54 protein-coding genes and 1 pseudogene (1 of these 55 running past the window's edge) are annotated in these 57,193 nt (G+C 52.2%); 30 read left to right on the top strand and 25 right to left on the bottom strand.

From position 1 onward, the window contains the following. Both EFO84_RS00660 and EFO84_RS00655 read left to right on the top strand, forming a co-directional pair. On the top strand, nt 1–1,607 hold the 3' portion of the coding sequence (locus EFO84_RS00660; RefSeq protein WP_127346136.1) for a nitric-oxide reductase large subunit. The gene continues 664 nt to the left of window position 1, outside the view; 1,607 of the gene's 2,271 nt are visible here — the last part of the coding sequence; its start codon lies off the left edge, out of view; the stop codon is at nt 1,605–1,607. Nucleotides 1,608–1,786: 179 nt separating this feature from the next. Then, nucleotides 1,787–3,586 carry an ATP-binding protein gene (locus tag EFO84_RS00655; protein ID WP_127346135.1) on the top strand — a complete coding sequence of 600 codons (1,800 nt, stop codon included), beginning with the start codon at nt 1,787–1,789 and terminating at the stop codon, nt 3,584–3,586. Here the strand turns inward: EFO84_RS00655 and EFO84_RS00650 are convergent. After that, on the bottom strand, nt 3,574–4,923 hold the full coding sequence (locus EFO84_RS00650) for an MFS transporter (protein WP_127346134.1): 1,350 nt from the start codon (nt 4,921–4,923) through the stop codon (nt 3,574–3,576). The two genes, EFO84_RS00655 and EFO84_RS00650, sit on opposite strands and share 13 nt — an antisense overlap. 182 nt (nt 4,924–5,105) lie before the next feature. On the opposite strand from EFO84_RS00650, the gene narL reads away from it, so the two are divergent. The 3 genes and pseudogenes from narL to EFO84_RS00635 all read left to right on the top strand — a co-directional run. After that, complete coding sequence (narL, locus tag EFO84_RS00645) at nt 5,106–5,753, top strand: two-component system response regulator NarL (protein WP_127346133.1); 648 nt, start codon at nt 5,106–5,108, stop codon at nt 5,751–5,753. Nucleotides 5,754–5,879: 126 nt separating this feature from the next. Further along, complete coding sequence (gene trhP / locus EFO84_RS00640) at nt 5,880–7,211, top strand: prephenate-dependent tRNA uridine(34) hydroxylase TrhP (protein ID WP_127346132.1); 1,332 nt, start codon at nt 5,880–5,882, stop codon at nt 7,209–7,211. Beyond that, nucleotides 7,196–7,372: pseudogene (locus EFO84_RS00635) on the top strand (4Fe-4S binding protein); the annotation flags it as partial. The gene trhP and the pseudogene EFO84_RS00635, both read left to right, overlap by 16 nt. Before the next feature lie 21 nt (nt 7,373–7,393). Here the strand turns inward: EFO84_RS00635 and EFO84_RS00630 are convergent. Further along, nucleotides 7,394–8,326, bottom strand: a complete 933-nt coding sequence (locus EFO84_RS00630) for a tetratricopeptide repeat protein (RefSeq protein ID WP_127346130.1) — start codon at nt 8,324–8,326, stop codon at nt 7,394–7,396. 191 nt (nt 8,327–8,517) lie between these two features. Between EFO84_RS00630 and EFO84_RS00625 the strand changes: the two genes are divergently transcribed. From EFO84_RS00625 to ggt, 5 genes are all read left to right on the top strand, one after another. Further along, entirely contained in the window at nt 8,518–9,693 is a 1,176-nt protein-coding gene (locus EFO84_RS00625) for an acyl-CoA dehydrogenase (protein ID WP_127346129.1), read from the top strand. A 2-nt stretch (nt 9,694–9,695) separates the two neighbouring features. After that, nucleotides 9,696–11,882: a thiamine pyrophosphate-dependent enzyme gene (locus tag EFO84_RS00620; protein WP_127346128.1), complete on the top strand. Its 2,187-nt coding sequence runs from the start codon at nt 9,696–9,698 to the stop codon at nt 11,880–11,882. Continuing rightward, nucleotides 11,879–12,940, top strand: coding sequence for an ACP S-malonyltransferase (locus EFO84_RS00615; RefSeq protein WP_127346127.1), 1,062 nt, complete (start codon nt 11,879–11,881; stop codon nt 12,938–12,940). The genes EFO84_RS00620 and EFO84_RS00615 overlap by 4 nt, the downstream gene beginning before the upstream one ends. 84 nt (nt 12,941–13,024) lie before the next feature. Next, on the top strand, nt 13,025–13,384 hold the full coding sequence (locus EFO84_RS00610; protein ID WP_127346126.1) for a diacylglycerol kinase: 360 nt from the start codon (nt 13,025–13,027) through the stop codon (nt 13,382–13,384). A 167-nt stretch (nt 13,385–13,551) separates the two neighbouring features. Further along, nucleotides 13,552–15,249 (top strand): gamma-glutamyltransferase, encoded by a 1,698-nt coding sequence (gene ggt / locus EFO84_RS00605; protein WP_127346125.1) that lies wholly within the window; start codon nt 13,552–13,554, stop codon nt 15,247–15,249. A 55-nt stretch (nt 15,250–15,304) separates the two neighbouring features. Here the strand turns inward: ggt and dbpA are convergent, their stop codons facing one another. Beyond that, entirely contained in the window at nt 15,305–16,690 is a 1,386-nt protein-coding gene (dbpA, locus tag EFO84_RS00600; protein ID WP_127346124.1) for an ATP-dependent RNA helicase DbpA, read from the bottom strand. A gap of 214 nt (nt 16,691–16,904) precedes the next feature. Here dbpA and EFO84_RS00595 point away from each other — a divergent pair, with 214 nt between their 5' ends. Continuing rightward, nucleotides 16,905–17,621, top strand: coding sequence for a helix-turn-helix domain-containing protein (locus tag EFO84_RS00595; protein WP_127346123.1), 717 nt, complete (start codon nt 16,905–16,907; stop codon nt 17,619–17,621). A gap of 109 nt (nt 17,622–17,730) precedes the next feature. Here the strand turns inward: EFO84_RS00595 and EFO84_RS00590 are convergent, their stop codons facing one another. Beyond that, the gene (locus tag EFO84_RS00590; RefSeq protein ID WP_127346122.1) at nt 17,731–18,582 is read right to left on the bottom strand and encodes a universal stress protein; all 852 of its coding nucleotides are present in this window, start codon (nt 18,580–18,582) and stop codon (nt 17,731–17,733) included. 34 nt (nt 18,583–18,616) lie between these two features. Continuing rightward, nucleotides 18,617–20,107, bottom strand: coding sequence for a SulP family inorganic anion transporter (locus tag EFO84_RS00585; protein WP_127346121.1), 1,491 nt, complete (start codon nt 20,105–20,107; stop codon nt 18,617–18,619). Nucleotides 20,108–20,523: 416 nt separating this feature from the next. Here EFO84_RS00585 and EFO84_RS00580 point away from each other — a divergent pair, with 416 nt between their 5' ends. Both EFO84_RS00580 and EFO84_RS00575 read left to right on the top strand, forming a co-directional pair. Continuing rightward, nucleotides 20,524–20,796, top strand: coding sequence for a helix-turn-helix domain-containing protein (locus EFO84_RS00580; RefSeq protein ID WP_127346120.1), 273 nt, complete (start codon nt 20,524–20,526; stop codon nt 20,794–20,796). Further along, complete coding sequence (locus EFO84_RS00575; protein ID WP_127346119.1) at nt 20,796–22,112, top strand: type II toxin-antitoxin system HipA family toxin; 1,317 nt, start codon at nt 20,796–20,798, stop codon at nt 22,110–22,112. The genes EFO84_RS00580 and EFO84_RS00575 overlap by 1 nt, the downstream gene beginning before the upstream one ends. A gap of 21 nt (nt 22,113–22,133) precedes the next feature. On the opposite strand, the gene EFO84_RS11940 is transcribed toward EFO84_RS00575, so the two are convergent. Then, nucleotides 22,134–22,412, bottom strand: a complete 279-nt coding sequence (locus EFO84_RS11940; RefSeq protein WP_205701912.1) for a type II toxin-antitoxin system RelE/ParE family toxin — start codon at nt 22,410–22,412, stop codon at nt 22,134–22,136. Next, nucleotides 22,384–22,698, bottom strand: coding sequence for a type II toxin-antitoxin system RelB/DinJ family antitoxin (locus tag EFO84_RS00565; protein WP_127346118.1), 315 nt, complete (start codon nt 22,696–22,698; stop codon nt 22,384–22,386). The genes EFO84_RS11940 and EFO84_RS00565 overlap by 29 nt, the downstream gene beginning before the upstream one ends. Before the next feature lie 148 nt (nt 22,699–22,846). Between EFO84_RS00565 and EFO84_RS00560 the strand changes: the two genes are divergently transcribed. The 5 genes from EFO84_RS00560 to EFO84_RS00540 all read left to right on the top strand — a co-directional run bounded on the left by EFO84_RS00560 (nt 22,847) and on the right by EFO84_RS00540 (nt 28,321). Beyond that, nucleotides 22,847–23,380 carry a DUF4287 domain-containing protein gene (locus tag EFO84_RS00560; RefSeq protein ID WP_127346117.1) on the top strand — a complete coding sequence of 178 codons (534 nt, stop codon included), beginning with the start codon at nt 22,847–22,849 and terminating at the stop codon, nt 23,378–23,380. Then, nucleotides 23,380–23,775 (top strand): DUF1294 domain-containing protein, encoded by a 396-nt coding sequence (locus tag EFO84_RS00555; RefSeq protein ID WP_127346116.1) that lies wholly within the window; start codon nt 23,380–23,382, stop codon nt 23,773–23,775. Before EFO84_RS00560 ends, EFO84_RS00555 begins: the two co-directional genes overlap by 1 nt. A gap of 115 nt (nt 23,776–23,890) precedes the next feature. Next, on the top strand, nt 23,891–27,016 hold the full coding sequence (locus EFO84_RS00550) for a DUF3427 domain-containing protein (protein ID WP_127346115.1): 3,126 nt from the start codon (nt 23,891–23,893) through the stop codon (nt 27,014–27,016). 58 nt (nt 27,017–27,074) lie between these two features. Continuing rightward, nucleotides 27,075–27,830, top strand: a complete 756-nt coding sequence (locus EFO84_RS00545) for a nuclease-related domain-containing protein (RefSeq protein ID WP_127346114.1) — start codon at nt 27,075–27,077, stop codon at nt 27,828–27,830. 14 nt (nt 27,831–27,844) lie between these two features. Continuing rightward, nucleotides 27,845–28,321, top strand: coding sequence for a hypothetical protein (locus EFO84_RS00540; RefSeq protein ID WP_127346113.1), 477 nt, complete (start codon nt 27,845–27,847; stop codon nt 28,319–28,321). Here EFO84_RS00540 and EFO84_RS00535 read toward each other — a convergent pair. After that, complete coding sequence (locus tag EFO84_RS00535) at nt 28,318–30,003, bottom strand: DUF8808 domain-containing protein (protein ID WP_164742340.1); 1,686 nt, start codon at nt 30,001–30,003, stop codon at nt 28,318–28,320. The two genes, EFO84_RS00540 and EFO84_RS00535, sit on opposite strands and share 4 nt — an antisense overlap. An 868-nt stretch (nt 30,004–30,871) precedes the next feature. On the opposite strand from EFO84_RS00535, the gene EFO84_RS00530 reads away from it, so the two are divergent. Beyond that, nucleotides 30,872–31,330, top strand: coding sequence for a YbjN domain-containing protein (locus EFO84_RS00530; protein ID WP_127346111.1), 459 nt, complete (start codon nt 30,872–30,874; stop codon nt 31,328–31,330). Here EFO84_RS00530 and EFO84_RS00525 read toward each other — a convergent pair. Then, nucleotides 31,310–32,806, bottom strand: a complete 1,497-nt coding sequence (locus tag EFO84_RS00525) for a hypothetical protein (protein ID WP_127346110.1) — start codon at nt 32,804–32,806, stop codon at nt 31,310–31,312. The two genes, EFO84_RS00530 and EFO84_RS00525, sit on opposite strands and share 21 nt — an antisense overlap. A 172-nt stretch (nt 32,807–32,978) precedes the next feature. Here EFO84_RS00525 and EFO84_RS00520 point away from each other — a divergent pair, with 172 nt between their 5' ends. Beyond that, a complete protein-coding gene (locus EFO84_RS00520; RefSeq protein WP_240642611.1) occupies nt 32,979–33,227 on the top strand; it encodes a GlsB/YeaQ/YmgE family stress response membrane protein in 249 nt (82 codons plus the stop codon). Between the two features lie 63 nt (nt 33,228–33,290). On the opposite strand, the gene EFO84_RS00515 is transcribed toward EFO84_RS00520, so the two are convergent. The 5 genes from EFO84_RS00515 to EFO84_RS00495 form a co-directional block, all read right to left on the bottom strand. Further along, nucleotides 33,291–33,734, bottom strand: a complete 444-nt coding sequence (locus EFO84_RS00515) for a hypothetical protein (protein ID WP_127346109.1) — start codon at nt 33,732–33,734, stop codon at nt 33,291–33,293. Next, nucleotides 33,731–34,165, bottom strand: a complete 435-nt coding sequence (locus tag EFO84_RS00510; protein WP_127346108.1) for a hypothetical protein — start codon at nt 34,163–34,165, stop codon at nt 33,731–33,733. The genes EFO84_RS00515 and EFO84_RS00510 overlap by 4 nt, the downstream gene beginning before the upstream one ends. Before the next feature lie 13 nt (nt 34,166–34,178). Continuing rightward, nucleotides 34,179–35,417 carry a type II toxin-antitoxin system HipA family toxin gene (locus tag EFO84_RS00505; protein ID WP_127346107.1) on the bottom strand — a complete coding sequence of 413 codons (1,239 nt, stop codon included), beginning with the start codon at nt 35,415–35,417 and terminating at the stop codon, nt 34,179–34,181. After that, nucleotides 35,407–35,730 (bottom strand): helix-turn-helix domain-containing protein, encoded by a 324-nt coding sequence (locus EFO84_RS00500; protein WP_127346106.1) that lies wholly within the window; start codon nt 35,728–35,730, stop codon nt 35,407–35,409. The genes EFO84_RS00505 and EFO84_RS00500 overlap by 11 nt, the downstream gene beginning before the upstream one ends. 99 nt (nt 35,731–35,829) lie before the next feature. Further along, entirely contained in the window at nt 35,830–36,243 is a 414-nt protein-coding gene (locus EFO84_RS00495) for a hypothetical protein (RefSeq protein ID WP_127346105.1), read from the bottom strand. Between the two features lie 85 nt (nt 36,244–36,328). Here EFO84_RS00495 and EFO84_RS00490 point away from each other — a divergent pair, with 85 nt between their 5' ends. After that, entirely contained in the window at nt 36,329–36,952 is a 624-nt protein-coding gene (locus EFO84_RS00490; RefSeq protein WP_127346104.1) for a LysE family translocator, read from the top strand. On the opposite strand, the gene EFO84_RS00485 is transcribed toward EFO84_RS00490, so the two are convergent. Next, entirely contained in the window at nt 36,949–37,704 is a 756-nt protein-coding gene (locus tag EFO84_RS00485; protein WP_127346103.1) for a MauE/DoxX family redox-associated membrane protein, read from the bottom strand. The genes EFO84_RS00490 and EFO84_RS00485 overlap by 4 nt on opposite strands. Nucleotides 37,705–37,779: 75 nt before the next feature. Between EFO84_RS00485 and EFO84_RS00480 the strand changes: the two genes are divergently transcribed. Further along, complete coding sequence (locus EFO84_RS00480) at nt 37,780–38,166, top strand: MerR family transcriptional regulator (RefSeq protein ID WP_205701911.1); 387 nt, start codon at nt 37,780–37,782, stop codon at nt 38,164–38,166. A 32-nt stretch (nt 38,167–38,198) separates the two neighbouring features. Here the strand turns inward: EFO84_RS00480 and EFO84_RS00475 are convergent, their stop codons facing one another. Then, on the bottom strand, nt 38,199–38,381 hold the full coding sequence (locus tag EFO84_RS00475) for a type II toxin-antitoxin system CcdA family antitoxin (RefSeq protein WP_127346101.1): 183 nt from the start codon (nt 38,379–38,381) through the stop codon (nt 38,199–38,201). A gap of 74 nt (nt 38,382–38,455) precedes the next feature. Beyond that, on the bottom strand, nt 38,456–40,255 hold the full coding sequence (gene recQ, locus EFO84_RS00470; RefSeq protein WP_240642610.1) for a DNA helicase RecQ: 1,800 nt from the start codon (nt 40,253–40,255) through the stop codon (nt 38,456–38,458). 89 nt (nt 40,256–40,344) lie between these two features. Here recQ and rarD point away from each other — a divergent pair, with 89 nt between their 5' ends. Beyond that, complete coding sequence (rarD, locus tag EFO84_RS00465) at nt 40,345–41,244, top strand: EamA family transporter RarD (protein WP_127346099.1); 900 nt, start codon at nt 40,345–40,347, stop codon at nt 41,242–41,244. Here rarD and uvrD read toward each other — a convergent pair. Continuing rightward, complete coding sequence (uvrD, locus tag EFO84_RS00460) at nt 41,220–43,445, bottom strand: DNA helicase II (RefSeq protein ID WP_127346098.1); 2,226 nt, start codon at nt 43,443–43,445, stop codon at nt 41,220–41,222. The two genes, rarD and uvrD, sit on opposite strands and share 25 nt — an antisense overlap. Nucleotides 43,446–43,597: 152 nt before the next feature. Between uvrD and EFO84_RS00455 the strand changes: the two genes are divergently transcribed. Together EFO84_RS00455 and EFO84_RS00450 are read left to right on the top strand one after the other, a co-directional pair. Next, nucleotides 43,598–43,840 carry a ribbon-helix-helix domain-containing protein gene (locus tag EFO84_RS00455; protein ID WP_127346097.1) on the top strand — a complete coding sequence of 81 codons (243 nt, stop codon included), beginning with the start codon at nt 43,598–43,600 and terminating at the stop codon, nt 43,838–43,840. Between the two features lie 3 nt (nt 43,841–43,843). Then, entirely contained in the window at nt 43,844–44,131 is a 288-nt protein-coding gene (locus EFO84_RS00450) for a type II toxin-antitoxin system RelE/ParE family toxin (protein ID WP_127346096.1), read from the top strand. Nucleotides 44,132–44,145: 14 nt separating this feature from the next. Here EFO84_RS00450 and EFO84_RS00445 read toward each other — a convergent pair whose 3' ends face one another. The 6 genes from EFO84_RS00445 to lptM are packed head-to-tail and all read right to left on the bottom strand — an operon-like array spanning nt 44,146 to nt 48,644. Beyond that, a complete protein-coding gene (locus EFO84_RS00445) occupies nt 44,146–44,859 on the bottom strand; it encodes an HAD-IA family hydrolase (protein WP_127346095.1) in 714 nt (237 codons plus the stop codon). Between the two features lie 8 nt (nt 44,860–44,867). Beyond that, on the bottom strand, nt 44,868–45,773 hold the full coding sequence (locus EFO84_RS00440; RefSeq protein WP_127346094.1) for a tyrosine recombinase XerC: 906 nt from the start codon (nt 45,771–45,773) through the stop codon (nt 44,868–44,870). After that, the gene (locus EFO84_RS00435; RefSeq protein WP_127346093.1) at nt 45,760–46,467 is read right to left on the bottom strand and encodes a DUF484 family protein; all 708 of its coding nucleotides are present in this window, start codon (nt 46,465–46,467) and stop codon (nt 45,760–45,762) included. The genes EFO84_RS00440 and EFO84_RS00435 overlap by 14 nt, the downstream gene beginning before the upstream one ends. Then, nucleotides 46,464–47,285, bottom strand: a complete 822-nt coding sequence (dapF, locus tag EFO84_RS00430; RefSeq protein ID WP_127346092.1) for a diaminopimelate epimerase — start codon at nt 47,283–47,285, stop codon at nt 46,464–46,466. The genes EFO84_RS00435 and dapF overlap by 4 nt, the downstream gene beginning before the upstream one ends. After that, on the bottom strand, nt 47,282–48,538 hold the full coding sequence (gene lysA / locus EFO84_RS00425) for a diaminopimelate decarboxylase (RefSeq protein ID WP_127346091.1): 1,257 nt from the start codon (nt 48,536–48,538) through the stop codon (nt 47,282–47,284). The genes dapF and lysA overlap by 4 nt, the downstream gene beginning before the upstream one ends. Continuing rightward, nucleotides 48,528–48,644 carry an LPS translocon maturation chaperone LptM gene (gene lptM, locus EFO84_RS11935; RefSeq protein ID WP_431355309.1) on the bottom strand — a complete coding sequence of 39 codons (117 nt, stop codon included), beginning with the start codon at nt 48,642–48,644 and terminating at the stop codon, nt 48,528–48,530. The genes lysA and lptM overlap by 11 nt, the downstream gene beginning before the upstream one ends. 106 nt (nt 48,645–48,750) lie before the next feature. Here lptM and cyaY point away from each other — a divergent pair, with 106 nt between their 5' ends. The 5 genes from cyaY to EFO84_RS00395 are packed head-to-tail and all read left to right on the top strand — an operon-like array spanning nt 48,751 to nt 53,062. Further along, the gene (gene cyaY / locus EFO84_RS00415) at nt 48,751–49,086 is read left to right on the top strand and encodes an iron donor protein CyaY (RefSeq protein WP_127346089.1); all 336 of its coding nucleotides are present in this window, start codon (nt 48,751–48,753) and stop codon (nt 49,084–49,086) included. A gap of 2 nt (nt 49,087–49,088) precedes the next feature. Continuing rightward, nucleotides 49,089–50,027 carry a hydroxymethylbilane synthase gene (gene hemC, locus EFO84_RS00410; RefSeq protein ID WP_127346088.1) on the top strand — a complete coding sequence of 313 codons (939 nt, stop codon included), beginning with the start codon at nt 49,089–49,091 and terminating at the stop codon, nt 50,025–50,027. Continuing rightward, entirely contained in the window at nt 50,024–50,815 is a 792-nt protein-coding gene (locus EFO84_RS00405; RefSeq protein ID WP_127346087.1) for a uroporphyrinogen-III synthase, read from the top strand. Before hemC ends, EFO84_RS00405 begins: the two co-directional genes overlap by 4 nt. Continuing rightward, nucleotides 50,808–51,911, top strand: a complete 1,104-nt coding sequence (locus EFO84_RS00400; protein WP_127346086.1) for a uroporphyrinogen-III C-methyltransferase — start codon at nt 50,808–50,810, stop codon at nt 51,909–51,911. The genes EFO84_RS00405 and EFO84_RS00400 overlap by 8 nt, the downstream gene beginning before the upstream one ends. Next, entirely contained in the window at nt 51,908–53,062 is a 1,155-nt protein-coding gene (locus tag EFO84_RS00395; RefSeq protein ID WP_127346085.1) for a heme biosynthesis HemY N-terminal domain-containing protein, read from the top strand. The genes EFO84_RS00400 and EFO84_RS00395 overlap by 4 nt, the downstream gene beginning before the upstream one ends. On the opposite strand, the gene EFO84_RS11735 is transcribed toward EFO84_RS00395, so the two are convergent. Further along, nucleotides 53,059–57,045 (bottom strand): serine/threonine-protein kinase, encoded by a 3,987-nt coding sequence (locus tag EFO84_RS11735; RefSeq protein ID WP_205701910.1) that lies wholly within the window; start codon nt 57,043–57,045, stop codon nt 53,059–53,061. The genes EFO84_RS00395 and EFO84_RS11735 overlap by 4 nt on opposite strands. Nucleotides 57,046–57,193 lie beyond the last annotated feature (148 nt).

Here is a 57,193-nt window from a genome sequence, read left to right as displayed (position 1 = left end):
ACAACAAACCAAGTGCAGAAAACCTAATCTGGTCATTGGTGTCGATTATTCTGTTGATTGCTGGCGTGGGCGCGTTGATTTGGGCCTGGGCCTTCTTACGTGATCACGACGAAGAGCAGGTTGCTATTCCGGCCAAAGACCCAATCAGTCTGGTCAATTTAACCCCATCACAGAAAGCCTTGGGCAAATACTTGTTCATTGTTATCGCCTTATTCGTACTGCAAGTGTTCTTGGGCGGCTTCACCGCACACTATACCGTTGAAGGCCAAGAGTTCTATGGCATCAACGTGTCACAGTGGTTCCCCTACTCACTGGTACGTACCTGGCACATTCAAGCCGCCTTGTTCTGGATAGCTACCGGCTTCTTAGCAGCGGGCTTATTCTTGGCGCCCATCATCAATGGCGGCAAAGACCCCAAATACCAAAAACTCGGCGTCGATATTCTGTTCTGGGCCTTGGTCGCGGTTGTAGCCGGAACTTTTATTGGTAGCTTCTTAGCGATTGCGCAAATCATGCCGGAGCATTTGAACTTCTGGCTTGGTCACCAAGGCTACGAATACGTCGATTTAGGCCGGTTATGGCAAATCGGTAAATTCACTGGCATCGTGTTCTGGTTGGTGTTGATGCTACGTGGGGTAGTGGGTGGTTTCCGTGCTGAAGGCGACAAAAACCTATTGGCCCTGTTAACCGCTTCTGTGGTCGCTATTGGTTTGTTCTACGGCGCAGGTTTCTTCTACGGCGAACGGACTCACATCTCGGTGATGGAATACTGGCGCTGGTGGATTGTGCACCTGTGGGTAGAAGGCTTCTTCGAAGTATTCGCCACCGCTGCGTTGGCCTTTATCTTCCATAGCATGGGCTTAGTATCCCGGCGTATGGCTACTGCCGCTGCGCTTGCTTCAGCGTCATTATTCATGCTCGGCGGCGTACCCGGTACCTTCCACCACTTGTACTTCTCTGGCACCACCACACCGGTGATGGCAGTGGGTGCAACCTTCTCAGCCTTAGAAGTGGTGCCACTAGTGGTGCTGGGCTACGAAGCTTGGGAAAACTGGAGCCTGCAACATAAAGCACCGTGGATGCAACGCATTAAGTGGCCACTGATGTGCTTCGTTGCCGTGGCGTTCTGGAACTTCTTGGGTGCCGGCGTGTTGGGCTTCATGATCAACCCACCGATTGCGCTCTATTACATCCAAGGTTTGAACACCACTCCAACGCATGCTCATGCAGCCTTATTCGGTGTGTACGGTTTCTTAGCACTGGGCTTTGTGCTGCTGATCTTGCGCTACATTCGTCCACAGTTGCAGTTCAATGACAAACTGATGAGCACTGCCTTCTGGTGGATGAACATTGGCTTAGCGATGATGCTGTTCACTAGCTTGTTACCGATTGGCTTCATCCAGTTCTACGCGTCAGCCACCGAAGGCTTGTGGTATGCCCGTAGCGAAGCCTTCATGCAGTCACCCATTCTGCAGAGCTTACGCTGGATCCGTACCGTTGGCGACGTAGTGTTCATCATCGGTTCGCTCGCCATCAGCTGGCAAGTGGTGTCTGGCCTCTGGAGCAACCCCAAGGGAAATGCTAAGGGGCAGGCACTTAAGCCCTAACCCTTAAGGGGCAGGCACTTAGTGCTAAGGGGCAGGCACTTAAGCCAGCCCCAAGACCGAATGGTCGTTGTGATTGCGGATACAATCTCTCCCGAGTTGTATCCGCTTTTTTTTGCCTATTGTTTCAGCCAGGGCAGTGCTGCGGTACACTACCTGCTCAGTTGCTACAAGGAACAACCATGCCACTGTCAATCGTCTCGCGCATCAGTATTGCCCTTAGCGCCATTGTGGCATTAACGCTGGGCACGCTATTGGCCTCGTATTGGTTAGCCGAACGCGCTGACCAAGATGCGCTTGCCATTAATATGGCCGGTACGCTGCGTTACCAAAGCTATCGCTACAGCTGGCATTTTGTGCAGCAATCTGAGCAAGCAGAAGTGATTGGCGTTGAACTATCGAATGCCTGGAATCACTACGTATTTCATCATTATGAACATGACGATAGCTCCGCCTTAGGGCAGTTGTTTCAAACCACCAAAGCACAGTGGCAAAGCTATCAACAGCGTTTGCAAAGTGGAGCCGTTTCATCGGCTGAATTAGGGCCGCTACTGGAGCCACAAATTCAGCAAATCAATCGCTTGGTGTCAGCTATTCAAGCTGATGCGGAGCAACGTATTCGCACCATTCGGCTACTGCAGGTGTTATCGTTGTTTGCCACCATTGGTCTTGCGCTGGTGATTTGGAACTGGCTCAGAGCACGGGTTCGAGCGCCATTAGAACAATTGACCACAGTGGCACGTCGCATTGGTCAGGGTGATTTTACCGCCCGTATTAAAGCCCGCGGTGATGACGAATTGGGTGTATTGGCGCTCACCCTGAATAAAATGAATGACGCCATTTCGTACATGTATGGCAACTTAGAACGCCGTGTCGACGAGCAGACCCACGAAATTCAAAAGAGTAACATCCGGCTGCAATTTTTGTACGATACCGCCCGTTCAATCATTGAGCATTCGCCCGGTTACCAAGACTTCACAGATATTGTCAACGGGCTAAAACGCGCCACCGAAATTGACGATTTAGAGCTGTGTTTGATTACCGAGTCGGGCAACAAACCATTCTTGCAAGTACAACCTATTGGCGTTGAAGAAGACCCTTGTGCTGGTCAAGACTGTGCCCAATGTGTCAGCGCCGGCAGCGGCGTGTCAGTGATGGAAGGTAAACGCGTCTATCGTTATTCAATTGAACGCGAACAGCATTATTACGGCGTATTGGTAGCGCGCTGCTCCATAGCGGAACAGCTCGAAGATTGGCAGCAACAATTATTGCAATCGGTGGCGGATCAGTTAGCGGTCGCATTAAGCTTAAAACAAGAAGAAGACCAAGTTCGCCGGCTCGCGCTGATTCAAGAGCGGACGGTTATTGCGCGTGAGCTGCATGACTCGCTCGCGCAAGCCTTGTCGTACCTAAAAATACAGGTGACTCGACTGACCAAGGCCGTAGAGAAAGACGATCGCGCCACCATTGATGATGTGTCGATAGAGCTCAAAGAGGGGCTAAATTCGGCCTACCGCCAGTTACGCGAACTACTCACAACATTCCGGTTAAAGGTAGATGGTGCAGGGCTATTGAGCGCATTGCAAACTACGGTGGAGCAATTCACCGAACAATCGACCATGCAGGTGCGTTTGGACTATCAACTCGCGAATGCGCCGCTCACACCAAACGAAGAAATTCACCTACTGCAAATTATCCGCGAAGCCTGTCAAAACGCTATTCATCATAGTCAGGGCAGTACGGTGGTGGTGCGACTGACCAGTGATGCTGCTGAAACTGTTCACTTAGCGATTGAAGACAATGGTGTTGGTATTGCTGAGAATGCGGAGAAGATGAATCACTATGGCCTAGCTATTATGCAGGAACGCAGTCGCAGTTTAGGTGGAGCGGTCACAGTGCGTAGGCGTGATGAGGGCGGCACTGGCGTGTACTTCAATTTTGTTCCTGAGTATGTGCAAGAGCGCACAGCTCAAGGGTTGTAATGGACACTATGCCTGCGCAAATAAGTGATTCTGGTGAACGTTGCGCAGATTAAATAGAACAGGCTGAAGCCTACTAGAGCTAGGCCAGGTTGATCAGTGAGACTCCAGAGCCATGGAATGTAGGCCGCGCCAGCTGTGCCCAATGCCAACACCCAGCGCAATGCATAACTGGCCTGCTCGGCTGGGAACAACTGAGTGATAGACCGACAAACGGCACTACTGGCTGCGCCCGCAGCAGAAAAAATAAGCATAAAAACCAATATATAGGCCAAAAACCAACGCTCTGGGGTGGCGCTATAATAAGCCCAGTCGCTGAGCTGTGCGGCCAGTAAGCAGCTGGTTGCGAGGATGAGCGCACACCACCAAGTCACTTTGGCGCCGCCATAGGAATCTGCCAACCAACCCCCTATCGGTCGTGCCAAAATTCCGCACAGTGGTCCCAACCATGCGTAAGTCAGAGCATTCGGTGCGCCATGATTAGCCGCTGCCTCAATAAGCTCACCGCCCTGCCATTCCCGCGTCGTGGCAAAAATCGCCTGCACCGACAGCGGAAACGCCATAGCAAAACCAATAAATGACCCAAACGCCATAATAAACAGCAGCGTCATAAACCAGGTATGGCGATTACGCAAAACCTTAAGGGGCTGGCAGTTAGTGCTAAGGGGCAGGCACTTAAGCTTTTTCGCCTTAAGTGCCTGCCCCTTAGCTATTTTGTTGGCGGTGAGCAAGGCCAAGATTATAGCTGCAGCCCAACCGATATTGGCCAACCACATGGGTGTATTCGGCGCTTGGCTACCCAGCATGGTCCCCCAACTAGTGCTACTGGCATGCGCAAAGGCAAACCCACTAGGTATAGTCACTAACAGCGGCGCCAACACCTGGGCGACAACAATACCAATACCAACAATTGCGGCATTGACTGCCATTTGCCAACCCATCTGCGCTGATTGATTGGGTTGCTGCAGCGCTATAAACTGCGCACCACCAGCACCACACGCTAGGGCTATCCACTGCAGATGGTTCAGCTGCAGTAGCTGCTGATTCAGCGCCCACGCCAATAGCAAAGCCGGAATGATGAGCACCATGGTATTGGCGTAAATAAAGCTCGCCCGCATGGCGCGCTCACCGATAAAAAAACCGCCGAGCTGCAGCATTGTGGCACTAACGCCACTGATGGCCACGAGTTCAAACAGTTCAGCATGACTGATGCCGGTACCCGTGCTGCCATCAAGCGCCGCCAGTAGCACTACCAGCACGCTCCAACTCGCCCACAGCGCCATGCCAGCCGCCAAATGGAGGTTGGTAAGGGTATTCACTGTGGTGTGGTTGGTTTGCACTAACTGCCCGCCCCTTAGCTTAGCTGCCTGCCCGTTACTTTGGCTTTTTACTATGGTGCGGGGTCAGAAGCCTTGCCACAAGTGCGCTTAAGGGGCAGGCACTCTACTCCATTTGGGATATCCTGCGAATTGCGCTATTGTCGTACACTAATGGGCATAAATAGCTAAGGGAGCAGCCTGCCATGACTCAAGAACGTGCCAGCATTATGTTGGTTGATGATCACCCACTGTTACGCAAAGGTCTCAAGCAATTGATATCTATGGAAGACAGCCTTGAGGTGATCGCCGAATGCAGTAGCGGCGAAGAGGCTATTGCACGTGCCTTGGACCTTGATCCAGAACTCATCATTCTGGATTTGAACATGCAGGGTATTGATGGCATCGAGACCCTAAAACGCATGCGCGATGAGGGCGTCACCTCACGCATCGTTATGCTGACGGTGTCCGACGCTGATGACGATGTGGTAGCGGCAATTACCAATGGCGCCGATGGTTATCTACTCAAAGACATGGAGCCGGAACAACTGCTGGAACAAATCATGCGCGCAGTTGATGGCAAAATGGTATTAAGCGAGGCCATTACCGAAGTTTTAGCCACTGCGCTGCGTCGCCCATCGGTGAAACAGCCGCCAGGAAAATTGGAGACATTGACGAATCGCGAGCAAGAAATCTTAAGCTTGATCGCCAAAGGCATGAGCAACAAAGTGATTGCGCGGCAATTGGATATCTCTGATGGCACAGTAAAAGTACACGTGAAGCACCTACTGAAAAAGCTCGGTCTGCGCTCGCGGGTGGAAGCCGCGGTGTGGATGGTGCACCACGAAAGTTAAAGCTTAAGTGCCTGCCCCTTAGCCTTAAGGGGCAGGCACTTAGCGCTGATAACCTTGATTTTGATCAACATCGAATAATTCATAGATCGCTAAAATAGCGCGCATTTTTGCCGAATTAGAGATCTCATGAATAGCTTCCGTCCTGAATTATTATCCCCTGCCGGCTCCCTGAAAGCGATGCGTTTGGCTTTTGCCTATGGCGCCGATGCCGTGTATGCCGGCCAGCCTCGTTACAGCTTGCGGGTTCGTAATAATGAATTTGACCTCGCCAACTTAGCGTTGGGTATCGCCGAAGCCCATGCGCTTGGCAAGAAATTCTACGTGGTGGTGAACATTGCCCCACACAACGCCAAGCTAACCACCTTTGTTGCCGATATGGCGCCCGTAGTGGCATTAAATCCCGATGCCCTGATTGTGTCCGACCCCGGCGTAGTGATGTTAATGCGCCAACACTTTCCCGAACAAACACTGCATCTGTCAGTTCAGGCTAATACCGTCAACTGGGCCGCGGTGCAGTTTTGGCAACAGCAAGGCATCAGCCGAATTATTCTCTCGCGTGAGCTAGAGCTGCGCGAAATTGCCGAGATCCGCCAGCGCTGTCCGGCTATGGAAATTGAAGTATTTGTGCATGGCGCACTCTGCATGGCCTACTCCGGGCGCTGCTTGTTATCCGGCTATTTCAACAAGCGCGACCCGAATCAAGGCGCCTGCACCAACAGTTGTCGCTGGCCGTATCGGGTCACCGATGCCGCCGAAGATGAGGTCGGTCAGTTCAACCCGATTGACCGCCCAGTGTTGCTGGAAGAGCCGCAGCGTGCTGGCGAATACATGCTGATGGATGAGGATCTTCACGGCACTTATATCATGAATTCTAAAGACTTACGCGGGGTGGAATACGTAGAAGCACTGGCCACCATGGGCGTACACTCGCTCAAAATAGAAGGCCGTACTAAGTCGCCTTATTATGTTGCACGTACGGCTCAGGTGTATCGCCAAGCCATTGATGATGCAGTCGCTGGAAGGCCGTTCAATCGTCAGCTTTTGGCCGATTTAGATGGTATGGCCAATCGTGGTTTTACTGCCGGATTTTTACAACGTCATGTGCCGATGGAGCTGCAAAATTACGACACCAGCCATAGCCTCGGTCAGCAATTATTGGTGGGAGAACTGCTGAATTGCCATGGCTCTAACGCCGTCGTTGAGGTGAAAAATGCCTTTGCCGTGGGCGATACCTTGCTGCTGATGCTGCCCACGGGCAACCGCGCTTTTACCGTCACCGCACTTTCCGACCTTAAGGGGCAGGCACTTAAGCGCGTTCCGGGCGCTGGGCATCGGGTGCAATTATCACTGCCGGTTGCCCTGACTGACCATGAAGCAGCGCTAGCTATGCTGATAAAGACCATGGCTCAAGAGCCGCAGATCATTACCGCAAAGGAGGTATCATGCCTGTCATCATAGAAAGTGATTGTATTAACTGCGATATGTGTGAACCCGAATGCCCTAATGAGGCGATTTTCATGGGCCCCAAGCACTATCAAGTGAATATCGATAAATGCACCGAGTGCGAAGGGTTCTACGCGCAGCCAGCCTGCATTCCGGTATGTCCGATTGAATGTATCGTGCTGGCTACGCCGCAGTAGTTAAAGCTTTTGGCTGAGCGCCTTGTGCTCTTCCTTCATAGCGTCATCGCTGGGTTTGACCTGCGCTAACAGCTGACGCGCTTGGTCGGGTTGCTCCGCCATGATCAGCAAAGCCGCTAAGCGCAGGCGAGCCCAGTCATGCGGCGGTAAGGTGCGGTGCAAATTGCTGACTTGTAAATAAGCATCGAGCGCTTCAATGCCGGCGTTTACGTCAGCCTCGCTAATCACCGCAGTACGGCCAATCTGGTACAAACAATTGAGCCGCGCCAGCTCCATCAGTTGAGCGGTATCGGGATGCACAGTGATCTGCGGATTAGCTAATGCGGCGCTGATATTATCGGCATTGGCGCACACAGAAAAATGCTGTTGCGCCTGTGGATAATTCTTAGCGCTCTGCTCATTCATGGCTATCCGGAACACCAAACGTGGATCAGTCGGATACAAGTTTAGTGCGTTTTCTACCAGCTCGTTGTAGCGCGTTTTATCCTCGTCCGCGGCCCAAAACGTTAGCTCCAGCTGCATAGCATGAAACGGGTCGAACTCTTTCAACGCCGCAACTTGCCGCCAAGCTTCATCGATATCACCACCCGCTATACCAGGCGCAGCAAAATGGAAGCTAGCCAGTGCCATACGATACTGATGATTCTGCGGGTTCAGTTCCACCGCTTTCTCGAAACTCTCGAGTGCCTTACCAGCGTAACTCAGCGCCCAAATGGTGCTGTTACCGGCCTGCATAGCCATAATATTACCGCGATAGAAGTGGCCCTCGGCGTGCTGCGGACGCCGCTTCACATAGGTATCAATGAAATCCTCGGCGTCATCGAGATCGCCAGCCACCAGCTCCTCAAGCGCTGGCAATTCTGGCTCCATAGCGCTTAAGGGGCTGGCAGTTAACAGCAGCGCCAGCGCTATGATTCTAAAAAATGAATGCATGGTATCGTCCTTTTTGATTATTCGCACAGCAAAACAATTGGCGCCAATGTACGCTATTGCCGTATTGGCTCAAAGTGCCAAAAGTAACCAAATGTTGCGCTTTTGTTTGGCGCTGATTTTGGTTAATCTAAGAGCAACTTGTGCATACAACTCGCACACTCAACTTATCAACAGGCAGCACCGGAGTTCTCATGGCACGCCCAGCATTTGATTGGCAAGATCCGTTTCAGTTCACTAATTTATTGACCGAAGATGAGCGCATGATCCGCGATACCGCACATGACTATTGCCAAGATAAGCTCATGTCACGGGTACTTTTAGCCAATCGTAACGAACATTTCGACCGCGAGATCATGAACGAACTCGGTGAATTAGGCCTGTTAGGCGCCACCTTGCCAGAAAAATACGGCTGCTCTGAAGTCAACTATGTGTCGTACGGCCTTGTCGCACGTGAAGTTGAGCGCGTCGACTCAGGCTACCGAAGCGCTATGAGTGTGCAGTCGAGCTTAGTGATGCATCCGATATACGAGTACGGTAGCGAAGCTCAGCGCCTCAAATACTTGCCGAAATTAGCCACCGGTGAGTGGGTTGGTTGCTTCGGCTTAACCGAACCTGATGCCGGTTCAGATCCAGCCAGCATGCGCACCACCGCACGTAAAACCGATGGCGGTTACGTGTTGAAAGGTAGCAAAATGTGGATCACCAACTCACCCATTGCCGATGTGTTTGTGGTGTGGGCGAAGCTTGATGGCGAAATTCGCGGGTTTATCCTCGAAAAAGGTATGAAAGGTCTATCTGCGCCAAAAATTGAAGGTAAATTCTCGTTACGTGCATCGATCACCGGCGAAATCGTCATGGATAACGTGGAAGTGGCAGAAGACGCTTTGTTACCCAACGTGAGTGGACTCAAGGGCCCATTCGGCTGCTTGAACAAAGCTCGCTACGGTATTGCCTGGGGCGCCCTGGGAGCTGCGGAATTCTGCTGGCACGCGGCGCGTCAGTACACCCTGGACCGCCACCAATTCAACCGCCCGCTGGCGGCCACGCAGTTAGTGCAGAAGAAACTGGCCGACATGCAAACCGAAATCACCATTGGCTTGCTGGCCTGTTTGCAAGCCGGTCGCTTAATGGATGCCGGCGCACTGCCGCCTGAAACCATCAGCTTGATCAAGCGTAACTCCTGTGGCAAAGCATTGGATATCGCCCGCGTCGCCCGTGACATGCATGGCGGTAACGGCATCGCCGACGAATATCACGTGATCCGCCACGTCATGAACCTTGAGGCGGTCAACACCTACGAGGGTACGCACGATGTGCACGCGCTGATTTTAGGTCGCGCGCAAACGGGTCTGCAGGCGTTCGGTTAGTTATGACCCTGCTTAATCAACAACATCCAGCGCTGGTGGAGCTACTCCAGCGCATTGCCACCGAACAGTTGCCGCCAGCCGTAAACGCTGGCGGTGTGCTATCTGACGCCGACTTTTTTGAATTATTTGAATCGCAGCTGAGTAGTCGCCTGCTCGACCTGCAATCACGGCTGATGCAAGCCGCCGGCCAAAGCTTTTATACCATCGGTAGCGCCGGTCATGAAGGTAACGCCGCGGTCGCCAAAGCGCTGCGGGTGACTGACCCGGCTTTTCTGCATTACCGCAGCGGCGCGTTCTTCCTGCAGCGTGCGAAACAACTGCCGGGAAGTACGCCTATATATGACATGTTGTTAAGCTTCGCGGCGTCTAGTGACGACCCCATTGCCGGCGGGCGCCATAAAGTGCTCGGTAGCTTGGCGCTGAACATTCCGCCGCAAACCAGTACCATCGCCTCGCACCTGCCGAAAGCCATGGGCACCGCCTTTGCCATTGGCTTGTCTAAGCGGCTCAACCATCGTGGCAGCTGGCCGGTAGATGCCATTGCCATGTGCAGCTTTGGTGACGCCTCAGCCAACCATTCCACTGCCGTTGGCGCCATGAACGCAGCGAGCTGGACCGCCTACCAAACTATTCCAATGCCGCTGCTGATGGTATGCGAGGACAATGGCCTAGGTATTTCCACGCACACGCCGAGTGGCTGGATCCAGCAACAGTTGAGCCAACGCCCAGCGCTGAAGTACTTTCAAGCCGATGGCAGCAACTTGGCAGAAACCTATTTAGTAGCGCGTGAAGCGGCCGATTATGTGCGCCATAAGCGTAAGCCAGCGATTCTGCATTTGCGCACCGTGCGGTTGTACGGTCATGCCGGTGCCGATGCCGAAGTGTCGTACCGCAGTAAGCAAGAAATTGCCCGCGATGCCGAGCACGACCCGTTGTTACACGGCGCCGCGGCGTTGATTCAGCGCGGCCTTTTTAGTGCACAGGAGTTGGTGGGCTATATCACCGAGCAGCAGCAGCGCATTGCACGCGTAGCCGCGGTGGCGGCCCAGCGGCCGAAGCTGGAAACCGCAGCGGCGGTGATGGCCTCGATAGCGCCGGCTTATCTGCCTGCCCCGCAAGCCCCTGCGCAACCGTGGCCGAGCGACAAGCCCCAGCATTTAGCTAAGATGATCAACCTAGCGCTGCAAGAAGCCATGACCCAGCACTCGCAGATTGTCATGTGCGGGGAAGATATCGCCAAGAAGGGCGGTGTGTATGGCGTGACGCAGCAGCTGTTTGAAAAATTCGGCCCCAACCGCGTGCTTAATACGTTATTAGATGAGCAAAGTATTTTGGGTCTGGCCATTGGTATGGCGCAACAGGGCTTTTTGCCGATTCCGGAGATTCAGTTCCTCGCTTATGTGCACAACGCCGCCGACCAAATTCGCGGCGAGGCGGCGACGCTGAGCTTCTTTAGTAATGGTCAATATCGCAACCCAATGGTGGTTCGCATCGCCGGTTTAGCTTACCAACGAGGTTTTGGCGGACACTTCCATAACGATAACTCGTTCGCCGCATTCCGCGATATCCCTGGGGTAATTCTGCTGTGCCCGTCCAACGGCGTTGAAGGCGTGAACTTGGTGCGCGATGCAGTGCGCTTGGCGCACGAGCAGCAGCGGGTGGTGATTTTGCTAGAGCCAATTGCGCTGTACATGACCCGCGATCTGCACCAAGAGGGCGACGGCGGCTGGCTGTTCTCCGCGGAAGACGCGCAAGGGGCAGGCAGTTATGCTCCGGCGGCTTATCTGCCTGCCCCTTATGTTTGCGGGCGCGGCGAGCAGTTAGCCATTATCACTTACGGCAACGGCTATTACCTCAGCCGACAGGCTGAAAAGCTGCTAGCAGAGCAGGGCTATCAAGTGCGGGTGATTGATCTGCGCTGCTTGATTCCGCTGCAAACCGAGGCGGTTATCGCCGCCCTCGGCAACTGCCGTCAGATACTGATTGTGGACGAATGTCGCCGCCGCGGCTCGCTCAGTGAAGAGTTATTCACCGTGCTGCACGAGGCGAAGCCTGGGCACTACACCATTCAGCGCCTGACCGCCGAGGACAGCTTTATCCCTCTGGGCAAAGCGGCTTACATTACCTTGCCGTCGCGTGATCAGATTGTCGCTAAAGCCACGGATATGCTGGGAGGTTTGAACCCATGAGTGCATCTGCAGCTGTAGGTAAAAAAACCGCGTTAGTAGTCTGCCCCGGGCGTGGTACTTATAACAAAGCTGAATTGGGCAGCATCACCGGAAGCTTAGATAGCGACACAATCGCGGCTTTTATCGACCAAGTTGACCATGTTCGTGCTCAATTGCAGCGCCCTACATTGACGGAACTGGACCAAGCGCCGCTGTTTAAAAGCAGTTTGCATCAGCACCCAGACAACGCCGCAACGCTGATTTACGGCGCTGGCGTGGCGGATTTTATGGCCATTGATCGCTCACAGTTTGAGGTGGTCGCTATCACTGGCAACTCCATGGGCTGGTATACCGCGCTGGCCTGCGCTGGCTGCTGGGATGTCGACACCGGCACCCGGCTGGTGACCAACATGGCAGAACTCACCGCTAAGGGCGAAGGCGCACAGTTTATTTATCCATTAACCGACGCAGAATGGCGCCCAGACGCTACGCGCATTGCGCAGGTTCAAGAGCAACTGCAGCTGCATCACGGTCAGCTCTTTATGTCGATCAACTACGGTGGCTATGCGGTGTTAGCTGGCACTTCTGAAGCTTGCAGCGCGGCTATGGCGGCATTGCCACGAGTCGATGAACGCTTTCCAATGTTGTTGCATGGACATGCCGGTTTTCACACGCGGTTGATGCAGCACGCGGCTTTACAAGCGCAGCAAAACTGGCCGGCTAGCTTATTTCGGGCGCCTCATATCCCCTTGGTTGATGGCCGTGGCCATATTTGGTCGCGCAGTGTGGTGGATCAGCAGGCGCTGCAACGCTACACCCTGGATCATCAAGTGACGCAAACCTACGATTTCACCCAGGCAGTCACCACAGCGGTCAAAGAATTTGCGCCGGACCACATTATATTACTCGGCCCTGGCAGCGGTTTGGGTGGCGCAGTAGCGCAGGCGATGATTGCGTCCGGCTGGCACGATTTGGCCAGCAAGTCCGACTTTAGCGCACGTCAAGAGCAGCCATTGCCCTATGTACTGAGCATGGGTATGGCGGAGCCGCGCGCGCTAGTGACGGGCCGCAAAGCTTAAGCTTGACTTAATAATTGAGCGCTATCCTGTGCATGGTCCATTGGCCAACAGCGCACCATGAGTTACTGATAACAGGAGCAAGCAATGAAACCCGAACAGAAAGGTGTAATGCGCATTGTCCGCGCTACCTTTAATTCCCTACGCGGCTTCAAACTCGGCTGGCAGTCTGAAGCCGCCGTACGCCAAGACGTCTTGCTGTGTGTGATATTGGCGGTAGTGGCGGTGGTGACGCCGGTCAGCACCGTTGAGCGTATTCTGATGTTCGGGTCATTGCTGCTGTTGCTTATCGTCGAGTTCCTCAACACCTCCGTGGAAGCGGCCATTGACCGCATCGGTCCCGAGCGCCACGAGCTCAGCGGCAAAGCCAAAGACACCGCCAGCACCGCAGTATTCTTCGCGCTGGCCAATATCGCCGTCACCTACACCCTCATCCTCTTCGCCTAACCGCTAAGGGGCAGGCACTTAAGGCTAAGGGGCAGGCACTTAAGCTTAAGTGCCTGCCCCTTAGCACTTTGCGGTAAACGCGGTGGCAAACGCGATGCGCGCACTGTTAAGTGCCTGCCCCTTAAGGTACAACGTGTATAGATGCAAACAAACCAACGAGGCATATCATGAAATCGACCCTCATTAGCGCGCTCGCGGTACTTGCCGTGCTTGGTAGCGCCGCACAGGCCGCCGACCGTATCACCGGCCATCACTTTGCCACCCGCTCCGAAGCCATGGCGCCGCATGCTATGGCCGCTACCAGCCAGCCGCTAGCCACGCAAGTAGCGCTGGACATCATGCGCGATGGTGGTAACGCCATTGATGCCGCCATCGCCGCCAACGCGGTCTTAGGGCTGACCGAGCCGACCGGTAACGGCATTGGCGGCGACTTGTACGCTATTGTCTGGCACGCGAAGACGCAAAAGTTGTACGGTTTGAACGCCTCTGGCCGCTCGCCGAAGTCGCTATCGCTGGAGTACTTCAAGCAAAACGGCTACGACAAGATCCCAGCCCGCGGTGTGCTGCCAATTAGCGTGCCTGGCGCCGTAGATGGTTGGTTTGAACTGCATGGCAAGTTTGGCTCCAAGCCAATGCCAGAAATCTTACAGCCGGCCATTGACTATGCTCGTGATGGCTTTCCTGTCACCGAAGTAATCGCTTACTATTTTGAGCGCAACGCAGCAGTTTTAGCAAACCAGCCAGGCTTCAAAGAAGTCTTTATGAAAGACGGTGTACCACCGCAAAAAGGCAAACGCTTCCGTAACCCAGACCTTGCCAGCACCTATGAAGCTATTGCCAAAGGCGGCCGCGATGCCTTTTATAAAGGTGAGATTGCCCGCATCATCGGCGATTTTGTCGCTGAGCATGGCGGCTTCTTGAGCTATGACGACTTGGCCAGCCACTATTCCACTTGGGTTGACCCGGTATCCACCAACTATCGTGGCTACGATTTGTGGGAGCTGCCGCCGAATACCCAAGGCATTGCCGCGCAACAGATCCTCAATATGTTGGAGAATTACGACATTAAGAGCATGGGTTTTGACAGCCCTGAATACATCCATTTATTTGTTGAAGCGAAGAAATTAGCCTTTGAAGATCGGGCAAAATACTACTCTGATCCAGCGTTTAACGACGTGCCAGTAGAGGGTTTGTTAGACAAAGAGTACGCCCGTGAACGCGCCAAACTGATCAATCCGCAGCGCGCCGGCCGCGCCTACGAACCAGGCAACCCGCCGACCCGTGGCGACACCATTTACCTCACCACCGCCGATGCCGAAGGCAACATGGTTAGCCTGATTCAGAGTAACTATCGCGGCATGGGTTCGGGCATTACGCCAACGGGCCTTGGTTTTGTGCTGCAAAACCGTGGCGAACTATTCAATTTAGACCCAACGCACAACAACGCGTTTGCGCCGGGCAAGCTGCCGTTTCACACCATTATCCCCGCGTTCGTCACCAAAGATGGCAAGCCGTGGCTGAGCTATGGCGTGATGGGCGGCGCTACCCAGCCGCAAATGCATGCGCAGATTCTGATTAACATGATCGATTTTGGCATGAACTTGCAAGAAGCTGGCGATGCCCCGCGCATTCTGCATGAAGGCTCGTCGGAACCGACCGGGGAAATCATGACGGACGGTGGTGTGGTGTATCTGGAAAACGGCTTCTCCGCCGCCACCCGCCGGCAATTGGTGAAAATGGGCCACGCTGTCAGTGAGGCCGTGGGCCCGTATGGCGGCTACCAGGCCATCATGCGCGACCACGATGAGAAAGTGTACATTGGCGCCAGCGAAAGTCGCAAAGACGGCCACGCCGCCGGGTTCTAAACCTTAAGGGGCAGGCACTTAAGCGCCGAAACCTTAAGTGCCTGCCCCTTAGCAGTTAAAGCTTCAGCGCGCGGAAGCGCTTGCCCTTGATCTTGTCGGCGTTGAGCAGCGCCAGCGCATGCTTCAGCAGCGGCACGCGCACGGCGACAAAGCTCCAGGTCGGCTGCAGCTTGATTTTGCCGATGTCATTGACGCCTAGCACGCCATCGCGGGTCAGCGCGCCGACGATATCGCCGGGGCGCAGCTTGTCTTTTTTGCCGCCGCTCAATTGAATGGTGACAAAGTCTGCCTTTAGTGGCTTGGCTGCGGCTACCGGAGCTGGCAGCGCCTGTAATTGCAGCGGCGTAGCCATAGTGTCTTCCAGCAACCGTAGCTTATAATCGTCTTGCGGCCCGACCAGACTAACTGCCTGCCCCTCAGCGCCAGCGCGGCCGGTGCGGCCAATGCGGTGAGTGTGGGTGTCGAGGTCGTGCGCCATGTGTACGCTAATGACTAAGTCGAGTTCAGCGATATCTAGCCCACGCGCGGCTACGTCGGTGGCAACCAAAACCCGAGCGCTGCCGTTGATGAACTGCACCATGGCTTGGTCGCGGTCTTTTTGCTCCAAATCACCATGCAGCTCCAGCACGCTGTGGCCCTTGGCTTTTAAATCAGCCGCAATGCCCTGCGCCTCGGCCTTGGTGTTGCAGAACACCATGCAATTTGCTGGCTGTAATGCCAGCAGCAGCGTGTTAACTGCCTGCCCCTTAGCTGTGTCGGCGAGCTGATAGAAGCGCTGGGTGATCTTGGCGGCAGGCTGATCAGCCGCACCGCCAGACGCTTCCGCGCTGATGCGCTGGGCCGCAGGCGCCACCCGCTTAGACAATCGGGCAATGCCCGTAGGATAAGTCGCACTAAACAATAGCGTCTGTCGCTGATCTGGCACCGCCGCGACAATGGCATGCAGCTGATCGGCAAAGCCCATTTCCAGCATGCGGTCGGCTTCGTCTAACACTAAGGTTTGCAACGCCGCCAGCTTGAGTTCGTTCTGCTGCAGCAAGTCCAGCACCCGGCCCGGCGTACCCACCAGTACGTGCGCGCCATGCTGCAACGAGCCAATCTGGATGCGCATCGGCACCCCGCCGCACAAGGTCAGCACCTTCACATTACCGATGCCGCGCGCTAGAACCCGTATGGCCTCGGCCACCTGCTCAGCCAGCTCGCGGGTTGGGCACAGCACCAGTGCCTGCGGCGCAAAGCTACTGACCTGCAACTTAGCCAACAAACCCAAGGCAAAAGCGGCGGTTTTACCCGAACCCGTGGCAGCCTGCGCCAGCACATCCTGGCCCTGTAGAATCAGCGGCAAGCTTTGTGCCTGAATGGGCGTCATGCTGGTGAAGCCGGCATCGGCGAGGCTGCTCAGCAAGGTGGTGGGTAGGGGTAAATTAGAAAACTCAGACATGGGTATAAACCTTCGTTAATAGCGCTATGTAACAATTGCGCGCATCATGCACTTTTATGCGCATAAAAAAAGAAATTTGCACACTTTTATGCGCATAAAAGTATAAGCCACAGCGTAATTCGTAAATATTCCTAGAAATTCCCGAATATTCTTGTTTCTATGCCTACTGAACTGGCCAAGACTAATACGGAATAACCACACAAGGAATGATCGTATGACACTCGGTGACTATCTCAAACAAGTCCGCAGCGCCCGCAATCAAAGCCAAGCAGATCTGGCAGAAATTATGGGCATTGAACAGTCCTATCTGTCTAAACTGGAAAGCGACCGCTCACAGCCGTCGAGCGAAATTTTACAAGCCTGGCTTTCAGCACTGGAGCTAACCCTTGATCAACTCATAGACCAATTCGACCCAAGCTATGTGCAGGGGCGGCTGCGCCAAATTGCATCGGTTGACGCATATTTGCGTGAACGCACACAACATCAGCAGCAGAAACGCACCGGTTGGTTACTCGGTTGCGCCCTCTGTATTGCGCTTTCCGTACCGTTGTTTTACCTCGGCTACACCAAGCTACTCTTTAACGAGACCAGCTATCAATACATTTCGCCCGGCATTTTAATGCCCGACGAAAACCCGAACTACTTTGAGAACTGGCGCGAGATAGCTGGTAATAACGATATCATGCGCAAGCTCAGCCCGGAAATGGCACAGCGTTCCAACCCGCACACGTTGCTGCTGCCTGAGCATCGAGGCAAGCAATTCACTGTACCTGCGTCAGATGCCAAGGATCAAAGCTTACAACGCACTTACTATGTGTCCGGTACGGTTCAGCAACCGCGCCCGATAAACGCCTGGCTGCAAGCGCTCGGATTATTCTTGCTAGTTGGCGGAATCATCGGTTTAGTGCTAGAGCGCCGGCTGTTCCGTTAGCCTTAAGGGGCTAGCCTTAAGGGGCAGGCACTTAAGGGCGAAAGCTTAAGTGCCTGCCTCTTAGCATTTACTTAAGCGCGAAAGCTTAAGTGCCTGCCCCTTAGCATTTCTATCGCAGCACCAACGTTGGGGTGCGGCTGCTTTTTAGCATGGACATGGTGGTACTGCCGACTAAGAACTGGCGGATACGTGAGTGGCCAAAGGCTCCCATCACCATCAAATCAATATTGTGCTCGGCTTGGTAGGCGTGCAGGGTTTGTTCCACAGCGCCAGCGCGCAGAGCAATGTGTGCCTCGTGGCCGCCCGCCTCCAACAATGACTGCGCCCACTTCAAGCGCTCCCAGTTGGCAGCAGTGTCGGCGTCTACCATGACTACGTGAACCGGCATACCCTGAAATAGCGGGCTCTTGGCCAACAGCTCCACACCTTTAATGGCGGTGGCGCTATTGTCAAACGCCAACATGGCTGAGCGTGGCTCTTGGTAATCGGCTGGGGTTAATAACAAAGGCCGATGCACGGTGCGGATCACCGTTTCTAATTGGCCACCCACTTGAGTCAAGGCATTGGCAGAATGTTCACCATGCAAGCCGAGCACCGCCAAGCGTACGTCGTTTTCCATTGCTAACAAGGTCTCGGCAAGCTCACCGTGGCGTAACTTTTGGCTAACCTCAGCAACGCCCAATGAACGGAGTTTGTCGGCGGCTTGATCGAGTAACACATGGCCATGTTGAAGTGCAATTTTAGACCGCGCGGCATCAAGATCGGCCAACTGCTGCAGTAACTGCTCACGACTACCTAAACCAATATTGCCCGACAACTCGCTTTGCTGCGGCTGTGGCATGTCATCAAGTACATGCAATGCCATGACCGGCGCTGATAACTGTCGCGCCGCCCAAGCGGAATACTCACACACCGCTTGGTGGCAGGACACATCATCAATACAGCTGATAATTTGTGACATCAATTCGTCTCCTAATCTGTTTGAATGACGTACCCTAGTGGCCACCCATAATTCGGTCAGTAGCATCGGGCTTATCGTGTACGCCAAAACGATCCACAATAGTGGCGCTGGCCTCGTTCATACCAATGACTTCAACTTCAGCGCCCTCGCGACGGAACTTAATCACCACCTTGTCCAGCGCTCCGACCGCGGTGATATCCCAAAAGTGCGCGCGGGTCAGGTCAATCACCACCTTATCCACACCCTCTTTAAAGTCAAAGTAGGCGATAAATTTATCGGCAGATGAAAAGAATACTTGCCCAATCACGTTATAAATGCGCACCCGACCATCAGCTTCGCTGGTTGAGGTGACATGCATAAAGTGGCTGATCTTATTAGCGAAAAACATAGCCGCCAACAGCACGCCAACACCCACGCCAATCGCCAAGTTATGAGTTGCTACAACGACTACCACGGTGGTAACCATAACAATATTGGTGGAAACGGGGTGCTTTTTCATCTGTCGCAGCGAATCCCAGCTAAAGGTGCCAATAGACACCATGATCATCACCGCCACCAGCGCCGCCATAGGGATCTGCTTGAGCCATTCGTCCAGCACTAAAATCAGCACCATTAGGAATACCCCGGCCATGAGCGTCGACAAGCGTGTACGACCACCCGATTTGATATTGATAATGGACTGACCAATCATGGCGCAACCGGCCATACCACCCATCAAACCCGCACCAATATTGGCAATACCTTGGCCCTTACACTCGCGGTTTTTATCGGAATCAGTATCGGTTAAATCATCCACAATGGTGGCCGTCATTAACGACTCTAACAGACCAACTGCAGCCAAACCCACCGCATAGGGTAGAATTATCCACAATGTTTCGAGGGTTAACGGCACTTCTGGCCATAAGAAAATCGGCAGGGTATCAGGCAGATCGCCCATGTGGCCGACGGTACGAATGTCGATTTGCCAAACAATGGCCACCACCGTCAGCGCCACAATACACACCAATGGCGACGGTATCAGCTTGCCCAGGCGCGGCACGTACGGGAACAGATAAATAATGCCCAGCCCAGCTGCCGTCATGGCGTACACATGCCAGGTGACGTTGGTGAGCTCTGGCAACTGCGCCATAAAAATCAAGATAGCCAGCGCATTCACGAAACCAGTCACCACCGAGCGCGACACAAAACGCATCAGTGAGCCGAGCTTTAAATAGCCGGCACCAATTTGCAGCACCCCAGTCAATAACGTGGCTGCAAGCAGGTATTCCAACCCGTGCTCACGCACCAGTGTGACCATCAGCAGCGCCATAGCGCCGGTTGCCGCCGAGATCATACCTGGCCGGCCACCGGTGAAGGCAATAATCACCGCAATACAAAACGACGCGTACAAGCCCACTTTCGGGTCCACGCCGGCAATAATCGAGAAGGCAATAGCTTCAGGAATAAGGGCCAAGGCCACCACAATACCCGCCAGCACATCGCCACGGATATTCGAGAACCACTGGTTCTGAATAGCTTTCAACATAAATAATCACTTTTATACAGGAGTTAACACGGCTGCAGGCGGGCGCTCAGTGCGCTACCGGCAACGATTCAGAATGGGCGCCGCAAGGGCAGTAACGCTAGGGTGGCGTAAGGCTCAGCAAAACTAGTAACTCGCAATTTTTGGATCGGAATAAGCTGGGTATAGCTTAGAAGGCGCGGATTGTACAGGTTTTAGGCAGGTGCGGCAACCTTGCTGGGCTTAAGTGCCTGCCCCTTAGGGTTTAGCATCTAAGCTTAAGGGGCAGGCACTTAAGGGAGGCCAATCGCGTATGCATAACAATCTATACGGATACGCGTATAAATGCGATTATATACGCAAATCAGTATAAATATTGACTTATACGTATATGCGTATAATACTTCTTTTATACGATGACGCGTATAAAAGAGGCACTTGTGAAAATTACTGACCCCAAATCTCTATCAAACTATCTTAGAGATGAACGCAGGCGTCGCCGCCTTAGTCAAGCTAAGGTCGGTGATTTAGTCGGTTTAAGGCAAGGGACGGTATCGAATTTCGAATCCATGCCTGAAAAAATGCAACTAGATACTTTATTCCGCCTGTTGTCCGCTTTAGAGCTCGATTTAACGGTAACGCCTAGAAATGGCGTTACTCATCAAACCATTGAGACTAGCGACTTAGGAAATACCTGGGCAGAGGAATGGTGATGAATACGCTTGATGTCTATATGAACGGCTACCACGTGGGTCATTTGAACCGCTCTGATTCCGGTGCTCATACATTTACTTACACCGAAATGTGGCTTCAACAAGATGGCGCAAGACCGATCTCTTTATCCATGCCATTGAGGCAGGACTCTTATACAGGCAAAGAGGTGATTAATTTTTTTGATAACCTACTCCCTGATAATAACGAAGTACGCGCTCGCATTGTTGCACGTTTCCAAGCAGAATCTGACCAAGCATTTGATTTATTAGCTGCTATTGGAAAAGACAGTGTGGGTGCGTTGCAGTTCATCCCCGCGGGAGAGAAGCCTAATAATAGTCGCGAATTACTTTATGAAAGACTGAACGAGGAAAAACTAGAGCGTATTTTAAATGGTTATCGGTCGAAAGCTCCCTTGGGTATGCTCAGAGAGTTAGACGATTTTAGGATATCTATTGCCGGCGCTCAGGAAAAAACTGCCTTACTCAAAATCGACGGCGATTGGTGTATTCCGCATGGCAACACGCCAACGACTCATATCATTAAGCTCCCAATTGGAAAAATTCAAAGCCACGATCACACCATCGATCTTAGTGATAGTGTCGAAAATGAAATGCTGTGCCTCAAAATAGCCCGAGAATTCGGTTTTGAGGTTCCTGATTGTGAGATCGTTAGAACACCAAATACCAAAGCTCTTGCGGTTGAACGATTTGATCGAAAGTACTCCAGTGACCGCAGTTGGCTTATGCGGCTTCCACAAGAGGATTATTGTCAGGTGCTTGGATTATCCTCTGCAAGAAAATATGAATCAGATAACGGCCCGTCAATTTCAGACATCATGAAACATCTTCAAGGTTCGGCTCAATCAACACTGGATCGCGAGGTTTTTATGAGGTCACAAGTCCTGTTTTTCTTATTGGGTGCAACCGATGGTCACGCAAAAAATTTCTCGATACACATTGAGGCTTATGGTCGCTTCAGGTTAACACCGCTTTACGACATTATTTCCGCTTATCCCGCTCTAGGAGGTACTGGCCTCAACATTCGCGACTTAAAAGTTGCAATGAGCTTACGTGGAACTGACGGTAAGAAATGGCAAGTTTTTCAGATATTTCGACGCCACTTTTTGGAAGCGGCAAAAGCAGCAGAGTTCAGCGCAACCCGAATGAATGAAATTATTAACACGATGTGCGCTCAAGTTGATGATGTTATTGAGCGAGTACAAAGCGATTTGCCGAAGAATTTTCCAGCACATGTTTCAATACCGATTTTTAACGGTATGAAGGAACGAAAAAGTCGGCTTATGATTAAGGCTTAAGTGCCTGCCCCTTATGGAGGATCAATTTGGCCAACTCTGGTAACTACTCAATACACGAAGAATAGCAATGTTACTCGGCGATACGAGCGAATAAATCAGCACGAAATGATCGTTAACGACAAGCTCTCGTGTAGAGTCGACGCGACCTAGTCGACCCATTTGCGGAAATTGCTGCAGCAACATTACGAGTTTATCAATATCATTTTTGAGATTTTGGGCTGCCGCTGGATTGTCATCTGAAATATAGTCAATTATCCCTATTAGATCGTCCTTAGCCTTCTGATTCCATTCGATTTTCACCACGCGATTTCCTATCAATTATAGCCTGTGCAGAGGCCATCACATCATCATGAGCGACGCCATCATCAGGGGTGGCCAAAGCCTCTCGAACCTTTTGCTTAAACCATGCATCGTAGGCGCTCGGGTCTGCCGTTAAACCAACCGGTAAGCCACCTTCCACAGTGATTCGCGTCAACAGGATACGAACCGCATCCGACAGCGTCAAACCAACAGCAGCCAACTTGGCGCTTGCTTCAGCCTTAAGTTGGTCGTCTACCCGCACATGCAACATGGACGATTGCGCCATAAATCATACCTCGCAGATTGTTAGAATTCACATGATGCATCTCATATGAGATACAGTCAAGCCGGTGAAATTTACCTGCCATAAGCTTTCAGATATATTCAGAGCTTAAGTGCCTGCCCCTTAAGGTGGGGCCCGTTAAGGAGGGATGATGAGCCAAGCGATATCAGAGAGTGCGGTGCTGAAGGGTACCGGCAAGAGTTGGCCGCAGTGGTGTGCGCTGCTCGATGGCGCGCGAGCGCATGAGCTCAGCCATAAGGATATTGCCGCGTGGCTGGCCAGCGAGCAAGGCGCGTCGCACTGGTGGGCGCAGATGCTGACCGTGAACTACGAACAGCACATTGGCCGCCGCGTGATGGGCCAAGATTGCACCGGCAAATTCCGCGTATCCGCCAGCAAAACCATGAACGGCAGCATGGACGACGCGCTCAGCGTCTGGGTGCAGGCCATGCAAGGGCGCAGCGAGTTCAGCGACATTGCCATCAGCCGCGGCCCCGACATTTCGCACACCGACAAATGGCGCTATTGGCGCTGCGGCCTGGCCGATGGCTCCGCGGTATCGGTCAACATTTATGAGAAAGCGCCCGGCAAGTCAGCGCTGTCGGTGGAGCACTCGAAGCTGGAGAGCGAGGTGCAGGTTGAGCACTGGCGTGCTTGGTGGAAGGCGTTGCTGGGTGGGGTTTGATGCAAGGTCGTCGGTGGACAGGCGGCTTATGGTTGGCATTGATTGTCGCGGTTGCCGCTCTGCTGGGCGCAACCTGGGCGCACCTCAACAGCTGGTTACCTTACCAATACATCTGGTGGGTACCCGCGTTCAGCCTCGCCACCTTTGTGGTGTATGGCGTCGACAAAGCCGCCGCGCAACGTAGTTGGCGCCGCGTGCCCGAAGCGCATCTGCATGTGTTATCGCTACTAGGCGGCTGGCCCGGTGCTTTGGTGGCGCAGCAACTGATGCGTCACAAGACCCGCAAGCAGCCGTTTCGTGGTTTGTTCTGGCTGACGGTTGTGGCTAACTTGGTTGGGGTTTGGTGGTTCTTTGTACGCACTGCGGAGTATGGTGGGCGGATTGTTTTTTGGTGAATTTTAACCACTTGCGTCAATAGCTAAAGTGCTCACCAAATAACTACTGGTCAATCTCCTACCTAAATCTACGTTTTATTGCTAACCTGGAATCAAGGTTTCAGGAGAAAAAGCAATGCCACAATTCACGGAAGGGCTATACGACTTAATCATTGATCAAGCAGTCATTGAGCAGGCCGAAGCAGAGGGATTTCAGCATCTCGTTGAAAATTTAAGTGCGGAAACTAGTGCACAGCGATTAACCGATATGATCGGTGCTGAATTAACTAAGTTGGTTGGCAGCCTGAGCCCAAATGAACCTCCAGCACAACGAATAGTCGAGCAAGCGCAATTCCTCAATCAATTGATGGTGCATGTACGCGAACGCGCACAGCAGCAATCAACTCCTGAACTACTGGACCAACCAAAAGTATTGCGCGCATTATTCAAGGGCCCAAATGCTCCTGATTTGCCGCATGTTGGTTTGGCTCAGCCTTGGTTATTCACTGCCGGTAAAGATTCCCCCGGATTGCTTAATGAGTTACTCGCGGAGCTGCGTAGTTGTGATGCCGTCGATATATTGATGAGCTTCATCACGATGTCTGGTATCCGTCGAATTCTGGATATCTTGAAGGACATCACCGCACAAGATGCAACTGGGGCCAGTAAAACCAAGATCCGTGTAATCACCACCACCTATATTGGCGCCACAGAGCAACAAGCGCTCGATATTCTTGCAAAACTACCCAATACCCAAGTTAAGGTTTCCCTTGATGGTCGCCGGACACGCTTGCATGCTAAAGCATGGATTTTTGAACGGTCCACCGGTTTTGGTTCAGCCTACGTTGGCAGTGCCAATCTGACTGGTGCTGCGTTAATGGGCGGTTTGGAATGGACCGTTAAGTTCACCGAAAAGGGTCAGCGAAATTTATATCAGCGGGCACGGGCCCATTTTGAAACACTTTGGCAAGATGGCGAATTTCAAAGTTATGACCCAGAAAATGCCACCCACCGAAATGAACTTGCGCAAGCGATTAAGAACCAAAAGCAAGGCGGTTCGGCGCAAGGGCTAATCGTCAGCCCAACTTTTTTCGATATTACACCAAAGCCTTTTCAAGTGGAGATCCTTGACCAATTAGAGGCGGAGCGTGAACTTGGTCGCTATCGCAACCTTCTGGTCGCAGCAACGGGAACTGGTAAGACGGTCATGGCTGCGTTTGACTACAAGCGTTTGTGCCAACAACAAGGCGGACAACCACGGCTGCTGTTTGTGGCGCAACGCACTCAGCTTTTAAGTCAGGCAGTAGCAACCTATCGCCAAGTGCTTCGTGACCCGAATTTTGGTGAAATCCTGAGTGGTGGTAACACCCCAAATAGCTACAATCATCTGTTTGCTACGATTCAGAGCCTAAGCAGTCAGCAGCTAGTCAATAGTCAGGGCGCGAGCTTTTGGAATGTCGTCGTTATTGATGAATGTCATCACATTGAAGCAACCCAGTTTTCTAATTTCGTAGCGCAAATCCAACCCAAATATCTTCTTGGTTTAACCGCAACACCTGAACGCGCTGATGGTGCAGATATCATGCGCCACTTCGACAGTCGTCCTGATGGTAGCCCTGCGGCACAATTACGGTTGTGGACCGCCATTGACCTGCAATTGGTCGCACCGTTTGAATATTATGGCTGTGACGATGGGATCGATTATCGCAAGGTTGACTGGCGCCATAATAATGGCCAGCAAGACCTCGACACTATTTTGAGTGCCAATGACTTCAGGGCAAAAACTATTGCTCAGGCGTGGCAAGGCTTAGTCAGTAATATTCGTGAATGCCGTGCGCTAGGATTCTGTGTGACCATAAATCATGCAGAGTTTATGGCTAGGAAGTTTAATGAATTCGGTCTTCCTTCCGCTGTCGTGACTGGGGCAATGACCCTGCAAGATCGCGCGACCATCATTAATCAGCTAAAAAACTATAAAATCAACGTGGTATTCACCGTCGATGTATTCAACGAAGGCGTCGATATCCCATTTGTCGATACCTTATTGATGCTGCGCCCTACCCAAAGCGCTACCGTATTCCAGCAGCAGATTGGCCGCGGCTTACGACTTCACCCAAATAAAGAGAGCTGTCTAATCCTCGATTTTGTTGGGCAATTCGCTGAAGGCTTCCGTTTTGATCGGCTGTATGCCTCAATAACCGGTCTATCACGCGCTGATGTTATGTCTGGCTTAGAGCATGGATTCGGAAAATTACCGGCTGGATGTCACATTCAACTACAAAAACAAGCGCGGGAGAATGTACTCAATGCTTTGCAGACAATTGCTCACAACTGGCTCTCTATGCAAAACGAGCTACTTCATTTTGCGGCAACTAACGGACTCAGCGCTGTTAGCCTAAAACGCTTTCTCACCGAGCAGCAGCTCGAACTAGAGAGTATTTACTACGGCACCAATAGAGGCTGGAGCCGCTTATTGTCGGCAACCGATATCGCTCAAATAGATGATACGCAACTCCGCCTTTCTGCCGGCTTGACGCGACTCATACACATGGATGACCTCGAACAACTTGAGCGCATCCGCAAAGTAGCCGAGCACGGTGCAAATTACCAAGCGACCGAATCTGATCAGCAGCGCCTAAAACCCTTCACCTATCAATTGGCCGGTAATGTATTACGCGGAAGCCACGAAGATATTCTTCGCATGGTGACTGAACACCCCTTATTCTGCGCAGAACTAAAAGACTTTGTTGAACTACTCGAAGCGCGATGCACTCACGTATATAAGTTGATACCGAGCATGGAGTGGTCAGGATTAAAGCTTCATGCCGCTTACGCCAAGGCTGAAATTCTTAGTGCGATTGGCTACTACCACACGCCAGGACGCGGCAACCATCTTGAAGGTGTTTTGTCATTGCCAGACCGACAAACTGACTTATTCTTCGTCACTTTAGATAAGTCCAACGCCCTGCATGAAGGGGTTGCTTACGAGGATTACGCAATTAGCCAGACACTATTTCACTGGCAATCACAAAACGCCACCACACCAGAAACACCTGTGGGTCAGCGTTACATCAACAGTCCAACCACTGGCTGGAAATTCCAGTTGTTTGTGCGACTCAATAACAAGAGTCCTTATCGTGCTTGTGGTCCGCTAACGTTTGTCAGCTCGGTTGGGGCACGGCCTATGAGTATTACTTGGAAGCTTGAGAATCCGTTACCGATGCGTTTGTTTAATGAGTTTTCGGTAATTCGGGGAGGGTGACAGAACGCTGATTTATTTGTAATCTGCGGACTACTAGAGAAAACAAGGAAGTACGATTTTGAAATCACCATTGAAATTCAAGCCTCTCAGCAATCCAGGGGAATCTCTCCACCAAAAACTCATCGATACTGTTTTTGATGGGGTGCTATTAGGCTACTTGATGATTGCCATATTTACGCCGGTGCTGGTCTACGCTTGGGGCGTATGGCTCGCTCAAGTCATTCCAAACCCTCTAATAGTGACTGCTGTGATAGCACCAGTTATGATTTTTGGTGTTTATCGAATGATTAGCGGTTCAAAAAAATTAAAATCAGTTCGGCTTGGTCTTCAAGGTGAAAAGGCCGTTGGACAGTTTTTAGAAAAGCTAAGAGCCAGTGGAGCTATCGTCTTCCACGATATTGTTGGCGACAAATTTAATCTCGATCACGTTGTTATCACTAAGAGTGCGATTTATGTCATCGAGACCAAAACCATGTCTAAGCCGGCAAAAGGCAAGACAGAATTATCATACGATGGCGCCACAATCTCTTGGGGAGGAAAGCCGATCATGGGCGACCCAATTGGCCAAGTGTGTGCCGCATCAACATGGTTGCGAGAAATTCTCGAAGAATCGACTGGTAAACGCCCCATCATAAAGCCGGTGGTATTGTTCCCAGGTTGGTATATTCGCAACACCAATAGCGGAAAATCAAACGTATGGGTTCTCAATCCTAAGGCCTTTCCAACGTACATCAAGAACGAAGAAGAGCGGATTCCTAGCGAGGATGTGCACATGTTTGCATCGCATTTATGCCGCTGGATTCGCTCTCAATAACATAGGTTAATAGCATGGATGACGGTCTAAAAATAAGGTTGGGAACAATTTATTACGACAAAATCTATCAACTACTTTCTGATTATAGGAACATTAGACGTCAGACCTTTATAATAAGTATTTTTCTGATGGTTATTCCTGTTTTTTCACTACCTATCATTACATTAGTCAGCTACGTAAATACTGGGATATTCATACCAAGAAATCTTGAATATTTCCTTTTTATCCACGCTATATTAATTTCTGGATACCTAGCTCATAGAACGAAAATCACCCTTAAGCGCAAAGAAATATTCACTATTTTATTGAAGTTAGATAGTTACGGATTAGCAATTAATATTGATGAAAAAAAGAAGATCAAGATTTTTCTCAATGACCATCAATTGAATTTGGTGCCCTATTTATCGTTTAAATCCTTCAATGATCCCGGAAAAATCGATTGGAACCAATTTGATACGATGTTGTTAGAAGAAATTTCAACTACACACTAAACCCCATCCCAAACCCGAGCCCGTGCAGCATAAGCTGCCATTTCCGCCTTGCCACGCAGGTGCTCGAACAGCTGCAATTCCCAGGCCCGCTTATTGAAGCCGCCGAGGGCGCGTTCTACCTCAAAGCAAAATAGGTGGGGTTCGGCGTTATAGGCAATGCGCCAGTTATGCACGAGAGCTTGCTCGCGGCTGCGCAGCAAACGCGTTGACGGCACACCGTCGCCCTTGGCACCGTTGACTTTGCAATGGCTGGGTTGCAGGTTCCAGAGGTCATTGTTGAGCCAAATGCTGAACGGTAAAACATGGTCCATGGCTAGGGTCTTGGCGGTTAGTGGGCGATCACTCCAGACACAATATAACGGCTCCACGGCGGTAAATATCTTGCGTGGGTAGTATTGTTCACGGTCTATTTCTGGGCGTTGCAACAGCAGTTCCATCACGTGGCCAATTTTCACCCCGTTCAGTGTTGCGCCAAAGCGCGCCACCAGCTCTGCCCAGCGCAACAACAACGAATCCCTCACCCAATAGCCAGTCAGGCAAAACTCGCGCCACAGCTCAGCATCAACATGTACGCTGCGGGTTATTTTGTCGTAACTAAACATGGTCCCGTCATCAGCATAGGTGACCGGGCCAGACACGATGGTACTGGCAATTTTACTCAGGGTTTTGCTGAGCAATTTCTTGCTGCTTTCCGGCAGTCTGCCGCGCTTCCACTCCAGCATAAATAGGCTGAGTAGCTGCGGTTCATAAGTACACTGATGACGCGCCCGTGCTTCAACAATGAGCTGCGTCAGTGGCTCCCTAAAGGCCAACTTATGCTTCCCCGACGCCTCACCCTGCATCTGCGGAATCAATTGCTGGTTAGCTACCAGCGGCCAGTAATACAACAACCATTGTTCGGCGATTTTCTGTAGTGTCACGGCCACTTGCCCGGTTGGCAGCCAGGTTACCGCGCGGTCGTCTTTGTCAGCTAGATCACATAAGGCACGCAGCAGCGCCAGCTTGTAGGTGGCCACTTTCTTGTCGTTGCGCAGCACCGATTCAATACGGTCCAGCGGCTGCCCCAAACTCGCGCGCTTCACAAACAGCAGTGTGGTCCAGCTGGTTTCGGCGCGGCCCATGGCGTCGTCGTTGTGATATTCGGTGATGCAGTCTAGACCCAAGCGAGCGCAAAGCAGTTTTAGTTGCTCGGCTTGTAGGGTCTCGAACAGACGGCCTTTGGGGTCGCGTTGTGCCACAACGTCGGGGCGTGCCGCGGGGATAGAGAGCAGCATGCGGCCATGATCTTTGAGCAATTTGCGTAGGGTGATCAGCGCATCGAACAGCTGGCTATGGGGGATATGCATCAATACGGCGGAGCAGACAATGCCGTCAAAGCTACCGGGGTAAAAGTCGATGGCTTCGGGCAAGCCGCCTGCCAATAGTCTGTCGCGCAGCATGGGGTAAGTGGCCACGGCGCGCTGGCGCAGACCGTCGGAAGGCTCGACACCGTACGCGTTAAAACCAAGTTCGAGCAGCTTGCGCAAGTCACGGCCAGAGCCAGCGCCTACATCGAGTATTCGGGCGCCGGGCCAGAAGCTAGCCTGAAAATAGTCGCTGACACCGCCACTGACTTGCTCGTAGGCTTGGAACACCTGCTCGGCGTTGGCGTTGTAATAATCCAGTGTCGGCTGGTCGCCCACGGGCAAAATAGCGTCACCTGATGCGTTTTTTATTAATTTAGTGTCATTTGACTTGTTTATGCCATTCACTTGACTGGTTTCCGTGTCAGTTGATGCGTTTTTGCCTTGTTATGCGTCATTTGACGCTGTTCTGTGTCGCTTTCATGTCATTTGACGCTATTTTGCGTCACTTTCGTGTCATCTGACTGTTTTATCTGCCATTTAACAGTCAGTTGACGCTATTTCATGTTTAATTCGCGTCAGTTGATGTGTTTTGGCTAATTTTTAATGTCAACTGACATGGCTTTTCTATTTATTCGTGTCATCTGACTCGATTCAGCCAGCTTTCATGTCAAATGACTAGATTCACCCTATTATCGTGTCACTTGACTGTGTTCCGCCTATTTTCGTGTCATCTGACTCGATTCAGCCAGCTTTCATGTCAAATGACTAGATTGTCCCCGTTTTCGTGTCACTTGACTGTATTCCGCTTATTTTCGTGTCATTTGACTCGATTCGGCCTGCTTTCATGTCAAATGACCAGATTAGCCCCGCTTTCGTGTCAACTGACTCGATTTAGCCCACTTTCATGTCACTTGACTGTGTTTTGCTTGTTTTCACGTCAAATGACTCTATTTCGTTTAAAACAGCGTCATTTGACGCAATTTGATTCAAGATCATGTCACTTGACACGATTTCACCCTATCACAGACTACGATCGCTTGCGTCGCGTCATAGATTCACTCTGGTGTACGACATCCACCAGCAATAGCAGCGGCATTCTCGTATTGTGATGATTAGCTATACTTGTACCGAATTAGCCCTTTCAATGCCAGCATCATCTTTGTATGCTCCACCCATACAGCGCACCTGTTATCAAGGATCAATCATGCTTACCCTCATCAATCAGCTGAAAGCATATTTCGATAAAGACGACCTGACCTACCGCGAGGTGGAAGACGACATGCTGCTGTTGGGGTTCTGCGACGACGATGGCAAGCCCATTCAAGTGCAGATCACTGCCTTTGAGGGCAGCGACTACCAATGCGTGAAGTTCGCCTCGCGCTATGTGTTCAATCTCAGTGACTTGCCAGAACACGCGCAGCCCGAGCAGGTACTGCGGTTTTTATTGGCCTTCAATGCCTATGTGCGCTTCGGCGCCGCCATGCTGGTAGAGGGCGATGAGGTTTGCTACGACTACACCCTGATGCTCGGCCCCAACGGCATCAGCGAGGACGACTATTACCGCCACATTGAAGCGCTGCTGCACTACACCTATGTGCTGCGCAACGACCTCGCCATGCTGATTGACCCCGAAGAGCCCGAGCTACCGCCTTACATGGCGTGATGGTTGCCCAATCTTAATCAGGCTCACCAGCAAACCAGGCAATAACAGCAGAACCACCAGGCTCAGCGCGGCCAATCCACCGTAGGGCACGGTCAAATAGCGATTGAGGAACTCGGTTGATTTCGGATCTAACTGACTCGGCTTTAACTGGGTCACATAGTTACGAAATGGCGGGTACACTATGGCGGCACTGCCTATGTTCCAACCGTTTCCGCGCCAGCCCCTCACTGGCCGGTTCAAATATCGCAAGGTGTCGGCGAGCAACCTGGTATCTATAGCGAACACCCCACCGTTACGAGCATTGAGGTCGGCAAAGGTATCGCTGAGTACAAAGGTGGCTAAGCTATAGTCAGCATCATCAGCCTTGTATGCTAGAGCGTTGGCATAAAAGTTCCCGCTATCAAGCGGGAACACGTCGTCTGCTAGCTCGCTCATGAGCGTGTAATGCGCATTGTCATCCACCACATGATGCACCAGTGCGCGCAGGTTTTCGTATGTTAAGCCATCGCGCTCAAATTCTTGATTGGTATGGTGGTAGTCCAGCATGTCGCCTAGGCTGTCATAACGCTCCTTGTTAGAGAAATGAATCAACATGAGTATCGAGTAATTTTGTATCACGTCTTTATTAAACGCTTGGTAAAGCTGTCCATTTATCTCTCTGACAACGGCATCGGTAGCGGGGTAGCGTTCAAAGTGCTCGCGCACTAATTGTTCTTTTAAGGTGCGCTTTTGTCCGTTTGGCAAGGTAACTTTCACCTGCAAGCCGTTGTTGAGGAAAAACTCAATCAGCCGCGGGTAGTAATAGGTCATATACACGTCTTTACTGACGTGATTGACCATAAGTTGACCATAACTATTCAAGCGGAATAGTGCCTGCAGCACCGCAAAGGTGCGCGACGTATCCAGCGTTGGGTTGAAGTAGCGATCGCCACCATCGAGCAGTGCCGCTTGCTGCAACATAGCTGAATGTTGCTCGGCGTAAGCAAGCTTTTCGGCATCGTTGACATAGCGCGGCATAGCAAATGCCAACCAGAGTTTATAGCCCCATGAATCCTTTTCTATGACTTGGGTATTGCGCTTGGTGGTGCGCATGGGTAATGACAAGGTGTCAGCAATTTCTGGCACTGCCAAGCTAGCATTGCGTAGAATCTGAGCATGGTAAACCTGCATGGTGACGGTATTGGGAACCAGCCGGTAGGCGTTATTGACCAGCGTATAACACACCATGAATAGCAGCAAAAACAGCCACAGTGAGCTGGCCCACGGGCGATAGTACCAAGCGTCGTCGGTGATACGTCTATTCAGCCCTTCGCACCAGTCTACGTAGCCGGTGTGGCGCACTACCAGCAAGGTTATGCCCGCTGCGATGACCGCACCAAACAGCAGCGGCAACCATTCTAGGTCACTGGGCTGAATGTGGTGTTCGGCTAATGTGTCACCAACTAGGCTCTCGACAATAAAAGCCACGAGCATCATAAATGCCGCTGCAAAAAGAATATAAGAGTTATGATTCATGCTGCGAGTATAAGTCGTGCCCCATCAAATGAGTAGCACCAGAATTAGGCTGTGTTCTCTGATTTTATCTGCTATACCTATACCAGCACGCGCCGCAAGCGCAGGCTAATATAACGATAATAACAAGGAGATCATGATGGGCTTAATTGCATTTTTGTTGGTCGGTTTAATCGCGGGTTGGTTGGCTGGTAAAGTCATCAAAGGCGGTGGCATGGGCCTGATTGGCAACATGGTGGTAGGCGTAGTTGGCGCTTATATTGGCGGCTTTTTGTTCGGCTTACTCGGCTTACAATCTACCGGCGGCATGATCGGCAGTATTATTGTCGCAACCGTGGGCGCTATTGTACTGCTCTGGTTCGTGGGCATGCTCAAGAAGAAATAATCCACACACAAAAAACGGGCCGCAAAGGCCCGTTTTTATTTAAACCCCTTAAGGGGCTGGCAGTTACCAAATATCATCAATGGTGCAGGTTTGCTCTTCGTCATAGAGTGGTTGACGATCTTCGGTAACCACCACAAAATGCAAGTTGAATGAGTCAATGTCTGCATAATCAACTAGGTAATCACCATACAAACTACAGGCCAATTCAAAATGGTCAGCACGTAGGTCATCAATCATCACTTTCAGTGCGTCAGCAGCGACCGCATCACTCACCAACATACCCATGGCCATCATCATGCTAAGTGTAGGTCGATCAATGGCCACATTCATGGCAATGACCCGCAGCCCTTCTTCATCGAAAGTGCCGGCTTGCGATTTCACTTCTTCAGCCATCGCCGCATTCATTTCATCGATGTAGCTTTGCTCTGGAAAGTTAGCTTGCGCCACGGCTGCGGTATTTAGCAGCAACCCGACCAATAATCCCAACGCCCATTTCGCCGTGCTCATAATTCCCCCAATTCACAGGTGTCAGCGGCGTTATACCATACCTGCCCATCGGCTGATGTCAGCGTAATACGTGTGGTAAATGCCGTAGTTGCCGAAAATAATGGCAAATATTCGCTTAAGAACTGGCAACTAAAGTACTCGTGCTCAAAACCCATCGACGTACTGATTTCGCGCCGTTCCTCAATGGATAAGTTAGCATCCATCTCTAACTGCAGCGCCATGCTCATGGTTTTAGTGGCCTCATCAGCACCCACAACCATACTCAAATAGCGCAAGCCACCCGCGTCATAGCCGGTTTCTAGGGAAACTTCTTCGGCCATAAACGCATTCATAGCCGCCAGCCTGTCCGCATCGGGGAAGCTGTCATCGGCTAGACTACTAAAACTAGCGCTAGCGAACAGCGCACCGGCAAACCAATAGTTAAATGTCATGAGATATCCTGAGTTAAAGCCTAAATGCTGCTTGCGTAAGCTGCTGCTCAATCTTGCGAATTCCGAGCTGCTTGGCAAGTAATGGCCAATTTTGAACTGCTGCTGATACTTCCGCAATAATGCTAGTCGCTTTTTGCGGCGAAAGACGAAAATAATGTGCGACTGAACGCACTAATTCCAGATCTAGGCGATTATCCGTTTCATTAATGTTCAAATTCAGCCCTGTACCCTGCGGATTCGCGTTCAGATCATAAGCTTTCGACAATCGCCAACCACCATCACCATAAATAAAGCCATGATTACGCAGGTGGTCATCGGTGTTAGACACCAATACATTAAAAACCATACGCCGCCACAATTGCTGCAAATCGGCGTCACTATTGCCACCAAAGTTGATCAGGAATTGCGCTAACTCAAGGTAGCTTGCACCCACCTGGCCATCATAGCATCCAAGTAACGTCATTGCTGAGGCAAAATGCAGACGCTGCTCGCCATGCCGGTCAAAGCGTTGCGTTAAGAAAGTATGGTGATTGGCGCCAAACTGTTGCACGTCACTTGGGGCCATATCAATGCCAGCATTTACGGCCAGTCGGTAGATCAGAAACTCCCACAGGCCAACGTCGTAATCATCATGTCGACTAGGAAATTTGGCAAGCCATAGCTGCTTACCATTGAGCACAGACGCTTTAGGTCGCGCCCCACCTAATGATGAACCCGGAGCAATCAGTAGCGACAGCCAATGCAGATATTCTGGGTCAGTTAAATCACTGGCTCGCTCAATCTGCCACACTGCGGCCTCGAGCTCGCGCAAATGCGTCAGAGGGGGAGCGGCAAAACTCGGGTCATTGTCCAGAAACGCTGAACTACGTGGTGTCTTGAAACGCAACGCACCCATGCGGTGGATATCATGCACACCTAACAGATAATCCGTTTCCATTAGCGTACGACGTGGTCGGCCCTGTTGTAATGCTTGTGCCGCCTCGCGTCGTTGCATTAGTAATCGACCCCACCTGTCAGGGCAGGAGTCCAAAAATATACGGAAATTCCTGTCACTGTCATCGTTATATTGAGTACCCGCGAACAGCTGCAAACGTGGGTCTATGGCCAAGGCATCCGGAGATTCTAACCACGCTAAGTGGTAGCTGAAACTGAATACTTCTTTACCTCGAATTTGGTCGGCATTTAAGCTGCCGATAAGGGTGGTCTGTTCGAGGTTGGCCCAGTCGGCATAAACATCAATATTACGAGTCATGGTTAGCATTCCTTGCTGATTTTTTGAGTAGCTCGATATCACGTAACTTGCGCCCGAACTCATCATCTTTGGCTACTAACGCCAAATCACCGGCGAGACCTAGAATCGACAACACCACCATGTAGTGACCCATGGATACCGTGGGGTCACCGGCGAAGATCTTACGGAGGGTTGGCCGAGACAAACCGGAACGTTGCGCCAAAAGCGTTTGAGAGATTCTTCTGCGCTTAAGTGCCAACAGCATATTCTCCCCCAGTAGCCGCAAATACTGTTGGTCTTTCGGGAAAACAATGGCTGATCGACGCTCGCTCATGAAACTATAATTTCCACTATTTGTTAATTTGGAAATTATAGTTTCAATTCTGCATCTTGTCAAAGCTAAGGGGCAGGCACTTAAGCAGGATTCATGCTGCTATTTCTTGCAAGCGAGGTTGTCCTCATACACCACATCACCACCGTCTTGGCTTAAGGTGATTTTGTAGCCGACTTCTTTAACATCGTTGTAGCGCTTGTTCATGGCCGCTAAAAAGTCGCAAGCGGCTGTTTGATGGCTACTGCTGATTTCCGCCACTGCGCTGGCGACCGCGCTACTGTCGAGATCGCTACGCAAACTATAAGCCACCGACATATTCAGTCGCTGTTGATGAGCAATGCCACGCATCAGCATTTGCGTTGGCTTAATGCCGGCGGGGCTAAATTCGGCTGCGGCTAACTCAGTTTGCTTATCGCGATTGTAATCTTTGATATAAGTTTTGCTGGGAAAGCGGGCTTCAGCGGCAGCACTGAATAACAGCGCAGCAGCGGCAACACTAAGAACTAAACGCATGAACAATCCTTTTGGTTTTTGTAAGACATTCTCACAGAGCACTGTATTATAAATAGCATTATTTACCACGTCTGCATGGATACTTATGGATATTTTTATCGCTGTACTGTTCTTTGCCTTCAGCACCACCATCACACCAGGCCCGAATAACGTCATGATCATGTCGTCGGGGGTGAATTATGGGGTGAAACAGAGCATGCCGCACTACCTCGGCATCTGCTTGGGCTTCCCGCTGATGGTGTTGCTGGTGGGTTTGGGCTTTGGCGTGGTGTTCGACCGCTACCCCAACCTGCACCAACTGATCAAAGTGCTCGGTGTGGTGTATTTGCTGTGGTTGGCGTGGCATATCGCCAGTGCTGAGCCGAAGGCGATTGAGAAGGGCGAGCGCAAGCCGCTGACGTTCTTTCAAGCGGCGCTATTTCAGTGGATCAACGCCAAAGCCTGGGTGATGGCATCTGGTGCGGTTGCCGCCTTCACCACGGTCAACGGCAATGCTTTGGTGGAAGTATTTGCCATTACTTTGGCGTTCTTGCTGGTGGCATTTCCGTGCGTGGGGCTGTGGCTGGTGTTCGGCTCACTGTTGCGTAAAGTGCTCACCAACACGGTCATGCAACGCGCCTTTAATATCACTATGGGGCTGATATTGGTGGCGTCCATTATTCCCGTGCTAGTGGACTTATGGCAGTTCTATAGCGCTCCGAGTGCTTAGAGACCGAGGCCGTGGCGGTAAAGCATCCATACCGCCATGGCGATCATCATCAGGTTTTCGGTCAGCGACACAAAACCTAATGGCACCTTGGTGGCACCGCCTACGCAGGCACATTTCAGTTGCCGTTTATCGATATACACCGCTTTGAATACCGACACCGCACCGATACCGCCAATGAACAAGGCGATGGGTATCGACAGCCAATTGAACAAGCCACCCAGCATCAACACTCCGGCCAAGCCTTCGGCGTAGGGGTACACATAACCGTACGGCACCCAGCGCTTGGCCAGCAGGTCATAGTTGAGAAACATGGTGGAGAAACTTTCCACGTCTTGCAGTTTCAACAGCGCCAGTACCACCATGGATAACGCGATAAACCATTCAGCGGCCTGTACCGATATGAAAGTGCCAAACAGGGTGTAATTCAGCGCCAAGGCACTCAACGCGGTTAATGCAAATAGTACCGCAACCGGCCGATAGGTGGTGGCATTTGGGTCTGCTACGGGCATACCGAGATGCTTGCGGGTCGCTTCATAACCGCCAATGCGCTCACCATCAATAAATACCTGAGGCGTAGTTTTGACGTCATGCTTGGCTTTAAAGGCGTTGGTCTCATCGGCATTAGACAAATGCTGATCGTCGACTTCATAGCCCTTGGAGCGCAGCAGGTGGAGGGTCTTCAGCCCATACGGACACTGATGGTTAGGCGTCATCATGCGGTAGAGCACCGCGGTTTTTGTTGCTTGGCTCATGGTTGATCTCCGGTACTTGTTATTGACGTGGAGAAGTTTAAACTCTGTACTATGGTACGGAGTCAAGAGGTGATTATGTTTACTATCGGAAAACTTGCGGCAAGCGCATCTGTAAGCGTTGAAACCGTGCGCTATTATCAGCGCCAAGGATTACTGCCAACGCCATCGTCACAAGGCGCGGTACGCCACTATGGTGATCACCATCTGCGCCAATTGGTGTTTATTAAGCGGGCCCAAGCCGCCGGCTTTGCGCTAAAAGAAATTAAGTTGCTACTCGACATGGATGCCTCACAGGACCATGCGCAAGCGCGGCAACTGGCTCTAATACGGCTACAAGCCATTGATCAGCAATTGGAACAATTACAGAGCGCACAAGCCGCCTTAAAAAAGCTCGCTCACGCCTGTGAGCATAGCACAAATCAGCCCTGCCCAATTATTGCCGCCTTTATTGATGGGCCCTGAGATCGCGTATGTGGGTAGGAAATACAAAGACGTCAGAATACTCGATGTGAATCAGCAAATAAGCCATGGGCTTCGGTCAGCTGATTGCAATCTTCAAGTGCTTGCTGATTGTCACGAAGCCATTGCTGACGTCTTTTCTGATCAATAAGCTCACGTGATGCCTGTTGTGGCATAACTCCATTAGTTGATGTTCCTGTTGGATTGTCGGTCACCATAAAGTCCACCTTGCTATCTCAATGTCCATTTCAATCGAAGTATAGCTAGTAAATGGTTAGCTCGCCCCGCAAGTTCAGCCATCGCCATCCAGATACTCGGTGATTGCCTCTAAAAACGGTGCGCCGTAGCGCTCGAGTTTCTTCGCGCCCACGCCGGTGACGCTGAGTAGGGCATCGGCATTAGTAGGGTAGCGAATGCACATTTCCACCAGGGTGGTGTCGTTGAAAACTACGAATGGCGGCACTTCTTCGGCATCAGCCAGTTGCTTGCGCAGGGCGCGCAGGCGGCGGAACAGGACTTTGTCGTAGTCGCCGCGATCGGCCACACGAGGTTTGCTGACCACTAAGTTGATGCGTGGCTCGGCCAGTTGCAGGGCAATTTCGCTGCGTAGCACCGGGCGCGCCTCGGCAGTCAGCTGCAACACACCGTATTGCTGCACGTTTTGCACCACCAGGCCGCGGTGAATCAGTTGCCGAATCACCGCCAACCAATAATCGTGGCTGCGCTCAGTGCCAATACCATAAGTGCTGAGCTTCTCGTGGCCGTACTCGGTAATGCGCTGAGATTTAGAGCCGCGCAGCACATCAATCACGTGATTGGCACCAAAGCGCTGGCCAACACGGTAAATGCAGCTCAGCACTTTTTGCGCATCTTCGGTGCCGTCGTATTGGCGTGGCGGATCTAGGCAAATATCGCAGTTCTTGCACGGCTCACTGCGATACTCGTTGAAGTAATTCAGTAGCACCAAACGGCGGCAGGTTTGCGCCTCACCAAGCGCTTGCATGGCGGCGAACTTATGTTGCTCTACGCGGCGGCGGTCGTCGTCTGGGTGCTCATTAATGACGTTGCGTATCCAGGCCGCATCAGCGGGGTCGTACAGCAGCACTGCTTCGGCTGGCAGACCGTCGCGACCGGCGCGGCCAGTCTCTTGGTAGTAGGCTTCAACACTGCGGGGAATGTCGTAATGCACGACAAAGCGTACGTTGGGCTTATTGATACCCATGCCAAAGGCCACCGTTGCTACCACCACATCTAAGTCATCGCGGACAAAACGCCGCAGCACGCTTTCACGGGTTTCATGATCGAGCCCCGCATGATAGGCCGCCACCCGAATGCCGTCGCCGGCCAGCCGATCAGCCAGCTCATCAACGCGCTTACGGCTACCGCAATAAACGATGCCGGAGGCACCACGCTGGCGGCCAATGTAATCGCGCAGCTGTTTCTGCGGTTTGAACTTCTCTTCCACCACATAGCGAATGTTGGGGCGGTCAAACGAGCCTTTGTAGATAATCGGCTGGCGTAACTGCAGACGCTCGACAATGTCGGCCTCAGTGGCCATGTCGGCGGTCGCGGTCAATGCCATAAACGGCACTTGTGGCAGGGCGGCACGTAACTGCCCCAGTTGGCCATATTCAGGGCGGAAGTCATGACCCCACTGCGAAATACAATGGGCCTCATCAATGGCCACTAACGCCACCTGCCATTGCTGCAAATTACGCATAAAAAACGAGGTTAAGGCGCGCTCAGGGCTAACATAGAGCAGACGAATGGTGCCTTGATGCAAGTCCTGCATAGCTTGGGCGCTGACTTCCGCAGTTAAGCCGTTATGCAACGCCGCGGCGGCAACACCCATGGCTTGCAAGGCTTCCACTTGATCTTGCATGAGTGATATCAGCGGCGAAATGACCACTGTCAAACCTTCAGATACTAACGCCGGCAATTGATAACACAACGATTTACCGCCACCTGTGGGCATCAGTACCAAGGCGTCATGGCCACCACGAACGGCTTCAATCACCTGCTGTTGGCCTTCACGGAACACCGTGTAACCAAACACATCGGCAAGAACTTTGGACAGCGCGGGGTTAGACAAAGGTAGTGCTCCAATTGACCGCTAGGTGGAATGGCTCTATTGTATGCATCCCTGCTCCGAAGCACCACCGCCAATGGCCAATTTACGCAATGACTGACACCGCTATCCGCACCCGCCAAGGGGTGCTCTTTGCAATTGCTGCTTACACCATTTGGGGTGTGGCACCTATTTATTTCAAGCTGTTAGCGGCAGTTCCGGCGGCTGAAATCTTAAGCCATCGGATTATTTGGTCGTTTATTCTAGTGTTCGGACTGATTCTGCTGACCAGCCGCCTAGAGCGCTTGAAGCCGATTTTGCGCCATCGTCCGACCATGTTGAAGCTAGCCTTAGCAACGGTATTGCTGGGCGGTAACTGGTTCTTATTTATTTGGGCGGTCAATGCCGACCGTATTCTCGATGCCAGCTTGGGTTACTACATTAACCCGCTGCTTAATGTGGCGATTGGCATGGCCTTTTTCGGTGAGCGTATGCGCCGCATGCAGTGGGTCGCTATTGCCATGGCGGTAACCGGTGTGATGGTGCAGATAGTGAGTTTTGGCGAAGTGCCGTGGATAGCGCTGGTGCTGGCAACCAGCTTCTCGGTGTATGGCGGCATTCGTAAGCGGTTACCGGTGGATTCGATTACCGGGCTATGGCTAGAAACGCTGATTTTGCTGCCGATTGTGCTTATTTACATGCTGTTCTTCGCCAACTCTATGGCCGCTGACATGAGCCAAAACAGTTGGTCGCTGAACCTGTTACTAATTGCCGCTGGTATTGTCACTACCGTACCGTTGCTGTGCTTCACCGCTGCGGCGCAACGCATTCGCTACTCCACCTTAGGCTTCTTTCAATACATTGGGCCCAGTTTGATGTTTGTGGTGGCAGTGTGGCTTTACAACGAGCCACTGGCCATGGACAAGCTGGTGACTTTTGGGATTATTTGGGCGGCTCTGGCGCTCTATAGTATCGACACCATTATTTTTCAAAGCCGATCTAAACGCGCGTAAGCCACCACCAGCCATTTGCTGCCTAAGCCGAATTCATCAAAGTTGATTTGAATACGGCTTTGCGCGCCACTGCCTTCATAGTTGATCACCGTGCCTTCGCCAAACTTGGCATGGCGTACCCGCTGGCCGAGCTGAAAACCGGTTTGTTCAAAGGTTTCATGGCTGGCCCCAGTGTGAAAACGGCCGCCAGTGCTGCCAGAAAAGCTGTCACCGTAGCTATCGTTGCGGCGCTGCATGCGTACATGGTAGAGCGCATCGGAGGGGATCTCGCCAATAAAGCGGCTAACACTATGTATCTGTTCCTGACCATAAATGCGGCGCTGTTCGGCGTAAGTAAGTACTAGCTTTTTCATGGCGCGGGTCATGCCCACGTAGCACAGTCGGCGCTCTTCTTCGATGCGGCCCGACTCGCCAATGGACTGCTGCGACGGAAAAAGCCCTTCTTCTACCCCAGTCATAAATACCAGCGGAAATTCCAAGCCTTTGGCGCTGTGCAAGGTCATCAGCTGTACCGCATCTTGATACTCGTCGGCTTGTTCTTCGCCCGATTCCAGCGCCGCGTGTGACAAGAATGAGGTCAGTGGCGTCATGTCTGGGCTGTCGTCATCAAACACCTGATCATCGGCATCAAAGTTATCGCAGGCACTGACCAGCTCTTTTAAGTTTTCCACCCGGGTTTCGGCTTTCTCGCCTTTTTCCGAGGCGTACATAGCCATCAGCCCGGAGTCTTTGATCACCGTGTCGACTTGGCGGCCCAAGCTAAACTCGCTGGTTTCATCTTCTAAGCGGTCAATCAAGCTGATGAATTCTTTTACCGCATTGGCGGCGCGGCCACTCAGTACTTTCTCGGCCACTAAGCGCTTGGCGGCATGCCATAACGACTCGCCTTGTTCACGTGCGGCGGCGCGAATAATATCGACGGTGCGGTCGCCGATACCACGGGTTGGCGTGTTGATCACCCGCTCCAAGGCAGCATCGTTGACGCGGCTGGCTATCAGGTTCAAATAGGCCAGGGCATCTTTGATTTCCTGCCGATCAAAGAAGCGCAAGCCACCATAAATACGGTAGGGAATTCGGCCACGAATCAGCGCTTCTTCGAGCACCCGCGATTGCGCGTTGCTACGGTACAACAGCGCTACATCACTGAGTAAGTTCCCTTTTTCGTGCCAGGCTTCTATTTGTGCGGCGATGTAGCGGGCTTCGTCGACTTCGTTGTAGGCAGCATAAAGGTCAATCTGCTCGCCTTCGTTGCCGTCGGTCCACAAGTCTTTGCCGAGGCGGTCATAGTTTTGTGCAATGACCGCGTTGGCAGCGCGCAAAATAGTCGCGGTGGAGCGGTAGTTTTGCTCCAGTCGCACCGTCAGTACATTGGGGTAATCGCGCAAAAACTGCTGGATATTTTCGACTTTGGCGCCGCGCCAGCCGTAAATAGACTGGTCGTCATCGCCAACAATGGTGACGTAGTTTTCATCAACACCATTGGCACCAGTGGCTGATAGCAGTTTGACCCAAGCGTACTGAATGGAGTTGGTGTCTTGAAACTCATCCACCAGCAAATGGCGAAAGCGGCGTTGGTAATGCTCACGAATGATGCGGTTATCGCGTAATAGTTCGTGGGCGCGTAGCAACAGTTCGGCAAAATCCACCAGCCCTGCGCGGTCGCAGGCATCTTGGTAACCGGCATAGATTTCTTTTAAAGTGCGTTCGTTAATGTCATAGCCGTCGAGGTTTTCGGCGCGTAGGCCTTCGTCTTTTTTGCCGTTGATAAACCAGCAGGCCTGTTTGGCGGGCCAACGTTTTTCGTCCAGGTTCAGGTTCTTGATCACCCGTTTGACGATACGCTGCTGGTCGTCAGAGTCGATAATCTGAAAGCTCTGCGGTAGTTTCACATCCATGTAGTGGGCACGCAGTAGCCGATGCGCCAAGCCGTGAAAGGTGCCTATCCACATGGAGCGCACCGAGCTGCCGAGTAATTGCTCTACCCGCCCACGCATTTCCGCCGCCGCTTTGTTGGTAAAGGTCACCGCCATAATACTAAACGGCGACACCCGTTTTTCTTGCAGCAACCAGGCAATACGATGCACCAACACCCGGGTTTTACCACTACCAGCGCCAGCCAGCACCAGCATATGTCGCTCAGAAGCGGATACCGCTTCGCGTTGCTTTTGGTTGAGTTGGTCTAGCAGTGGATGACTTGTCACAGCGTTTGGTTTCCTTGATTCGGGCTATGCGGCTTAGTGTAAATTGCCACTACTGTATAGGCAACCAGTAATAGCCGATTCGGTCTCAGCATTTGCCAACACAGTTCATGTGGTGTAAATTTACACCAGAAGTTCGCATTGGAGGATAAGCCATGACGCGTCAAAGTATTACGCTAACAGAGCAAAATGATCAGTGGCTGCGGCTACACGTTGAAGAAACCGGTGAATACAGCAGCAAAAGCGAGCTGATTAACGATTTGATCCGGCGCGCTCGGCGCGTTGAAGCCATCAACCAAAAACTTGCCTTGGCTGAACAGAGTGGGTTCACCGAGCAATCCCCAGCAGAGATTCTCGCTGAGTTTAAAGCGCAGTTAAAAATTCCTGAATTGCCATAACCCATGGCTAACTATTATTTATCGAATGCAGCTAAGGCCGATCTAAAACGAATCTATAGCTATGGCTATCAAGTGTTTGGTGAAACTCAAGCTGATACCTACTTTGCTGCTTTCTTTGATGCGTTTGAACGGATCGCACAGGCACCGCTGAGCTTCCCGAGTGTCGACCACATTCGGCCTGGATATCGCCGTGCTGTATGCGGCGTCGATAGTATCTACTTTCGACAGAATGACGACATGGTCGAGATCATGGCGATTCTTGGTGGTCAGCAAAGTGAGCTTTGGTTGTAGAGCTCATTCTCACATCAAAGCAGCAACTCTCTCAGTTCACTAAGATCATCAAAGCGCAGGGTGGGGAGCACTTTGAATTGTTCGGGGTGGCCGAGGCCGCCGGCGAACCAGGCACTCTGCCAGCCGGCGCGTTGGGCGCCGAAGATATCTGCGGTTGGACTATCGCCAATGTGCAGAAATTCAGCTGGCTTTAGGGCAGGTAGATGTTTTTCAGCCGCCACAAACATGTCGGCATGCGGTTTGCCACGGCGGTGTGGTGCGGGTTGTAAGATCAAGCTGAAATAGTCAGCTAAGCCAATAGTTGCCACGTTGACGTTGCCATTACTCAGCGCCAGCAGCGGGTAACGCTGGCCTAAATCGGCTAGCAACTGATGCACTTCAGGGCTAATCGCCACCTGATTGCGTTCGCGTAGAAACACCGCCAAACCTTGTTCAGCGCCAGCTATCGCTTCGGCTTGCGAAACTCCCGCAGCCAACAGACCTTGCTCAATAGTGGCCAAACGCAGTGCGGTCATATCGCTGGCGAGCAACTCATCAGTCAGCATCAAATGACTGCGCCGCCGCGCCCAGTCGCGAATGCCCCAGTGCGCCGTTTGCGGAAAAGTATCACGCAAAAACTCATAGCCGGCCTGCTCGGCGCGGATCATCACTGGCACGTTATCGTACAGGGTGTCATCAAGATCGAAACTAAGCGCCTGTACTGGGCGCAATCGACGGAAAAACTGCATGCTTCATCCTAATCGCGTTTTTTGCGGGCGCGTGGGTGGGCGCCGTCGTAAACCTTAGCTAAATGCTGAAAATCGAGGTGCGTATACACCTGGGTGGTGCTCAAATTGGCGTGCCCGAGGAGCTCCTGTACCGCACGTAAGTCACCGCTTGATTCCAGCATGTGTGAGGCAAACGAGTGACGCAACTTGTGCGGATGTAAATTGCTGGTCAGGCCCTGTTGTTGCCCCCAAAAATTCAGCCGCTGCTGCACCGTGCGCGGGCTAATACGCTGCTGGCGTTGGCTAATAAACAACGCCAACTCGGTCAAATTACCGGCCAACCATTGGCTACGAACGGGTAACCAGCGCTGCAACGCCTCGGCGGCGAACTTGCCATAGGGCACAATACGGGTCTTTTGCCCTTTACCGATCACGCGCAATTCGCGATGGCGTGGATTAATGGCATCGATATCTAGCGCCACCAACTCCGCCAAACGTAAGCCACTGCCGTAGAGCAATTCCATCATCGCCGCATCACGCAGCGCCAGCGGATCATCACTGGGGAGTTTCAATAATTGGCTGATGCTATCCACATCTAGGTTTTTCGGCAGCCGCTTGCCTTTGCGCGGTGCTTTCAACTGACTGGCGGGGTTGTCGTGCAGCCAGCCTTCGCGCATGGCATAGCCACAAAAGGTGCGCCAGGCGGCCAACCGCTGCGCTAATGAGGCATCGCCTAAGCCACGGCGACGCCAACTGACAAACAACCGCTCAAAGGTGGGTAAATTGAGTTGTGCCACGTTATCCACACGCTGTTGCGCCAGCTCTAGTATGTCGGCGTCTAGCACTCGGCTGTAACTGTTTAAGGTATGCTCGGCTAAGCCGCGTTCACCGGTTAAGTGACGAATGAAACGTTGCCGCGCCTCAGAGAGCTTCATAGTGGGTGAGTAATGGCGGCAGAATTTTGCTCAGCAAGGCCTGTAATTGCCGCACCAGCAGGGTATCCATAGCCGGCTCAAAATGGCTGGCATCATGGTTACCAATGGCTAACATGCCCAGCTCGCCTTGCTCGCCAAGGAGCAACAGCGCCACCGAGGCAATCTGCTCATTGGGGAACAATAACTTCTGCTCATCGGCGGTTAAACGGCCTAAATAAATTGGGCTATGGGCAAAGCGCTTGCTCAAGAGTTGCTTGTGGGTATCGGCAGCGAAGGTAAATTGTTCGGCTAATTCCAGCGGGCTGTCAAAAAATTTCAACGACAGCGCTGGCATATTGAGTTGTTCCGAGAACGTACGCTGCAGGGCATCCATCACTTCGCTGATATCACGGCAACACAGCAGGTGCACGTAGAGCTCGCTGTAACGGGTAAACAGCTCTTCATTGCGCCGTGCGGTGGTCATTAACTCGGTGATTTCCTCTTCGAGTTGCGCCAAACGCTGACGCAGCACCTGCTGCTGACGCTCGACCAACGACACCGCGCCACGACCATCGTGTTGCAGTCGCATTTGTTGCAATAAGTCGGGGTGACGTTCAAAAAAATCCGGATTTTGCTGCAAATAGGCGGCGATCAAGGCGTCATCTACCACGATATCACCCAGTTCTTGATAATTTTCTAAAGGCTTGCTGGTCATAGTCGTAATTGTCCATCAAAGACGTGTTCGGCGGGGCCTGTCATACGCACCGAATGTCCTGGTTGCCAACGAATGGTCAAATTGCCACCGGGTAACTCCACGTTTACCGTATCATTTAATTTGCCTTGGCGCATACCAATTACCGCCGCCGCGCAGGCGCCACTGCCACAGGCTTGGGTTTCACCACAGCCACGCTCGTACACCCGAAGCTTGATAGTATCGCGGTCAATAATCTGCATAAAACCAACGTTCACGCCCTCAGGAAAGCGTTCATGTGTGGCTAATAATGGCCCTAATTCGCTCACCGTAGCGGTACTGATGTCGGTGGTTTCAATCACACAGTGCGGGTTGCCCAGCCCCATGGCACCGAACAAAATGGTGTGTTCAGCTTCGCGCAGCACATAGGTGAGTTCTTCTTTATTGGCTTTAAACGGGATCTGCGCTGGGGCGAACTGTGGTATACCCATTTCTACCGTGATGCGGCCATCTTTTTCATGGTGTAGCACCATTTTGCCGACTTTGGTGCTGACCCGAATATGGTTTTTGTTAGTCAGGCCTTTTTGTTTCACGAACAGCGCAAAACAGCGCGCGCCGTTGCCACATTGCGACACTTCGCTGCCATCAGCATTGAAAATACGGTAGTGAAAATCGCTATCCGGCTCATACGGCGGCTCAACCAGCAGGAGTTGGTCAAAACCAATGCCGCGATGGCGATCAGCCCATTGACGGATCTGTTCAGGATTGACGTAAACGTTTTGGGTGACTGCGTCGATCACCATGAAGTCATTGCCTAAGCCATGCATTTTACTGAAGTTCATGTCCGTTCCTCAGGCAGTAGCCGCTCGCCTTTCCATAAATCTTCTAATACTTCACGCTCACGAATCAGCGTGGCTTGGTCGCCCTGCACCAAAACTTCTGCGGCACGCGGGCGGGTATTGTAGTTGGAGGCCATGGTAAAACCGTAGGCACCGGCATTCATAATCGCTAAAAAGTCGCCTTGCTGAGCGCTTAAATGCCGTGCGTGACCGAAAAAGTCACCGGTTTCACACACCGGCCCAACTACGTCTACCAGCGCACTGGCCGCACCGCTGGCTTGACGCACCGGCACGATATCGTGATAGGCCTGATAGAGCGCGGGGCGAATCAGGTCATTCATGCCGGCATCGACCAACAAGAAGTTCTTGTCCTCACCGGGCTTTAAATATTCAACTTTGGTCAGCAGTACACCGGCGTTACCGACAATGGCGCGGCCCGGCTCAAGTAGCAGCGTAAGTCCGCCAACCGCAGCGGCTTTTTGCTGCAAGATGTGCAAATAGCTGGCTATGTCTGGCTGACTTTCGTGCTGGTAGGGTATGCCGATGCCACCGCCCATATCCAAATGGTCAATCGCCACGCCTTCAGCACGTAATTCTTGCACCAGCGCCAACATGCGATCAGCCGCATCCAGAAAGGGGCTGGCGGTTAAGATTTGCGAGCCAATGTGGCAGTCTAAGCCACGCATATGGATGTGCTTAAGTGCCTGCCCCTTAAGCGCGACGGCTTTGGCGTCGCGCATGGCAATACCGAATTTATTGGCTTTGAGGCCGGTCGCTATGTAGGGGTGAGTTTGCGCGTCCACATCGGGGTTGACCCGCAGTGACACCGGCGCAATCACCTGATGGGCAGCGGCAATGTCATTGATGCGCTCCAACTCGGCGGCTGATTCCACGTTGAAACAGCCGATACCTTGCTCTAACGCGTAGGCGATTTCGTCATGGCTTTTGCCGACTCCGGAAAATACCACGTCTTGCGCTCTACCACCGGCTTGGAGTACCCGCGCCAGCTCGCCGCCAGAGACAATATCAAAGCCAGCGCCATGGCGGGCCAACAGCTGCAAAATCGCCAAATTACTATTGGCTTTCACCGCGTAACACAACTTATGCGGTGCTGGCCAATGCGCTGCAAACTGCTGCCAATTACGCAATATTGCCTGCTGTGAGTAGACAAATAGCGGCGTTCCGAACTGCTGGGCTAAGCGTTCGAGGCTGCATTGTTCGGCATGTAACTGCTCTGCCTGATAGTTAAACGTCATGGCTGACCGTACTGTTTTTATCAGTGGGCGGTGGCGGCGCTTGCAACGGACCTTTTTGTCCGCATGCGACCAATGTCAGCGCAGCTGCTACAATGACGATACGCATTACTTTCGTGACAAACATCGGTAAACTGTACCTACTGTGAATTCGATGAAAAATCGTGTGCCTATCATCGCATCGCGAGGGCAAAAAGTCATTACTAGGAGTCGACATGCAAGAACATCAATACCATGAATTAGCCGATGCCACTATCTTAGCGATTGAAGAGGCCGTAGAAGCGTTAGTTGAGGGCGCTGGCATTGATATTGAGTTTGAATCGGGTGGCGAAATCTTAGAGCTCGAATTTACCAATCGCAGCAAGATCATCATTAATAAACAACCGCCTCTGATGCAACTGTGGGTGGCAACCAAGTTTAACGGCTACCATTTTGAATACCGTGATGGCCTGTGGATAGACAACCGCAGTGGCGTTGAATTATGGGCGCTGCTGTCTGATGCCATGAGCAAGCAAGCCGGTGTTGCGATTCAGTTGAAAGCTGCGGAGTAAGCATGAAAACCTTAACCATTGCCACCCGCAAGAGCATGCTCGCGCTGTGGCAAGCCGAGCACATTAAAGCGCGGCTCGAGCAATTACACCCTGGGCTGAGCGTTGAATTACTGCCAATGAGCACCCGTGGCGATGTGATCCTCGATACTCCGCTGGCAAAAATAGGTGGCAAGGGCTTGTTCGTGAAAGAGCTGGAAATTGCCATGCTCGAGGGCAAAGCCGATATCGCTGTGCATTCAATGAAAGATTTACCGGTGGAGTTTCCTGACGGGCTGGAGCTGTACGGTATTTGTGAACGTGAAGACCCGCGCGATGCTTTCGTCAGCAATCACTACAACAGCCTTGAAGAGCTGCCTGACGGTGCCATTGTGGGTACCTGTAGCTTACGCCGCAAGTGCCAAATTTTGGCGCAATTTCCGCACCTGAAAGTGCATGATTTGCGCGGTAACGTGCAAACCCGCTTGAACAAACTCGATGACGGCCAATTTGATGCCATTATTTTGGCAGCTTCTGGGCTGATTCGGCTCGATCTGCATGCCCGTATTCGTCAACGCATTGCGGTAGAAGTTAGTTTGCCCGCCAATGGTCAGGGCGTGTTAGGCATTGAGTGCCGTAGTGACGATAGTGCGACCAAGGCCTTGCTCGAACCACTGATTTGTCAGCAAACACGCAGCTGTGTGCTGGCCGAGCGCGCCATGAACCGGCGCTTACAGGGCGGCTGCCAAGTGCCGATTGGCGCTTATGCCGAACTGCATGGTGATCAGCTGCACTTGCGCGGCTTAGTGGGCCGCCCTGATGGCAGCGAAATCATTGAAGGCGAAATTAGTGGTGACCGCAATGATGCCGAGCAGCTCGGTATTGAGCTCGCTGAGTTCTTACTCGAGCGCGGGGCCGGAACCATTTTGGCCGATGTATATGAGGGGCACACCCTAAACTCATGAGTAGCGCGCTAATTTTACGTCCAGCATCGCCCACCGACACACTGCAGCAACTGCTGCAACAACGGGCTGTACAGCTGGGTCTATCATTAGCCTGCGATTATCACAGTATGGTGCAGATCAGCGCTTATACCGACGCTTCGGTGAACCTTGCTGAGCTGTTACAGCAACCCTGGCATGGCGCCATGATGGTAAGCGTCAACGCCGCTCAGTTTTTTGCCGCTCAAGTAGCACAGTATGCGCCCGAGGTGGTTATGCCGAACTGCCGCTGGTATGCGGTTGGGCCAACCAGTGCGGCAGCCATTGCGCAGGTGGTTAAGCGCCCAGTCACCTGCCCCTGGCGGGAGCACAACAGCGAAGCATTGTTGGCGCTACCCGAGCTGCAACAGGTTGCCGGTCAGCGTTGGTTGCTGGTTCGTGCCAATGAAGGGCGCGAGTTATTCGCCGATACCTTGCGCGCTCGCGGCGCCGACGTGCATTACTTAGCGGTGTATCAGCGCAACCCAGTTACCGTGTCGAGCGCGCAAATTGAGCACTGGCAACAGCATGTACGCTGTATTTTTGTCAGTAGTGCCGAACAATTAGGCTATTTTCTTGCCGCCATGCCACGCCAAGCGTTAAGCTGGCTACAACAGTGTACTTGGGTGGTCGCCAGCCAACGCTTGGCGGCGTTACTACCCGCAGCACTCGCGCCTAACGCGGTTATCGCCGACAGCGCCACACCATTCGCCATGGTCGAGGCCTGGCAGCAAGTCATCACGCATCAACAGGAAGCAACGCCACATGACTGATACCAACACGCAAACAGAAACCACTCCAGCTAAGCCTACGCCAGCTCCTAAGCCGCCGCGCCAGCGTTCGTCTACGGGTGGCTGGTGGGCGTTGTTGCTGGTACTGGTGCTAGTTGGTGGCAGCGCCACGGCCGGGTATGTGTACCTCTGGCCCGCCTATCAACAGCAGCAGCAATTACACCAGCGTCAGTTGGTTGATATGCAGAACCAAATTGAGGAGCTACGGGATATCAATGCCCGCCAGGCTGATCAGGTGCGCATGGTCATTCAAGGCGAAGTCAGTGGTATTGCCCGCCAAGCTTACGAACGTGAACAGCAGCAACAAGCTCTCTTGGAGCGCTATCAACGCGCTGTCGAATCGGTACAAGCCGAATTGGCGAACCTCGATTTATCGCAGCAAACTACCTGGCGCATTCTTGAAGCGCGTAATTTAGTTGAGCGCGCTGGACAGAAACTATGGATTGATAGCGACGTGGCCGCCACTATTCAGTTGTTGCAACTGGCTGATTCGCATTTAGCGGCGTTGAATAATCCAGCACATCGTGCGGCGCGTCAGGCCTTGGCCGATGACTTGTTTGCCCTGCAAGCACTGCCGGCTAATCAGATTGATGCTGCCGCCATGCGTTTAGCCAGCGTGCAGGCACAACTAGCACGAGTAAACTGGTATCAGCGTCAACCGGGTCGCAGCGAACTGAGCGCGGTAGATGACAGCGCTGATTGGTGGCAACAGTTGCAACAAAGCGCCGGTAAACTGGCCGATCAATTGGTGCGGGTGCAGTATCGTGAAACCCCGGTGCAGCCGTTATTATCCGATGCCTTCGTGAATTTGCTGCAGCAACGTACGCTGTTGCAGTTACAGATTGCCCAACAAGCGGCCTTAGCCGGTCGCCAAGATGTTTACCAGCAAGCCTTACAACAGGCGCTGACTATGCTGCAGCAACTGGGGGCAACTGATGTGGTGGAGATTCAACGGGCGCAAAGTGAACTCGATACCTTAGCCCAGCTGACCTTAGTGCCGGAGTATCCCGCCGAACTGCAGGCCACGGCCCAACTTGAGCGCTTGGCGCGGCAAGCAACCGCGGAGAATGGCCAATGAAATATGCCTGGATCATCCTCCTTGTTTTAGTCGCTGGTTTATTGATTGGCCCCTATTGGTCAGGCAGCACCGGCTATGTGTTAATTGCGATTGGTAATTGGACCATCGAAACCAGTATTGTCGCGGCGGTGATCATGTTGGTGGTGCTTACCATTGTGCTCCGCGCGATCATGCGTGCGGTACTACTGGTGGTGCGCAAAACCAAATGGGGCGTACGCTGGTTTGGCGAACGCAAGAACAACAAAGCACAGCAAGCCTTTGCGCAAGGCGCGCAACTGTTGGTTAATGGCGAGCCGGCTGCCGCCAGCCAAGCCTTTGGCCGTAGTTGGGGGTTAGTCAAACAACCCCTGACCGCGACCTTTGCCGCCTATGCGGCACAACAAGCGGGTGATTTGAGCCTAGCCCGCGATTGGCTGCGAAAAATCAATAACCCTGCCGATTTCCAGGTCGCTGATACTATTTTAAGCTTGCGTGCCAACCCTGAGTTAGCACGACAAAAAGTGGACCTATTAAAACGTCTAACCGCTACCCACGCCGATAACGTTCCGCTATTGAAAGTCACTCTACAGGCATATCAACAGCTGCATCGCTGGCACGATATCATTGCGCTATTACCCCATGCCCAGCGCCTACAGTGCTTAACCGCAACCGAACAGTTCACCTTAACTGAACAAGCTTACACCGAGGTCATGCGTGAACTAGGGCGGAGCCGTGCCGATCAACTGGAGCCGTATTGGGATAAACTGAGTCGCGAGCAGCGCCGCAGCGCGCCAATTCGTTTAGCCTACATTGCCACCCTACGTGGCTTTGGCCTCGAAGATGCTGCCGGTAAATTAGCGGCTCGCGCGCTGAAGCGTGGTGATCTGAAACTGGTCGACTTAGTTGAACGCAAACTGATCGTCAATCAAGACGAGCTGAAAGGCTTTTTGCAGGATTCGTTGAAGCGTACGCCGGATGACCCCATGCTGCTTCACGCCTTAGGACAAATCGCGCTGCAGGATAAAGAGTATGATTTGGCCAGCCGAGCCCTACGCCGTGCCGCTGATGTCGCGCCGTCAAAGCAGGTATTACTGGATTTAGCCTATGCTCATGAAATGGCTGGCGATCAGAAACGTGCCTTAAGTTGCTATCGCCAGGCCTTGAAAAGTTAATTGAGATTACGCAGTGCCTCGACCGCTTGCTGATCGCCCTGATCAGCAGCGAGGCGATACCATTTCATCGCTTCGCGGCGGTTGGCACGAACCGATAGACCATATTCATGATAGTTACCGAGGTTAAATTGCGCGCCGGCCAGATTCTGCTCAGCAGCTTTTAGGAACCACTCATAGGCGCGGTCGTAGTTTTTCGCCACACCGCTGCCTTCGTGATACATCACCCCTAAACTATTCTGTGCATTGGCATGGCCATTAGTTGCCGCAACACTGACCAGGCGGAAGGCTTCGGTGAGATTAGCAGTTTGCCCCTCACCGTTGCGTAGCATCATACCTAGATTATAGTGCGCATCGATATGACCTTGCCCAACCGCCAACCGATAATAACGTGCAGCCTTGGCGAAATCGCGCCCGACACCGCGGCCATATTGGTATGCACGACCGGTTTCATACTGTGCTCCTGAATGGCCCTGATCGGCGGCTAATTCAAAGTATTTTGCTGCAGTGAGCAGATCAACAGAGGTGCCTAGTCCTTCCGATAACACCCTGGCTAGCTCAAACTGAGATTCCATATAGCCGTTGTCGGCGGCTGTACGGAATAGCCGTAGAGCGTTGGTGACATTAGTAGGACCACCACGGCCATTGAATGTCATCAGCGCTAACTGATATTGCGCGAGAGACTGGTCAGGCTCATTTGCGGCGACCTCGAACAGTCGTCGTGCTTCGCTCAGGTTAACCGGTCCGCCCAAACCCCTCAGATTCATGAGAGCCAACTCGGTGTATGCGTCCATAACCTCACCGACATCAATAGCCTGTTGGAATAATTTCTTCGCCGTTGCAAGGTTTTTACTGACGCCCGAACCCTCTAAATACAACCGCCCTAAATTCAACATGGCGGTACTATTGTCGAGATCCACCGCTCGTTGATAGTAGCTGGCAGCTTCGCTGAGGTTTTTCGTGACCCCTAAACCCTGTTGATAGAGCACTCCCAAATTATTCAATGCGTCGGCATTATTCGCCTTAGCGCCGGCTTCGGAATATTCGCGCGCCAACACATAATCCGCAGCAACACCTAAACCTTCCAAGTACATAAACCCTAAATAGGTGCTGGCACCGCTATTACCTTGCTTAGCCGCTTGCTCAAAATAGCGTTTGGCAGTGGTATTATTCTGGCTCACGCCAGCGCCATCAAAATACAGCCGACCAATATTATATTGACCAAACGAGCTCCCGCCCGCAGCGGCTTGGGTATAGTAGGTGACTGCGCGGGTAATATCGCTACGCACACCCCAACCATATTCATAAAGTAAGCCTAAACCGTTCAGTCCGTCGGCCTGTTGCTGCGCGGCTGCAGCCTCAAAATTGCTTTTCGCCACAGCGTAATCTGTCGCCACACCGCGACCATTGAGATACATATAACCAAGGGTAGACTGGGCGTCTTTGTTGCCTTGCTTAGCGGCTAAAGTAAACCATTTCAGCGCCTCGGTATCATTGACGTTGACACTAATACCGTCATAGTAGATTTGCCCTAAGCGGGTTTGTGCAAGCACTTGTCCCCCCGCTGCAGCGCTTAAATAATAGCGCCGAGCTTCGGTCATATTCACGCTACCACCGCGTCCTAGTTCGAACAGACGCGCTAACTGGTACTGTGCCTCAACATCGCCACGCGCCACTGGATAAGCCAAATAGCGACGAGCTTGGGCGAAATCTTGAGCTAAGCCGGTGCCGTTTAAATACATAAAAGCGAGTTTGTCATAAGCGGGTAGGTAGCCACGATCACCGGCTAATTTGGTGTATCGGGCTGCCTCTGTGACATTTTTGGCCACCCCGGTACCACTCTCATACAACGCGCCTATAGCAAATAACGCCCCGGTATGTTGTTGATCGGCAGCCTTAACCAGCCAATTCATGGCGCTATCAACATCACGGCTGACATCTACGCCATCACGATAGCGTAGCGCCATCTGCCATTGTGCTTCAGCATTGCCAGTATCGGCTAGCCGCTCTAGGGTAGCAAAGGCATTGCTGTAATCGGTGAGGGCATAACGCTGGAGCAATGCCAAATACAAGGCCACTTCATCGTTAAAGGCCGCCACCTCGCTCAAACTATCGAGCAAACTTAATGCCGTTGTACGTGCACTGATGGCATCGATACCCATACCATGGCCCTGCGCCTGCAACACTGCTAATTGGCTCTTCGCTAGGGCGCTACCGGCATCTAAAGCCTGCTGATAGCCACTCACTGCAGCGGCATAATCGGCCGCTACAAAATAGGCTTGATTGGCGTTGGCAAAGGCTTCTTGGGCGCTTACCCCGCCTACTAGATCAGCAAGCTGTTGCTGCTGTTGTTGTTCGACTTGTTGCTGCTGTTGCTGTCGTTGCTCGGCAGTCAAACCATCGTCAGTTTCATCGCCTACCTTGGGATCGGACTTGGTAACCACCTTGTCAACTTTTGGCTTTTTGATTGGCTGCTCATCACCACTGAGCAACCATGTCCCCATACCAACCACGAGCAACGCTGCGGCAGCGATACTGCCCCATTTCCACACCGGATCCTGCTTGATAAGGTCGATAAAACCTTCCGGCACTGCCTGCTCAGTGGATTCAGCCTCGCCTGGTACGTTCTCTTGCTTCGCTTCGGCTGTTTGTTGGTTGGTTTCAACTTCAGCTTGCTTGGCGGCCTTGGCTTCTGCCTGCTTAGCGGCTTCAGCTTCCGCCTTCGCTTTGGCCTTGGCTTCGGCTTCTGCCTGCTTAGCCGCTTCAGCTTCCGCCTTGGCTTTGGCCTTGGCTTCGGCTTCTGCTTGTTTAGCCGCTTCAGCTTCCGCCTTCGCTTTAGCCTTGGCTTCAGCTTCCGCCTTCGCTTTAGCCTTAGCTTCGGCTTCTGCCTGCTTAGCCGCTTCAGCTTCTGCCTTGGCTTTGGCCTTTGCCGCTGTATCATCATCCTGCTGACGACTCTGCGGAGTAGGTTGGTGATAGGCGGTCATCGGCTCAGCCACGGTATCGGGCACCGCTGCCTTAATTGGATCAAACCAGGCTGGCTCAGCTTTAGCCGCTGGCGCCGCAGGCTCTGCCTCAACATCGCCCCGAGCAATCGCAATTAAAGCATCGTAGACCTCTTGCATAGACTGCGGGCGTTGCTCTGGCTTGAATTGTAAACAATGATCAATCAAGCCGAGCAATTTAGGGCTATAGCCAGCCCCAGCCAATGATGCAACCGCAGGCATCGGGTCAGGTTTACCATACACAATTGCCATGGCGCGGGTTTCGGCTTTAACACCCACCTGCCCGGTCACTAATCGATACATCAAAGCACCGAAGGCATGAATGTCCATGGATGGCTTAGCCCCATGACCCCCTTCAATCTGCTCAATTGGTGCGTAAAACTCAGTAAAGGGCACTTTTGATTGCGACATGGTCGCGAAATTCTGTTTTGCTGCGCCAAAATCAATAATTACCGGCGAGCCGTCTTCACGACGGATGAATATATTGGCCGGTTTGATATCGCGATGCAGGATGTCTTGCTGATGCAGGTAAACAAAGCCCTCGGCTAATGGAATCAAGAAGTGCAGCAACTGTTCTTGGCTATATAGTTGCCCTTTTTTGCTCAAACCGACGATTAAGGTTTCGAGATCAAGCCCGTCTTCAAAGTCCATCACCAAGTAAGCGGTGTTATTGGCCATAAACAGATCGCGACAGCGCACAATATTACGATGTCGCAGCTTGATCAGGGTTTTACCTTCGGTCATAAAACGACGCAAAGCATCGTCGTACAACTGTTGCCGTGAGTCGCCATGGGGAACAATAGAGAGGCCAGTGCGGCCAGCAACTTCAATAGGTAGGAATTCTTTCAGTGCGACCAGCTCATCCAAAAAGGCATGACGAGCCAAGTAAACAATGCCAAAACCTCCCTGTCCGAGCACGGATTCAATCACATAATGATTTAATTCGGTGCCTTTCGGCAGGACGATATTGGTCGGTTCCATTGGTTTTGCACAACAAGAGTGGCTAATTGTTAACCAATAGTAAATTTAATTGGGAAAATATCAAGCGCAGAACGCCAAAATAGCCAAAGAAAAAGCCCCAGCGGTTAGGCTGGGGCTTGTTCGGGATAGGTGCCTGGCGATGTCCTAC

Origin of the sequence: Pseudidiomarina mangrovi, assembly GCF_003999375.1 — a bacterium.
Classification (GTDB): domain Bacteria; phylum Pseudomonadota; class Gammaproteobacteria; order Enterobacterales; family Alteromonadaceae; genus Pseudidiomarina; species Pseudidiomarina mangrovi.
Note: the sequence above shows the minus strand (reverse complement) of the source record. Positions and strands in the feature narration are given on the sequence as shown.

Excerpts from the sequence above, each read along its gene's own strand:
- hemC (WP_127346088.1), top strand. The coding sequence starts at position 49,089 with ATGAAAACCTTAACCATTGCCACCCGCAAGAGCATGCTCGCGCTGTGG.
- EFO84_RS00585 (WP_127346121.1), bottom strand. The coding sequence starts at position 20,107 with ATGTTGAAAGCTATTCAGAACCAGTGGTTCTCGAATATCCGTGGCGAT.
- EFO84_RS00625 (WP_127346129.1), top strand. The coding sequence starts at position 8,518 with ATGGCACGCCCAGCATTTGATTGGCAAGATCCGTTTCAGTTCACTAAT.
- EFO84_RS00405 (WP_127346087.1), top strand. The coding sequence starts at position 50,024 with ATGAGTAGCGCGCTAATTTTACGTCCAGCATCGCCCACCGACACACTG.
- EFO84_RS00440 (WP_127346094.1), bottom strand. The coding sequence starts at position 45,773 with ATGAAGCTCTCTGAGGCGCGGCAACGTTTCATTCGTCACTTAACCGGT.
- EFO84_RS00560 (WP_127346117.1), top strand. The coding sequence starts at position 22,847 with ATGAGCCAAGCGATATCAGAGAGTGCGGTGCTGAAGGGTACCGGCAAG.
- lysA (WP_127346091.1), bottom strand. The coding sequence starts at position 48,538 with ATGACGTTTAACTATCAGGCAGAGCAGTTACATGCCGAACAATGCAGC.
- EFO84_RS00575 (WP_127346119.1), top strand. The coding sequence starts at position 20,796 with ATGAATACGCTTGATGTCTATATGAACGGCTACCACGTGGGTCATTTG.
- EFO84_RS00480 (WP_205701911.1), top strand. The coding sequence starts at position 37,780 with ATGTTTACTATCGGAAAACTTGCGGCAAGCGCATCTGTAAGCGTTGAA.
- EFO84_RS00395 (WP_127346085.1), top strand. The coding sequence starts at position 51,908 with ATGAAATATGCCTGGATCATCCTCCTTGTTTTAGTCGCTGGTTTATTG.
- EFO84_RS00595 (WP_127346123.1), top strand. The coding sequence starts at position 16,905 with ATGACACTCGGTGACTATCTCAAACAAGTCCGCAGCGCCCGCAATCAA.
- EFO84_RS00565 (WP_127346118.1), bottom strand. The coding sequence starts at position 22,698 with ATGGCGCAATCGTCCATGTTGCATGTGCGGGTAGACGACCAACTTAAG.
- EFO84_RS00530 (WP_127346111.1), top strand. The coding sequence starts at position 30,872 with ATGCTTACCCTCATCAATCAGCTGAAAGCATATTTCGATAAAGACGAC.
- EFO84_RS00505 (WP_127346107.1), bottom strand. The coding sequence starts at position 35,417 with ATGACTCGTAATATTGATGTTTATGCCGACTGGGCCAACCTCGAACAG.
- EFO84_RS00515 (WP_127346109.1), bottom strand. The coding sequence starts at position 33,734 with ATGAGCACGGCGAAATGGGCGTTGGGATTATTGGTCGGGTTGCTGCTA.
- ggt (WP_127346125.1), top strand. The coding sequence starts at position 13,552 with ATGAAATCGACCCTCATTAGCGCGCTCGCGGTACTTGCCGTGCTTGGT.
- EFO84_RS00540 (WP_127346113.1), top strand. The coding sequence starts at position 27,845 with ATGGATGACGGTCTAAAAATAAGGTTGGGAACAATTTATTACGACAAA.
- EFO84_RS00445 (WP_127346095.1), bottom strand. The coding sequence starts at position 44,859 with ATGCAGTTTTTCCGTCGATTGCGCCCAGTACAGGCGCTTAGTTTCGAT.
- EFO84_RS00485 (WP_127346103.1), bottom strand. The coding sequence starts at position 37,704 with ATGAGCCAAGCAACAAAAACCGCGGTGCTCTACCGCATGATGACGCCT.
- EFO84_RS00475 (WP_127346101.1), bottom strand. The coding sequence starts at position 38,381 with ATGGTGACCGACAATCCAACAGGAACATCAACTAATGGAGTTATGCCA.
- EFO84_RS00610 (WP_127346126.1), top strand. The coding sequence starts at position 13,025 with ATGAAACCCGAACAGAAAGGTGTAATGCGCATTGTCCGCGCTACCTTT.
- EFO84_RS00620 (WP_127346128.1), top strand. The coding sequence starts at position 9,696 with ATGACCCTGCTTAATCAACAACATCCAGCGCTGGTGGAGCTACTCCAG.
- EFO84_RS00450 (WP_127346096.1), top strand. The coding sequence starts at position 43,844 with ATGGCTAACTATTATTTATCGAATGCAGCTAAGGCCGATCTAAAACGA.
- EFO84_RS00495 (WP_127346105.1), bottom strand. The coding sequence starts at position 36,243 with ATGCGTTTAGTTCTTAGTGTTGCCGCTGCTGCGCTGTTATTCAGTGCT.
- narL (WP_127346133.1), top strand. The coding sequence starts at position 5,106 with ATGACTCAAGAACGTGCCAGCATTATGTTGGTTGATGATCACCCACTG.
- EFO84_RS00455 (WP_127346097.1), top strand. The coding sequence starts at position 43,598 with ATGACGCGTCAAAGTATTACGCTAACAGAGCAAAATGATCAGTGGCTG.
- EFO84_RS00500 (WP_127346106.1), bottom strand. The coding sequence starts at position 35,730 with ATGAGCGAGCGTCGATCAGCCATTGTTTTCCCGAAAGACCAACAGTAT.
- EFO84_RS00555 (WP_127346116.1), top strand. The coding sequence starts at position 23,380 with ATGCAAGGTCGTCGGTGGACAGGCGGCTTATGGTTGGCATTGATTGTC.
- EFO84_RS00590 (WP_127346122.1), bottom strand. The coding sequence starts at position 18,582 with ATGTCACAAATTATCAGCTGTATTGATGATGTGTCCTGCCACCAAGCG.
- EFO84_RS11735 (WP_205701910.1), bottom strand. The coding sequence starts at position 57,045 with ATGGAACCGACCAATATCGTCCTGCCGAAAGGCACCGAATTAAATCAT.
- lptM (WP_431355309.1), bottom strand. The coding sequence starts at position 48,644 with ATGCGTATCGTCATTGTAGCAGCTGCGCTGACATTGGTCGCATGCGGA.
- dbpA (WP_127346124.1), bottom strand. The coding sequence starts at position 16,690 with ATGTCTGAGTTTTCTAATTTACCCCTACCCACCACCTTGCTGAGCAGC.
- EFO84_RS00630 (WP_127346130.1), bottom strand. The coding sequence starts at position 8,326 with ATGCATTCATTTTTTAGAATCATAGCGCTGGCGCTGCTGTTAACTGCC.
- trhP (WP_127346132.1), top strand. The coding sequence starts at position 5,880 with ATGAATAGCTTCCGTCCTGAATTATTATCCCCTGCCGGCTCCCTGAAA.
- EFO84_RS00520 (WP_240642611.1), top strand. The coding sequence starts at position 32,979 with ATGATGGGCTTAATTGCATTTTTGTTGGTCGGTTTAATCGCGGGTTGG.
- rarD (WP_127346099.1), top strand. The coding sequence starts at position 40,345 with ATGACTGACACCGCTATCCGCACCCGCCAAGGGGTGCTCTTTGCAATT.
- EFO84_RS00400 (WP_127346086.1), top strand. The coding sequence starts at position 50,808 with ATGACTGATACCAACACGCAAACAGAAACCACTCCAGCTAAGCCTACG.
- cyaY (WP_127346089.1), top strand. The coding sequence starts at position 48,751 with ATGCAAGAACATCAATACCATGAATTAGCCGATGCCACTATCTTAGCG.
- EFO84_RS00655 (WP_127346135.1), top strand. The coding sequence starts at position 1,787 with ATGCCACTGTCAATCGTCTCGCGCATCAGTATTGCCCTTAGCGCCATT.
- EFO84_RS00435 (WP_127346093.1), bottom strand. The coding sequence starts at position 46,467 with ATGACCAGCAAGCCTTTAGAAAATTATCAAGAACTGGGTGATATCGTG.
- EFO84_RS00615 (WP_127346127.1), top strand. The coding sequence starts at position 11,879 with ATGAGTGCATCTGCAGCTGTAGGTAAAAAAACCGCGTTAGTAGTCTGC.
- EFO84_RS00550 (WP_127346115.1), top strand. The coding sequence starts at position 23,891 with ATGCCACAATTCACGGAAGGGCTATACGACTTAATCATTGATCAAGCA.
- dapF (WP_127346092.1), bottom strand. The coding sequence starts at position 47,285 with ATGAACTTCAGTAAAATGCATGGCTTAGGCAATGACTTCATGGTGATC.
- EFO84_RS00510 (WP_127346108.1), bottom strand. The coding sequence starts at position 34,165 with ATGACATTTAACTATTGGTTTGCCGGTGCGCTGTTCGCTAGCGCTAGT.
- EFO84_RS00525 (WP_127346110.1), bottom strand. The coding sequence starts at position 32,806 with ATGATGCTCGTGGCTTTTATTGTCGAGAGCCTAGTTGGTGACACATTA.
- EFO84_RS00490 (WP_127346104.1), top strand. The coding sequence starts at position 36,329 with ATGGATATTTTTATCGCTGTACTGTTCTTTGCCTTCAGCACCACCATC.